Below are 56,731 nucleotides of genomic sequence, written 5' to 3' on the forward strand. Positions count from 1 at the left end.
TCTTTGGATCTTTGACGGGCAACGCTTCGCGGTCGGTGGGAACGAAGATGGCGGTGGTCTCACCTGCGCGCAGGCCAACAGGGGAATTGCCTTGAGCAATATCGATAACGCGGGCTACATCGTGGGCGGAAAGCTCAATGATGACCAGTGCCTCTGCCGTTGATACCGCAAGGTGCTCCACCATGTGGATTGGGATTTCACCAGTGGCGTGGGTGAGCTTCGGGCCCTTTTGGCTGGTGATTTTGTCCCATAGATCTTTAAATCCCATGTCTGCTAGCGTAGTCGAGAAAATCGAGCGCTAGCAGGCATGGGATTTAGCTACATGGAGCGTTATGGACGCTATGAAAAGTTTTACTCCTCAGCGAAGTTATGGCGAATAGTGGTGGTGGAATTATTGGTGGCATTGAAATAAGCCGGATAGCCGATGGAGAAGGTTGCCTCGATGGCTTCTTCGCGGCGGTTGGTGAGCTCGACGCTGACGAAATCAAAGGAATTATCAAAACGTGGGCATACGGCCATGAACGTGGCGCCCTCGCGCCGGGCGAGGCCGACGGCGATTGTAATTTCATGCTCGGTGGCTACGCGGGCCTTGTAGACCGGGTCTGCCTCTAGTGCGAATGCATATCCAGACCGGATACGCTTGCCGGTTTCGATGTTGAAGATGGTGAAATTGTCTGTAGAAAGATTGGCGGCGATGCGTGGGGCAAGTTCAATTGGTGCCGGAGCAACAATTGAAGAGGTGTGATGTGCCATACATTTATATGTAACACAGTTCACAATCTATGGCTAGGTGGGCTGAACATCTTCACAACGAAAGCATTCCTGCGTCAACTTCACTTCTTGTCTTTGTTGTCGGCTTTCACGTTAAGTACGCGCCTTACTTGCTTATTGCAGTTGGGAGCAGAGCGGCAGCTGCCCACACGGGCAACGGCGGCGTTAATAACTAGTATGGGGCGCTATGACCACTTCGTCTCAGCCTTCAAAGAATCTGCCCACCGACACCGGAATTGATGCCCATGACACCGCCGTAATTTTTGAAGGCGGCGGCATGCGCAATTCCTATACTGCGGCGTGCGTGAAGGAGCTGATTGACAATAACGTGGAATTCGGCTGGGTCGGGGGAGTATCAGCCGGGGCCTCGCACACGGTGAATTTCTTATCTTCGGATGCATTTCGTTCGGTGGAAAGCTTCGTGGATTTTGCCAAGAATCCCAGCTTCGGCGGTTTAAGCTCCATGCTGCGCGGTACCGGATATTTCAACGCGGAGTTCATTTATGAAAAATCCGCCGACCAGGACCTGCCTTTTGATTATGAGACGTTCGCGCACAATCCCGCGCAGATGAACCTCTCAGCGGTCAATGCCTTGACGGGGGAGACCGTGGTGTGGACGCGCGATGATATTAAGCAGGTGGAAGAACTGCTGGTGCGCGTGCGTGCCTCGTCTACCTTGCCGCTGATTATGCCTATGCGGCACATTGATGGCATTCCGTACGTTGACGGCGCCATGGGTGAATCCGGTGGGATCGTCATCGAGGAAGCGGAGAAAGCTGGGTTCAAGAAATTCCTCTTCGTGGGCACTAAACCCCGCGGCTTCGTGCGGCCAGAGGTTAAGCGCAAGGCGGGCCTGCGGGGCTTCTTTCGGAAGTACCCCGCGATTGCGGAAGCAATGATTGTCCGCCCGGCCCGCTATAACGCCTCGAAGCAGCGCCTGCTGGAATTGGAAAAACAAGGCAAGGCCCAACTGTTTTTCCCGGAGAATATGCAGGTCACTTCGACTGAAAGAAACGTGGCCAAGCTGCGCGCTAATTACCAGGCAGGCAAGGCGCAGATGTATACCGAGTGGCCCCAGTGGAAAGAGTTTCTTGCCCAGAGTTAGCCGCTGGCAAAAACTACAAAGCTAGGCGCATGAAGACGGCATCCTCTGCCGGATTATTGTTATAGCGCTCAATGTATTCAAAGCCCATGCGCTCATACATAGCGATGGCCGTGGCGAACTCCGGATCAGAATCCAAGTACATGTACTGATAGCCAGCGTCGCGGGCGGCATCGATCGTGGTTTCCACTAGGCGGCGCCCAAATCCGTGCCCGCGCCCGGATGGACGCACATAAACGCGCTTCATCTCCGCAGTGGTCTCATTTAACCGCTTGAACATTGAGCAGCCAACAGCCTTGCCATCAATAGTGGCCAGCCATAGGCGCTCATAATAGCCCGCCAGGTCAGTCAGTTCTGTGGTCACTCCTTGTGACTCGACTACTTTCTGCACCTTCTCTAAGTGTGGGTGCTCGGTGACCATCCACTCCAGGTACTCCTGGATGAGCTCTAGCACCTCGTCGGTGCGTCCGGCGTCGACTGCATCAATGATTACGGATGTTTTCTCGGACTTTTCCATGCTGCGAGTCTAACCGCTCACATGCAAAATCTATGAGGTGTAGCTGTCCAAGGTATAAGAAAACCGCACCAGCTATTAAGCAGATGCGGTTCAATTAGCGCTGAAACAATTATGCGGGTGGGGCTGGGGGATTAGTCGTCCCAATCATCATCCCAGTCATCCCAATCATCATCGTCCCAATCGTCATCGTCGTCATCATCCCAACGGTCATCCCAGTCATCCCAGTCGGAGATGATAGGCAGGTTAGGGATGGAAGAGCCAGGTGCAACGCCGCCGGCGAAACCGGTGATCGTGGCGAGAATCGACGCGATAATTGCTTGGATGTTCATGGTGTACTCCAATCAAGTAAGTGGTGCGAGGGTGGATGAAAAACATCCTGGGCGGTGTAGCTGGTGGCCACCGTGGTGCTACAAAAAGAACTATATGGTTTCCTTTAAGAAATTGGCAGGGATAAAAGCACAGAAACCACTATTTGTGCAGGTAGATCCCGCATTAAAGTTCCTTAATCTTGACGTCTTCGTCCTCTTAGTGAAGGAAAAAATCAGGTACTGTCAAGGCAATACAACGACATTTCAAAGGCAGTGAATTCAGGAGAGCGATGAAGAAGTCTAAGAATATGCCAATCAATCGCCTGGTCATCATTGGGCTTTTTATCATCGCCGTGGGCTGTGTGGTGGGCATCCTCAACGGCATGTACAACATGGGTAATATGGCCAATGCTGGTGAACCTATTGGCGCGCAGGCGGTAGAGGCGATGTCCTCGCGCGCAACCACCTACGGGCTAATCACGTTCGGCTGCCTGGTTATTGCAGGCCTCATGATGATCGCAGAGTGGCGCACCGACAAAGCAGCTTAGAGCCGCTCGCCGATGCGCCCTTCCCTTAACACTCAGTGGGGGATGCGGATTGACGTCTGTGGCTAGCCAGTCACTAGTCCGCCACCAGTGTTTCGATGGTGAGCTCTGGGTGCTCCTTTTCCACGAAGGCAAGCTTCCACTTATCGCCAAAGAGCGCGATGAGTTCTCCATCGTCGCGGGTGAAGATTTCCACACCGCGCTGGCGGCCTAATTCCGGTGCAGATTCGGCATCGGTACGTCGTGCGACGGAGTAAGGAATAGGCTCGGTGACTGTTTCGACGTTGTATTCCAGCTCCATGCGCGCCTGCATGACCTCGAACTGCATGGGGCCAACAGCGGCCATGACCGGTGCGGCATCGCCACGCAAGTCGTTGCGAAGAATCTGCACAACGCCCTCGGCAGAGAGCTGCTCCAGCCCCTTGCGGAAAGCCTTGTACTTGCCCAAAGACTGCGCGCGCAGAATACGGAATGCTTCCGGCGCGAACTGCGGCATCGGTGGGAATTGCACTTTCTTGCCCGCATAAATCGTGTCACCAGGCGCTAGCGAACCCGCATTGACCAGACCAACGATGTCGCCGGGGTAGGCCACATCCACGGTGTCACGGGTACGGCCGAAGACGGTCAGCGCATACTTCGTAGAGAAGGTACGCCCAGACTGCGCGTGGTTGACCTGCATGCCGCGCTCAAACTGACCGGAGACCACGCGCATAAAGGCCAGGTTATCGCGGTGCTTGCGGTCCATACCCGCCTGGACTTTGAAGACCACGCCGGCGAAGTCATCGGTGACCTCGCGGGTCTCATCAATCGCGGTGGTGGAGGTCTCAATCGCCTTCGTATCCGAATCGCGTGGGCGTGGTGCCGGCGCAATCGCGCATAGCGTGTCCAAAATCTGGTGCACACCAAAGTTCAACATCGCCGAAGCAAAAATCAGTGGTGAGGTCACGCAGGACTCAAAGAGCTCCTGGTCATGCACGGCGCCATCGGCAGCCAATAGCTCAGCCTCTTCAACCGCGGTGTCCCATGCGTCCTCTTCTTTGGCGGCGGCATCGGCAGGCGAAAAATGCTCTTCCGGCGCGATGGTGGAGCCACCCGCGGTGCGGATGAAGTGGATGTAATTATCGGCCTCACCATCATCATTGATGTGCGCCAAACCGCGGAAGTCACCCGCCATACCTACTGGCCAATACAAAGGCGTGGGTTGCAGCTCAATCTCATTAACAATCTCATCAACCAGCTCGAGTGGCTCGCGGCCGACGCGGTCCCACTTGTTGATTACCGTGACAATCGGCAAACCGCGCGCCTTACACACGCGGAAGAGCTTGAGGGTCTGCGGCTCCAGCCCCTTGGCGGCGTCAATCAGCATAACGGCCGCATCCACGGCGGTGAGCACGCGGTAGGTATCTTCAGAGAAGTCCGCGTGACCTGGGGTATCCACCAGGTTGATCATATAAGGCTCGCCCTCATGACCTTCTGGGGCATACTCAAATTGCAGCGCCGAGGAAGCAACGGAAATACCGCGGTCTTTTTCCATCTCCATCCAGTCAGAGACCGTGGACTTACGGCCCGACTTGCCGTGGACCGCGCCGGCCTCATTAATAATGTGCGCATGCAACGCCAATGCCTCAGTCAACGTGGACTTACCAGCGTCCGGGTGGGCAATGACGGCAAACGTACGGCGGCGGCGCGCCTCGGCAGCGATACTCATGTCTGATTAGTCTAGTGATACATCTAGCTCTTGCCCTAACTGGTCAAATATGATGCGGGCAAGCTCACGATCTTTATCACGCTTGCCTCCGCGGGAGATCTGATAAGGCTTGAGGTAAAACTCGCCCGATTGGTAGTGCACGCCTTTGGTGCCAGTCAATAGTTGCACGAGGCGCTCACCGCCCTGCGTGGCCGTGCCCATGCGCGCGGCAATGGGCCCGAAGTTATAAATCGCACCCATGATTGATTTTGAGGTCTTAGAAAAGTTCGTGGATAGCACGCCCGGGTGAAAAGCTACCGAGGAAATCTGATGATCATGCAGGTAGCGGCTGAGCAAGACATCGCCGAGCTTCGCGTTGCCATAGGCACGCAGCGGGGAGAATTTCTCAAAAGTATTGGGGTCTTCAACGTCAAAGCGGGAGAAGAGATTCGCCGCAATCGAGGACGTATTGACCACCACTGAGCCCGGATCGCGCAGCTGATCCTTCAGCAGCGCCGTCAAAAGATAAGGCGCGATGACATTAACCTGCCACGTGCGTTCATAGCCATCAACGGTGCGCACAGCGGTGTCGAAGAGTCCGCCGGCGTTATTGGCCAGGCCGGTGATGGGGCCGAGCTCTTGGAGCTTTTCCGCCAGTGCCCGCACTTGGTCTAGCTCGCCGAAATCAGCGATATGAAATTCGGTGCCCAGCTCACGAGCAACCGCGCGGGTCTTCTCGGGGCTGCGGCCAACAATGACCAAGCGGTCTTCAGGGCGCGTTGCGTGCAAGATGCGTGCCGCAGCAGCACCAAGGCCATCCGAAGCGCCAGTTATGACATAAGTTTGAGACATAGCAACTACTGTAAAGAGTCCTGCAGGCTAGAAATTGAAAGCGGGCTTAGCCTTTGCTGTGAATCGTATTTTGCGCCTTTGACAAGCCATTGATCACAATTTCCTTCGCGGCCTTCGCGGCTAGCGCGATGGCATCATCAAAGCCGGCACCAGCATTAACTGGGCCCAGGACATAACCGGGAATCGAGGATCCCTTCGGTGGGCGCGCAATGCCGATGCGCACGCGGACATAATCACGGGTGCCTAACTTCTCCGTCAAAGACTTCAGACCGTTATGCCCATTTTCATTACCGCCCAGCTTCAAGCGGATCTTATTTTCCGGCAGGTCTAGCTCATCATGCAGCACAATAATGTTCTCCGGTGCAATGCCAAGCTGCTCCGCCACGGGCGCGACCCCTTCGCCAGAGAGGTTCATAAATGTTGTCGAACGCGCCACGACCACGCTGTGTCCGTCAATATCTAATACGGCTGCCTGCAGCTTTGCGCCCTTGACCGGCTGCAGCAGGTCACCAGATTCCGCGAGCAGGTCATCAACCGCCATGTAACCCACATTGTGGCGGGTGGCAGCGTACTTCGTGCCCGGATTGCCCAAGCCAACAATAAGCCACTCGGCGCTGTCAGGTAGGACAGCGTACTTCGCTGCTGCCTTCGGAGTCGCCTTTTGCGTTGGGGAGGATTGACGGAAGCGGTCCAGCAAGTTCTTGAATAAATTCACAGTCCTAGTCTGACATATTGCCCGCGGCAATTTGGCATAGTGGGCTGGTATGAGCAGTGTTCTGGAATCTTTGTCTATCCCTATTCTTCCGGCGCCCATGGCGGGTGGGCCCACCACGCCGCAGGTGGTCAATGCCGCAGCCACAGCTGGCAGCCTGGGAACCTTGGCATGGGGCACGCTTTCAGCCGACAAAGCTAAAGCAGAGCTTGCCGATGTCACCACCGACCTCTTCGGCATCAACCTATTTGCCAAACAGCCAGAATTGGCTCGTGAGGCGATGCATGCCGCAGAAGCCATTGCGGAAGCGGAGGGCGTAGCGTTAACTCCAGCGGATTTCAGTAATGGGTGGGATGAAAAATTAGACATCGCGCTCACTGCAAATCCGCGCCCGCAGATGGTGTGGTCCATGTTCGGTACTTTCACTCCTGACGAAGTCGCGCGCCTACACGTCGCGGGCATCGAGGCGTGGACCACCGTGACCAATGAGGAAGAAGCCCGCGCAGCCCATGTCGTCGGCGTGGATGCTCTCTGCGTCCAAGCGCCTAGTGCCGGCGGACACCGTGGCGTGTGGGATCCCACTGCAGAACCAGACCAGCGCTCATTAGCAGAGCTCGTCCGCGCCATCGCAGGTATCACCGACCTGCCTTTAATTGCCGCCGGCGGATTGCGGGATGCCCACGATGTTCACGAAGCATTGTCTTTATCAGGCATAAAAGCCGTATCGTGTGGCTCGGCATTTTTGCTTAGCGATGAAGCAGGCACCAGCCTGGTCAACCGCGCACGCTTAGAAAGCGTGAGGGTAAAGAACGAGAAAGCAGGGGAGGCATCGGTCAGCACCCGTGCTTTCTCCGGACGCTACGCCCGCGGCCTAGCCACGCCGTACACCCGAGAGCATCCAGACAGCCCGGCTATCTACCCATATTTGAACCAGATTTTTTCCGCGCGCCGAGCTGCCGGTGATGAAGATGTTGCCTATTGTTTGGTCGGAATTGAGGCGCACCGCATATTCGGGGGTAGTGTGACCAGCGTTTTGAATGGTCTGTGGGAAAAGCAAAAATAGTTGTTGTTAGTATTTGTGGTTGATACCCCCATGGACGTTTAGATGAACGCACACAAAAGTGCTCACAATGCGCAAAGGAATGATTTCGTGACTGAGTCCGCACCTGAATTTGAGAACTGGAACGAGCGCGTCAAGGCCGCTCAAGAGATGATTCCACTCATCTACCAGCTGCACCGCAACAATAATGTTGTGACCTCCATTTTTGGTCGCCTGCTCGTGGGCGTTACTGACATTGACATCATCAAGTCACACCGTTACGCCCGCCGTCTCATCAACCGCGACCTCGGCACCGCAGAAACCCTTCCTATCCTGCGCGAACTGGTGAACATGAACCTGGGCACTGCGTCCATCGATATGGGTCGTTTGGCCGAAGGTTTCCGCGAAGCACAGACCGATGACCTGCGCGCATACCTGGAAGAAGAGCTTAAAGAAGTCGTTGGTGCGGCTACTGAGAATGAATCCCGCGACGTTGTGCTCTACGGCTTTGGCCGCATCGGCCGCCTGCTTGCGCGCATCCTGATTTCCCGCGAGGCAGCCTACGGTGGTGTGCGTCTGCGTGCCATCGTCGTCCGCAAGAAGGGTGATGAGGATATCATCAAGCGTGCGTCCCTGCTGCGCCGTGACTCCGTGCACGGTGCATTCAACGGCACCATTGAGGTCGATGAAGAAAATGAGGTCATCTGGGCAAATGGCACCAAGATCCAGATGATATACGCCAATGACCCAGCCGACATTGACTACACCTCCTACGGCATTGATAATGCGGTCCTGGTCGACAACACCGGTGTATGGCGCGACCGTGAGGGCCTGAGCCAGCACCTGAAGTCCAAGGGCATCTCCAATGTTCTTCTGACTGCACCAGGTAAGGGTGATGTGAAGAACATTGTCTACGGCATCAACCACGCTGATATGTCTGCAGAAGACCAGATTCTGTCCGCGGCATCTTGTACCACCAACGGCATCACCCCTGTGCTGAAGGTCATCAATGACCGCTATGGCGTTGTGCACGGCCACGTGGAAACCGCGCACTCTTTCACCAATGACCAGAACCTGATTGATAACTACCACAAGGGTGACCGCCGCGGCCGCGCTGCTGGTCTGAACATGGTTCTGACCGAGACCGGTGCTGCGAAGGCCGTGTCCAAGGCACTGCCTGAGTTTGAGGGCAAGCTGACCGGCAACGCAATCCGCGTTCCTACCCCAGATGTGTCCATGGCGGTACTGAACTTGGAGCTGTCCAAGGAAGTTGATGTGGATGAAGTCAATAACTTCCTGCGTGATGTCTCCCTGCACTCCAACCTTCGTCAGCAGATTTCTTACATCGCATCCCCTGAGGTCGTGTCCACCGACTTTGTCGGCTCCACCCACGCCGGTGTTGTAGACGGCCTGGCTACTATCGCTTCCGGCAAGCACCTGGTGCTCTATGTCTGGTACGACAATGAATTTGGCTACTCCAACCAGGTCATCCGCATTGTTGAAGACATCGCCGGCGCGCGTCCAAACGTGCTCCCTGAGCGCTTGGATCCTTCTGCGCTCTAAGCTTTAGCTAGATTCAATCCTCCAGCCGCCTCACCGACGTCGAGTGCCGCTGGAGGATTTTTGTGCCCATTCCCACAAGGGGATATCTCGGTATTGGGAACCAGTGGCGGTAAGGTGTGCACCATGAGCGACACCCCTAAAGAAGACACAGCCACATCAGCTATCAGATACCTGCCTGTCATCATCTGCGTGCTGGGCATGCTGGTTGCGCCCTACGTAGTCGCCATCGCTGCACCGGCCGCTGCCGCGGGCTGGGTAGTAATTGGAGTCTTCGCCGCTCTGACTGTGGCATGTGGTTTGTGGTTCGGTGCTGTCACCAAACCTACTTGGTGGTTTCCCGTCCTTATCGGGTTTGCCTTCATGCTGGCCAAAGCGCTGTATTTTCAAGACAACGTGACACTTTATGCTTTTGCTTTCGCAATCCTGGCGGGGATTGGCACCCTTCTTACTGGCGCTAATAAGTTAGAAGATGACGAGGCCGCAGAAGAAGCAGAAGACAAAGCCCATGAATTAGGCGAGGAGGCTTCTCGTGGAAACCTGGACGCTTAATCACCCAACCCTGGGGCGTATTGAGCTTCAGCGTGGCTATGATGCCGAGTTTGCAGAGCTTGATGACACCTGGCCCGAAGAAGCCAAAGAATACACGGATGTTCCAGTAGATGCTGGGATAAAACAGCGCCTCGAGGCTTTAAGCTCGAATCCGCCGGTACGTGGCCGGATTCTGCTCAACGGCAAAGTCTTGCACCGCCTGAGCACCATGAATAAAGGACGCTATGCGCTGAAAGATTCCGTTGAAGAGGACAAACTCACCACGGAAAATATTGGGCTGGATCGCAGCAAACCTCACCTGAAACTCACGACCAACTTATTCAATGATGTTTTAGAGCTCGAATATCGCAAGGGTAGTGAGATTGTACTTTTTGAGCCACCCGAAGGTAGCCGTGGTGAGAAGCGGCGTGAGGCCATGGAATCCAGCACGCTCAAACGCGTCGGTTTTCCGATTCTCGCCGGTTTAGGCAAAGGCGGCTGGGCGATTGCCGTCATACTTTTATCCCCGCTCATCTCCCGCCTGGTGCAGTGGATAGCGTCCTTCCTTCCGGATATTAATATCAGCCTGCCGGAGATGCCGGAATTGCCCAGCATCGAGCTTCCGACGCCGACACTGCCGCAGATCCAGCTGCCGACGATGAGCTTCAATTTTGACATTGACTTACCTGAAGCACCCGGGTGGGTGCTCTTTATGGCGGAGTACAGCAAGATTTGGGTTCCAGTACTCATAGGTATCGTGATCGGCCTGTTGGCGCTGCGTAATCACAAGAAGTCTGAGGAAACCAAGCGTGCGTGGCAAGAAAAGCAGCGCGCTGGGAGCACCGCGGCGGTGCCGGCTGGAAGCACCGAGCAAGCCACCCATGGTGAGACCGATGGAGATGCCGAGGAGGCATCGGAAAGAAAAGGCTCAGGCCCTAAACCACAGCGTTAGTGCGGAAGCGAAGCAACGGCACTAGCGGTGGCATGTGCAGTTGGGGCCACAGCCGCTAGTAGGTTCGCCATAGCGCGTGGTGTTTTCGATGTGCCCGAGGCCGTCGATCTCAATGCGCACGGTTTGGCCGTCCTGAATGAACTCATCACTCGCGAAGCCCACGCCCTCAGGGGTGCCGGTGACAATGACATCGCCTGGGTTAAGCGGATAAAGCGATGAGCAGAACTCAATGAGACGCGCAACAGAGAAAATCAGGTCATCGGTGTCATCATCTTGCTTGACCACGCCGTCCAGGGTGGTGCGCACGCGGGCATGATTACCGGGCGACCATTCATCGGCGGTGGTCAACCACGGCCCGAAACCGGCGGTGCGGTAGAAAGACTTACCAGCATGGAATTGGCTGGTTTGGCGTTGAATATCGCGCAGCGTGTAATCATTCATGATGGCATAGCCCGCCACATGTTCCAGCGCGTCTTGCTGGCTGATGCGGTGCGCCCGCTTGCCGATGACCACCGCCAACTCACCTTCATAATCCAGCTTCTTGGTGCCGTACTCAGGGATGAATACGTCATCATAAGGGCCGGTGAGCGCGTCCGCGAATTTAATAAAGAGGGTAGGGTGCTTGGGGAATTCGCGGTTCATTTCGCGGATATGCTTAGCGTAGTTGAGCCCGACGCAGATGATTTTTTCTGGAGTAGGCACAACTGGCGCGAGGTCTTCGGAGGCAAAGACAATGGGTTCGCCGGAAAGCTCGGCGGCTTTCGCCCAGTCGCCGCTGCGCAGCAGGGCACCTACGTCGTCGAAGTCCAGCTCAACGCCGGTGAGCATCGAGGAGCTCGAAAGTGAGGTCGGTTCACCCTCAATGCGCACGGCGGTGGTTCCAAAAGCAGTCTTTACGGTAGCCAGTCTCATACCGAACCACTCTAGTTGTTCAGCCGCGGCATCCGCTTATATTTGCTCAATGAGATCTGCGGCATCCGCGCAGATAATCGGCAATTCTTCCAATTCTTTGCGAGCAAAAGGCTTGAGCACATACGCACGCGGTTCCATACGTCCCGGTGGCCTGCCGATACCACATGAAAGCCGGTAATAATCCTTCGTTCCCAGCGCCTTGGTGGTATCACGCAGACCATTGTGCCCGTGGTCCCCACCGCCGAGGCGCAAGCGGACTTCGCCAAAGTCCATGTCCAATTCATCGTGGATGACCACGATGTTTTTCGCAGCAAACTTGAAATAGTTGCTGAGCGCTTTGACCGCGCCGCCGGAGACATTCATGAAGGTACGCGGCTTGGCAACAATCACCTTGCGGCCCGCAATGTTGAGCTCAGCGATATCAGCATTGGTGCGCTTATGAGCGGAGAACCTGCCGCCGTGACGTTCTACCAACTCGGTAGCGGCTTCGAAACCAATATTGTGCCGGGTCTTGTCATATTTTGGACCAGGGTTTCCTAGGCCCACCACCAATAATGCATCAGTTGTCATGATGTCCCATTAAAGCACAGCACCCCGCTGCGGCAACCTGATGGTTGCTCACAACGGGGTGGGAAGTGTGCTGCACGGCGGCAGCAAGCTCGCGGGAGCTTTAGAAAGCCGAATTACTTGGACTCAGACTCTGCGTCCTCAGCGGACTCAGCGCCAGCGTCTGCGCCGCCCTCTTCAGCAGCCTCAGCAGCTGCCTCGATCTCTTCGTCAACCTGTGGCTCGGAGATGGAAACGATTGGGGTCTCTGGGTCAGCAACCAGGGTGGTGCCCTCTGGCAGGGTGACGTCAGCAGCGGTAACAACGGTGCCGTCTTCCAAGCCCTCGATGGAAACAACGAGCTCGTCTGGAATGTTCAGTACGTCAGCTTCAACCATCAGAACGTCTGCGTCAGCAATCGACATCATGCCTGGTGCTGGCTCACCGGTCAGGGTGACAGGAACCTCAACCTCAACCTTCTCGCCACGCTTAATGGAGAGCAGGTCTAGGTGGTCCATGTCCAGGGTCAGGACGTTCTGGAAGATGTCCTTCACCATGGTCAGGTGCTGCTCGCCGTCGATCTCCAGCTCCAGAACAGCATTTGCGCCGTGGTAGCGGATCAGGGTGTGCAGTTCCAGGATTGGTGCTGCGAAGTGGATTGGCTCGGTGTTGGAACCGTAGATAACACCTGGAACCAGGCCTGCGCGACGCAGACGACGTGCGGCACCCTTGCCGAATTCATTACGAGCTTGTGCCTTAATTACTGGACGCTGTGCCATAGTAATTCTCCTTGAGATAAAATTTAAAAGTACTTGTTCAAGTCAGATCTAAAGGCGAAAGGCAATCTTTGCGACATGCAAAAAGCCTGCCAATGAATCTCGTCTTGGTCGAGTCATCGCAGGCGTGTGCATACTCATCGCGTCGATAACGGCTGTAAGCAACCACACTGTGAAGCAGCGCGGGAGGTTTACAAGGCCCTCGCCGAGACGCCATTAAACCTACCAGCTGCCATATGTGCAGTACAAATCACCGCTGAGAGTGATTACTCAGGCTTATCTTTAGTTTTTCAGGCCGGGGCTGTGTGGACTGTTCCGTCAGCACGGATTTTGGAGCAGTGAAGTCATCCGCATCGAAGTCCGAGTCCGCATCTGAGGACAGCTCCTCGACTGCCTCAGAGATAGCAGTCTTCTCCAGGTGCTTAGCGGAGAGGTTGGAGCCCAGGATTTCCTGGGAGAGCTGGCGGCGGTGTTCCGTGTTGAACTTCTGCTTTGGGTCCACCATGCGCAGCGCCAGGTCACGGATCTTATCGCGGTGCTTCATTTCCGTGGTCATCTCGGAGCGGCCACGGGTTAACCAGGTCCAAATCAGTACGACAATCTGATCAGCGCCAGGTAGCCAGTAATTGGGAAGACGAAGCCGACCAAGGTTGCAAAGTCCAGGAAGGACAAGATGAAGCCGACGATAACCAAGATGATCAGGGCCATGTGGAAGCGCTCTGGCTTCTTGGCCATCACGCGACGGGGAAAGGGAGTAGAAATTGCCCAGTGCGGTGGAGAAAATCATCACGTAAATGATAATTGAGGCAAAGGTTCCCAATGGTTGGCTAATTGACGTAATCAGGCTGAGTGTTGGTAGCGCGTCCTCGAATACGGTTTCTGAATTGAAGAGCATGGCGATGACCATCATTACCAGCAGGACACCAAAGAGCAGGCCACCGATGACGCCGCCGCGACCAGCGGTCTTGAGATCCAGTATGTCGCCGCCCATGATGATGCCCATGGAAATGCCGCCCATCATGGCGATACCAACATAGTTAAAGGTTGATACCCACCAATTTGGCAAGGTGGTGGCAACATTGTCATTAGCGAATTGGAAGGCGGCACCGATGTCCGTTGGCGGGGTGAAATAGGAGTGCACGGCCACAATAACCAGCAGCGCCACGATGAATGGGGTAATTGAACCCAGAATATTGGTGATCTTTTCTACGTTGAAGAAGCCACAAATAATCACTGCAGCTGCCATCAGAGCAGAGCCGAACCACAGTGGTACGCCAAATTGCTGGTTTAAGTTCGCGCCCGCACCGGCGAGCATGACAAAAGAAATACAGAATTGGGTAAAGGTAATCGTGTAATCAATAAACCGCGCCATGATCTTGGACGTCACGGACGTAAACACGCGGTCGTGGGAGGTGGCTTGGAAGTAGCTACCGTATTGCATCCCAATCATTGCGACTAGCGGCATCAGAGCCATGGCGATAATTGCACCGATAATGCCCCAGCCACTGAATGCGGCATAGTACTGCAGCATTTCCTGGCCCGAGGCAAAGCCCGCGCCCACGGTACAGCTGAAATAGGCTATGCCGAGAATGATCGCTTTTTCATGTTTCATACTCCAATAGTGTTTTTAAAAATGTGAGAAACCTATTAAAGAACCATGCACACGTGCGCCGAGCTTCAAGCACCGATTGCCTCTTCCTGCAACCAGGAGTGGAACTCTTAAGGCCGTAACCTGCATGAATTCAACAGAGCAATTATATGTGAAAGATGTGATCTAAAATCGAATAGAAAATCCAATTAATTGGCAGAAAACGTCAAATAATCTTTATCTTAAGCGTGACACTTCGGTTTACCAGCGGAATCGAATGTAACCTTACATAACTATTACAAGTGCTTCAGCGCTTCGCGCACAGAGAGTTTGACCAGGCCATGGTCACTTCCGGCAGGGCGCTGCGCAATGAAGTCGTTCACCCATTTTGGGTTATGTCGAGCATAATCACGCAGTGCCCACCCGATGGCTTTATTGATGAAGAATTCATCGGAGAAATCCGCATCCGCCCCGATATTGGCGTCAATCACATCGGCTAGAAGCACGGGATCGGTTTTCTCACCAAGGCTGAGCTGGCACAAGATAGCGATGCGCCGAGTCCAGAAATTCTCATCCACTGACCATTCGAGCATGCGCTCGCGAGCGGCGGCGGCATCGGCAAGCGAAAGCGCTGCAGCATTCCTAGTGGCCTCGCGCGGCAGGAGAGTGGTCCCAGCACACTTAGCCAGGTGGTCGACTGTATCCCACCAGGACTTGGTCTTCACCAGTACTTTGAGCTGGTCTAGATCGTGCAGGCTCAGCTTCTGCCGGCGCAGATGGTCGACCGCAACGTATTGGCATTCGCGCGCGGGATGAGCCCATAGCACCTGGACGAAATCCCAGTCCAGCTTCTTGCCAGACAGGATCGGCGCGACTGCCTGCTTGCGCGGGGTAGACGCGATGCCGAAGAACTCAAATTTCCCGCGCATGTAGGAGGACATGCCTTCGGCACGAGGGGAATTGGCAAGCACGCTTAAGGCGTTGACTGCCTCGGTGGCAGTAGGCGAGAGTGCGAGATCAAAAAAGCTACTCGGTGACATGGAAGGCATGGTCACCAGAGTAGCTTTGGGGCGAGGAAAATCTTAAGCGGACTCGAACAACGTGGTTACGGAGCCGTTCTCGAAAATCTCGTGGATGGTGCGGGCCAACAGTGGCGCGATGGACAGCACGGTCAGGTTGGACCAGCCCTCAGTGGACTGCGGCAAAGTATCGGTGGTGATGACCTCTTCCGCGCCGCACTCAGACAGGCGCTCACGCGCAGGGTCAGAGAAGACACCGTGGGTGGTGGCAATAACAACAGAGCGTGCGCCAGCCTCACGCAGGACACGAACAGCGCCGGCAATGGTGCCACCGGTGTCAATCATGTCATCGAGCAAGATGCAGTCGCGCCCCTCAATGTCACCAACCACGCGGTTAGACACGGTCTTATTCGCTTCAGTGGTGGAGCGGGTCTTGTGTACGAAAGCCAGTGGGGCATCGCCCAACTCATGTGCCCACTTCTCAGCAACCTTGACGCGGCCTGCATCAGGGGAGACCACGACGATATTGTCGGTGGAGTACTTGGACTTGATGTAATCAGTCAAGATTGGCATCGCGTGCATGTGGTCGACTGGGCCATCGAAGAAGCCCTGAATCTGATCGGTGTGCAGATCCACAGACACAATGCGGTCAGCGCCCGCAGCAGCCAGCAGGTCAGCAACCAGGCGCGCAGAAATTGGCTCGCGGCCCAGATGCTTCTTGTCTTGGCGGGCATAAGGGTAGAACGGCAGGATAGCCGTGATGCGCTTTGCGGAACCGCGCTTCAGCGCGTCAATCATGATGAGCTGTTCCATCAGCCACTTATTCAGCGGCTGGGTGTGGGACTGCAGCACGAAGCAGTCTGCGCCACGCACGGATTCATCGAAACGGATGAAGATTTCCCCGTTAGCAAAGTCGCGTGCAGTGGTAGGCACCAAATCGGTGCCCAGTTCCTTAGCCACAGCCTCACCCAGTTCTGGGTGGGCGCGGCCGGAGAACAGCATCATATTCTTGTGGCTATCAGAAATCTTGCCGGTCATAGCGGTCATTGACCTTTCATTGAGTGTGGAATGCTTGACGCTTCTAATTCAAGGAATGTAATCAAGAAAGAAAATCACCTTCAGAAATAATCTAGGTGATGACTCCTTAGAATTTAGACTAATTTTCTGGATTTACAGAATCATCAGCCGTTGAAGCCGTGCTTTCGCCTGCTGCAGCCTCTGCCGCATCAGCAGCTGGAGTACCCGGACGCTTCTTGGTGACCCAGCCTTCAATGTTGCGCTGCTTGCCGCCAGAAACAGCCAGTGCTCCTGGTGGAACGTCATCCTTGATGACGGTACCGGCACCGGAATATGCGCCATCGCCCACGTTCACCGGAGCGATGAACATGGTGTCAGAACCAGTGCGCACATGGCTGCCGATGGTCGTGTGGTGCTTATTCACACCGTCGTAGTTCACAAAGACCGAAGACGCACCGATGTTGGAGTGCTCACCCACGGTGGCATCGCCAATGTAGGTCAGGTGTGGCACCTTGGAGCCGCGGCCAATCTTGGCATTCTTCGCTTCCACGAAGCCGCCGAGCTTGCCGTCTTCGCCCACTTCGGTGTTCGGACGGATGAAGGTAAATGGGCCGACATTAGCGTTGGCGCCGATGACGGAGCTTTCGCCCTGGGTGCGAATAACCTTGGCGCCGCGGCCGACCTGCATGTTGGTCAAGGTGGTATCAGGACCGATGATAGCGTCATCTTCAATGGAGGTAGTACCCCAGAGCTGGGTGCCTGGGTGGATGGTGACATCGCGGCCGATGGTCACATCAACACCAATCCAGGTGGTCTGTGGGTCAATGACGTGCGCACCGCCGCGCATGGCATCTTCCACGATGCGGCGGTTAAGCTCACGACCTGCGGCAGCCAGCTGCACGCGGTCATTGACGCCTTCGAGCTCGCCGGCATCAGCAGCCACAAAAGCACCTACGCGGTGGCCGGCTTGGCGTGCGATTTCCAGCACGTCAGTGATGTAGAGCTCGCCCTGGGAATTATTAGAATCCAGCTTGCCCAGTGCATCACGCAGCACCTTGCCATCAAAGGCAAAAACGCCGGAGTTCACTTCATCAATAGCGTGTTGCTCCGCAGTGGCATCTTTGTGCTCCACAATCGCGGTGACCTCGCCGGATTCATTGCGCACAATGCGGCCGTAACCAGTGGGGTCATCCAGCTGGATGCTCAGCACGGTCACGGCGTTGCCTTCTGCCAGGTGAGTATCGCGCAGCTTGCCGATGGTTTCCGAGCGCAGCAGCGGCACATCACCATTGGTCACAATCACGGTGCCATCAAACTCCGGAATTGGCGCGAGGCCGCAGCCCACGGCATGGCCGGTGCCATTTTGCTCTTCCTGCACGGCCTGCAAAATGTCGCGGCCGAGCTCGCTGGCAACAGCGTCCACGGCAGGGGAGACCTGGTCGCGCTGGTGGCCGACCACGGCAACAATATGCTCAGGTTCGAGACCCGCAGCCGCATGCAGCGCATGGCTGAGCAGGGACCTACCTCCGATTTCATGCAGGGTCTTCTGCTTGGCGGACTTCATACGCGTACCGGCACCGGCTGCTAAAACAACAACGGCGCTTGGGGTGTGTGCTACCACGAGGTTAATACTCCTGACGTCAGGCTTTACTTATATCCGTTGCCAATCATAACGCCGCGGGCGCCAGGTCGCGCCAGAAACTCCTATTTAGATACCTCTTCTAGCCGCCCGGCGCGCCACACGCCGAGGAATCCGACGCCGGCAAGGAAGATGAGGGCCCAGGCATTGCCTGCTGATGCAATGATCGTTGATATCCCGCCCACCAGCAGCAATATGATCCCCATCAGGGTATTGCCGGCAGCGACATAGTGGGTGCGCTTGTCGCCTTCGGCCATGTCTGCGACATAAGTTTTGCGGGCTACCCGAATTCCGGTGTGCACGAGCTGGACGGCGAAAAATCCGAGCGGCAGAAGGTAGAAGTTGATTGCTGCGGGCAGAGTGGCCGCGGCCAGCACGATGAGAATGAGCAGCGTGGAAGCGAGTCCTGCGCTATAGGTCATGACTTTGCAGGAAGAGATATCAGACAGCTTGCCGGAGACGGTTCCACCGCACAGGGAGGCCAGTCCGGAGGCGAGCATGAATCCGGCCAGGCTGCCTAGGGAATCATTGCCCACAGTGTGTGCCAGCGTGACGATGAATGCTGTGGATAGTGCGGTAACCAGCATGAGCGCGCGGACAATCACGAAGTCACGGAACTGTTTATCCTGGCGAAATAGCGTCCAGGTATCCGTCCACCAGTGATTGGCCTCGCTCTGCTCGGGCTTTGCCGGAGCCTGCTGTCCAGCAGGCTCTGTAGGGGGTTCGGAGATGCCAGCAAAGACTAGAGCCGCCACCGCCCAGGCGACAGCGCCCACCAGCAGTAGGGCGATGATGCCTGTGCGGTCCAAGTCGCCCAGAAGCACAAGCAGACCGGCCACAATCAATGTGCTGATGCCGCCAACCGTGGTGGCGCGGCCGGTGACAGTGCCGCGCTTGCCCTTGGAAATAGTGCGGCCTTGCACGTCCTTGCCGGTGATGGAGCACAGTGCACGGCCGAGTGACAGTACGCCTAAGAGGACGAGGATGATGAGGCCGAGGAGGAGGCCATCGGCAAGCAATGCTGTGACCGCGATGGCCAATGCGGCCAAGGCTTGGATGCTGCTGCCGAGCATCCACAACCTTTTGCGCGAAGGGCTCTGAATAACCCACTGCGTCATGGCGGCCTGCGGGAGCATGGAGCCGGACTCGCGGATGGGCACGAGTAGGCCCGTTAAACCGGCGGGGACGCCTGCTGATTGAAAGAGCCAGGGCAGCACCGTCTTGGCGGCGACCAATTCATCGCCTAGGTTTTGCAATCCATTGGAGTAGACAAAACGGTGCGCATTGCGGGATTCAGCAGGCTTCATGAGCTTTAAGCTTAGACCCACCCCGGCAAATGGTTTAGCCGGCAATGCCGGTGATTTCATTGAGCTCGTAATCTAATTCCGCGGTCTGCTCGACCTCGCCGGTGGCGATGTCCACCACGTGCAGTCTCTGCGCGCCGGGCTCGGTGATATAAGCCTTGCCGTCCTGGGTGAAAATGGCCGGGCGTGGGTCCTGCCATTGCAAGGGCTCTTCCCATTCTTCGGTGACCGGCACGGTGCTGGTGATCTCACCGGTCTCGGGATCGATGATGCGCAGGTTGCCGTCGGTGCCCAATACGAGCGCTTCGCCTTCCGGGCCGCGAGCCAGAGAGCGGAAAGAATAGGACGCTTCGACATCGACGAGCTGAATATCCTCGGATTCAGTATTGATAAGCGCGATGCGCGTTGGGCGCTCGAGTTCAGCATCCTGGTCCACCTTATAATCGGCCAGCACCACCGGCGAGGCCTCAGAGCCGAATTGGTTTCCCATGCGGCCATAGTCATCTTCGGCATCAATCTTGGTGAAGTTGCCGTCCTTGAAGATGACGGTGCCGTCCTCGCAACCGAAGCTCAGGGCGCCATTATCGGCGGCAGCTTCGCCGTGCACGCCGGGGCACTCATCGATGCGCGCGGTCTCATTGCCTTCGGCGTCCACGGCAATAATCGATGAGCGCGCGTCTTCGGTGCCTTCGGTGTGCACCATGCCGCCATCGTCGAGTGCTACCGCAACACCGTGGTGCGGGGTGATTTCGGTGGTTGCTTCTACCTTGGCCACGCTCTCGTCCTCAGCGGCGTCCTTCAACGCCTCATTGTCGAGTTCCTGGATGCGGCCGTCGCCATCACTAAAGAGCAGGGTGCGCCCTGCGTGATTGACCACGTGGCCGGGCTTATCGCCCTCATAGGTGTGCTCGGTCAACAGTGGGGTGGTGGTGTACGAGTGCGAGTGGTCGCCGTGCGGCTCCGTCCACGCACCAGCATCCAGGACGCGGAAGCCGTCTGGCGTGCTCACGGCGACGGTGCGCCCATCGCCCAAGGGATTCAAGCGATTGAAACCTTCCAGCGGGATGTCCTCGATGACCTCCAAGGTCTCGGCGTTGAGCACCACGATGCCTCCGTCATAGGTGGCAACGAGGCGTGCCTCTGGGCTAGACACTTCGGCCGAAGTGCGGGCGCCAGCGGAATCTGATGATTGCGCCCTCGCATGGCTGCTTTCAGCAACTGGGGTGGCGGGTTGGGTCTCTTCAGCCTGTGAGCAGGCGGCAAGGGTGATGCCCGCGGTGATAGTAACGGCAGTGAGCAAGTATCTACGAGAAGTCACGTCGATGTGAACCTTTCCGAAAGGGGTAGTGGAAATTGTTGCCAATAAAAAGCTAGCCGGAAATCGCATTTAATGAAAAGGGTTTGCAATAAAACGTGATGTTTCTACCCCTATTTCGAATAAAACCCCACGGCGGTCGGGGGTGAGTATGGTTGCAGGATATGGAATCAGTGGACCCGACAATCGACATGCTCTATCGCAGTCTGGATCTCATCGGCGTGGTGCTTAATGGCATCATCGGTGGCACCATCGCCAGGCAGCGCCGCTTCGACATCATTGGTTTTATTTTCCTAGCGCTATTTTCCGCCACTGCTGGCGGCATGATTCGTGATATGCTCATTAGCGATGGCCCTGCCGCCGCCATCTCCGACCCGATGTATCTCATCCTCGCCTGCACCGGCGCGCTGGTGGCATTCCTGACGGACTTGAATGGCAAGGCCTGGGAAATCTTCCGGGTCCACGGCGATGCGATCATCCTCGGCGCCTGGTCGGTGACTGGCTGTGTGAAAGCGCTCGCGCATGACTTGCCGTGGATTGCATGTATCTTCATGGGCGTGCTGACCGCCGTGGGTGGCGGTATGGTCCGCGATGTTGCCTCCGGCCAAATACCCTCAGTCTTTGGAGGCAACCCGCTCTATGCCACCCCTGCGATTATTGCCTCCGGTGTCATGGTTATATTTCACGAGCTAGACCACGTGGCCTTGGGCATGCTGATTGCCCCCGGGATCGGAACCGGACTGGCAATTCTGGCGTACTGGTTCAAATGGGTCTTGCCGCGCGGCTTTGACAAGGCGCCGGTCAACTACACCGCCGCGCAGATGGCTGCTGCGGTCAAGAAAGCTGAGCGACGGGGCTTCAAACTTGGACGTGGCGGCAGCGGAACCAGTGGTGATGTTGAACAAGCCGAGGGCAAGAGCCTTAAAGATGGACGCGTGTGGCGTAGTTTGCGGCACCTGAAGCCCGGCACCAGCAAAGGTGGATCAGGAGGCGCATCGGGCGGCGCATCAGGTAAGGCCGCGCGGCGGTGGGCCAACCGAGAAGACGAATCCGGCCAAAAAGATTCCTAGGGTGCGAAGAAACCTCCCCGTGGACTGGTTAATGCCAGCTCACGGGGAGGTTATTTTTGCTTCCCCACCAGGACTCGAACCTAGAATGACGGTACCAAAAACCGTAGTGTTGCCGATTACACCATGGGGAATCATGGTGATGTGAAAAGCACATCGCTCATGTACGAAAAGTATCGTACCCGATTGCTCGCGGGGAGTTAAATCACCCTGGGTTAAGCCGCGGCGCGAGTAGTTAGGGGCGGGATTTGCCGCATGCACAAACCGGCTGAAAGCTCAGGTAGTTCAATAGTTGGCGGGGCATTCGATAAGCTGTAGCCATGGTGAGACAGAGGATGACTGGTAAACAGCGCCGTGAGCAGTTGATTTCTATCGGCCGCTCCGCGTTCGCGGAGCAAGGTTTTGATGGAACCAGCGTGGAAGACATCGCCGCGCGCGCCAGTGTGTCCAAACCAGTGGTCTATGAGCACTTCGGCGGCAAAGAGGGCCTCTATGCGGTGGTCGTGGACCGTGAAATGCAGGACCTGGAGCGCCGCGTCACCGAATCGATAGCCACCGGCACCTGGCGCGAGCGCATTGAGCAGGTAGCTATGGCACTGCTGACATACGTGGAGGAAGAAACCGATGGTTTCATGATTCTGGTGCGCGACCCCAGCTCCAAGCAGGACCGGGCATTCTCCACGCTCTTGAATACTGCGGTCAGCCAGGTGAGCCACATCCTGGGCACGGCGTTTAAGCACCGCGGCTTTGATGAAGAACTCGCCGTGCTTTATGCTCAGGCGCTCGTTGGCATGGTGTCCATGACCGCACAATGGTGGCTTGATGAGCGGCAGCCGGCGAAAGAAGTCGTCGCAGCGCACGTGGTCAACTTGTGTTGGAATGGCCTGTCTGATTTGGAGACCAGCCCGAAGCTCGGCTCCAAGAAACTGGTGTTTCCCGCAGAGACTGCTGGAAACACGGAACCCCCTGAGACGAACAAGCTAGAAGATACAGACGAGTAGAAGAGTAGAAGAAAGATACATGTCGCACACCCCGCCAATGCTCGCCGGGCTGCTTAAAGTAGCCGCATCTGATCCAAAGCTTAAAGGTCTGGTCAACAACGTTGGCCAGCAGAATCTGCACATCACGGGTATCGACCAGGCACGCCCGTGGGCGATTGGCGCACTCGCACACCATGCACCGGTCCTCGTGGTGACCGCCACTGGACGCGAAGCCGAAGACCTGACGGCGGAGCTGACCGCGATGCTGGGGGACAAGGTCGGTTTGTTCCCCGCGTGGGAGACGCTGCCGCATGAAAGGTTGAGTCCGGGTGCGGATATCATCGGCAAGCGTGCGCAGGTTTTGCACCAGCTGAATGAGGGGCGCTTGCAGGTCGTGGTCACCGCCGCGCGCGGCTATTCGCAGCCGATTTTGGAAAACGTGGTGGGCCGCGAGCCGGTCGTGCTGCGCGAAGAGGGCGAATATGACCTTGAGGAGGTCATTCGTGAGCTCGAATTCCGCGCTTATACGCGCGTGGACATGGTGGCTAAGCGCGGTGAGTTCGCCGTGCGAGGCGGCATCATTGACGTCTATCCCACCACCGTGGATTATCCGGTCCGCGTGGAATTTTGGGGCGATGAGGTCACCGATATCCGCAAGTTCTCCATCGCTGACCAGCGCACCATCCCCGAGATTGAAGTCGGCGTGGTGGAGATTTTCCCTGCGCGTGAGCTGCCGATCACGGACGCCATTGCGCAGCGCGCCGATACGCTCGCGGTAGAGCACCCGGGCAACCCGGCGCTGGTAGAGCTATTATCCAAGGTTGGCCAGCGCATGCCGGCAGAAGGCATGGAGGCGCTGTTGCCAGTGCTTTCCGATGCCAAGATGGTCCCCCTGGCCTCTTTCATGGCCGAGGAAACACACGTGCTTTTGGTGGCGCCGGAGAAAATCCGCACGCGTATTGCGGATTTGGAATCCACCGATAATGAGTTCATGGCCGCTGGCTGGGAAGCCGCAGCCATGGGCACGGATGGACCGATTGCGACGAAGGGACTAGACACCGAGGCCGCGAGCTACCGTTCCTATGAGTCCTTGGAAGTCACGTGTGAGAAACTCGGGCTGCCGCAGTGGACCTTTGCACCGACGGGCATGTTCATGGCCGATGAGGGCGAGACGCTGCCGCTGGATTTTGAGCCGGGGCCTGCGCCGCGCGGTGACATCAAAGAGATTGACGCAATGATGGCGCAGCTGCTCGCGCACACTCAAGCTGGTGGCCGCGCAGCCTTCATCGCGCCAGCCCACGGCGCTATCAAGCGCATGGTGGACCGCTTTGCCGAGAATGGCATCCCAGCGAAAGTCGCAACACCAGGCTGGCAGCCATCACCGGGTGAAATTACTCTCTACCAGGCGCTCAGTCATGCGGGCCTAGTTTTCCCAAAGGTGCGCAAGCACACCGATGCCGCGGCGCTGCCGCTAGTGGTTGTCACCGAAACTGACCTGACTGGTAACCGCGTGGGCGATATCGCGGGCGCGAAACGCCGCCCCGCTAAGCGACGCAACCGCGTGGATCCCCTGGCGCTGAAGCAGGGCGATTTTGTGGTGCATGAAACGCACGGCATCGGCAAGTTTTTGAAGATGGCCGAACGCACCATCCAGTCCGGTGATGAATCTTCCCGCCGCGAATACATCGTGCTCGAATACGCGCCATCCAAGCGCGGCCAACCCGCGGACCAGCTGTGGGTGCCCATGGATTCCTTGGACATGCTGTCCAAATACACCGGCGGCGAATCCCCACACCTGTCCAAGATGGGCGGCAGCGACTGGAAGAATACCAAAAAGAAGGCGCGCGCTGCCGTCCGCGAAATTGCGGGTGAGCTGGTAGAACTTTATGCCAAGCGCCAAGCCTCGCCAGGGCACCGCTTCCCGCCGGATACGCCATGGCAGATGGAGATGGAAGACGCGTTCCCGTATGTGGAAACCGAAGACCAGATGATGGCCATCGACGCGGTGAAAAATGACATGGAATCTGAGGTTCCCATGGATCGCGTCATCGTTGGCGATGTGGGCTATGGCAAAACCGAAGTGGCCGTGCGCGCGGCGTTTAAGGCCGTCCAAGACGGTAAGCAGGTTGCCGTGCTGGTTCCAACGACCCTGCTGGCGCAGCAGCACTATGACACATTCATCGAGCGCATGAGTGGTTTCCCCGTGGATATTCGCGTGCTCTCACGCTTTTCATCCACGAAAGAGTCTAAGGAGATCATCAAGGAGCTGGCTACGGGCAGCGTCGATATTGTCATCGGTACGCATCGGCTTTTGCAGACTGGTGTGCACTGGAAATCGCTCGGTCTGATCATCGTCGATGAGGAGCAGCGATTTGGCGTTGAACACAAGGAGCACATCAAGGCGCTCAAGGCTTCGGTGGACGTGCTGACCATGTCGGCGACACCGATTCCGCGCACCCTGGAGATGTCCATGGCGGGCATTCGCGAGATGTCCACCATTTTGACCCCGCCCGAGGACCGCCATCCGGTGCTAACCTACGTCGGCGCTTATGAAGATAAGCAGGTTGCAGCCGCGATCCGCCGTGAGCTGCTGCGCGATGGCCAGACTTTCTTCATTCACAACAAGGTTGCGGACATTGAAAAGAAGGCGCGTGAGCTGCGCGACCTTGTGCCTGAAGCTCGCGTGGTGGTTGCGCATGGTCAGATGAATGAGGAATTACTGGAAAAGACCGTTCAGGGTTTCTGGGACCGCGAATATGACGTGTTGGTGTGTACCACCATCGTGGAAACCGGCCTGGATATCGCCAATGCGAATACCTTGATTGTGGAAAATGCGCACCACATGGGCCTGAGTCAGCTGCACCAGCTGCGCGGGCGCGTGGGCCGTTCGCGCGAGCGCGGCTACGCCTACTTCCTGTACCCAAAGGGCGCGACGCTAACGGAAACCAGCTATGACCGCTTGGCCACCATCGCGCAAAATAATGACTTGGGCGCGGGCATGGCCGTGGCGATGAAGGACTTGGAAATGCGCGGTGCCGGCAATGTACTGGGCGCGCAGCAATCCGGCCACATCGCCGGCGTGGGCTTTGACCTCTATGTTCGCCTGGTGTCTGAGGCTGTCGATGCCTTCAAGGCGCTTGCGCGCGGAGAAATGCCCAAGGCGACCGACAATGGTCCGAAAGAAATCCGCATTGATCTGCCGGTGGATGCGCACATTCCGGAGACCTACATTAACTCCGAGCGCCTGCGTCTGGAGGTCTACCGCAAGCTGGCGGCCAGCCAGGACAACAAGGACCTGCGCCTGGCAGTGGAGGAGATGGAGGACCGCTACGGCCCGCTGCCGGAAGAAGTACACCGCCTGCTCGCCGTGGCGCGCCTGCGCCACCAAGCCCGCGCGGCCGGGGTCACCGATATCACCGTCCAGGGCACGCGCATCAAAGTGCACCCGGTGGACCTGCCGGATTCCAAGCAGGTGCGCCTCAAGCGCCTGTACCCGGGATCCAATTATCGTGCGGCGGCAAAGGCCATCCAGCTGTCCTTCCCGAAGGCCGGGCGCAATGTCACGTCGCCGAAGCTGCGTGACGTTGAGCTGCTGCAGTGGATGGCAGACTTCCTAGCGAAAATGTTTGACCTGGATAAGGTGGAGGTTACGGGTGAAAAGCCGCCGAAGAAGGCTAAGGGGAAGAACATTATTTCAGTGAGCACCTAGGTGGTTCGTTGAAAGAACTAACTGTGCCGGGGTATAGAATGCCACACCATGACTGTGCTATTGCTCGATGTTCGCTGGCCCACCATGATTCCTATGGAATGGGTGCATTCTTTGCAGGGGCCGGTGGCATTTAGCCCGGAAATCCCAGTCAAGGCACGGTGGAATATTAATTCGCTGCTGTCAGAATCTGGGACACCGGGCGAGGTCTATGTCGCCTTCGATGAGGACGCGCCAGAGGTCACCGCGCGCATTGCGGCGGGCGAGAAAGTCCTGGAGGTGCCTTCGCGTACCGATGCCGTCTTCAAAGCCCAGCAGGTCATGGAGCGCGCGGTGGCACTCGGGGAGTGGGAACGCAGCCACAATCACCAAACGCTTTTGCCTTATCTACGTGAGGAAGCAGAAGAATTCGCCGAGGCAGTCACCACCGGGGCGGGGGATGAGAGCATCAAGAAAGAGCTTGCCGATGTTTTCCTGCAAGTCTTATTCCACGCCGAAATAGCCTCCCGACGCGGTGCATTTTCGATGGATGATGTGGCGCAGGCGTTCATCGATAAGCTACGCTCCCGCGCGCCTTATCTCTTTGACGGGACCACTTTTGTGGTGGATATGGAAACCCAAGACCGCCTGTGGAAAGAGGGCAAGCGCGCGGAGCTGGATAACTAGTTTTCTAGTTTTCGCCTGCGACAGCCTGGCTGGACATTTCAAAGATCTGCGGGCCAAAGTCATTAAGCAAGGTGTTGAGCTGGCTGGAGCCGAATGGAGTTTCTGGATCTGCCTTCACGATTCCGCACTCCAGCGCACGGTCCGCGAATTGGCCGGTGTAGCGAGTGACTGCCAGGTTGGTCAAGTCAGTCGGGTTGCCGGTGGTGCCGTTGAGCTGACGCAGGTTCTGAACCAGCTGATTGCGGGTGGTTTCCTTGTTGTAGACACGGCCATTATTGGTGGCGTTCAAACCATCGAGAGCACCGCGTACCTGGGAGCAGGAAGCATTGGAGATGACCCCGGTGGCGATCTTGTCAATGTCGGAGAAATTTTGCGCCGAAGCACCAGTCATGGCGCCGACGCCGATGAGGCCAGCGAGTGCAGTAGAAGCAAGAATGCGTGAAATTTTCATAGTCGAACCTCTTAAATGAGTTTTGGGAGCAAACTAGAGCCAAAGAACGTTAGTGAGCATATCCCAGGCTGTGACGCCTGTCTATTAAAGTAATGAAATTGTCATAATCTTGCGGTGTGAGAGGACGGGGCGCTGTGGCTTTCTTGGATCACAGGGTGGCTCTGTACAATGCGCGGGGTGGATAACTCGACTCGACGAAAAGCATTAGGCGGCTGCGGATGCGCAACTGTCCTTATTGTCATACTCGTCGGGTCCTTCCTTTTATGGGCCGTGTCCTCCTACTTTTCTAATTTTGGCCATGACTCTGCTTCGCCCCGGCGCACCCTGCAACCGGTGCCGGAAGATGTGCCGCCCACGGCGCCGGCAGAGGTTGCTGAGATCGACGTCAACGCCGCCGGACGTACCGCCGACCGGCTGACCTATTGGGCAGAAGACTTGGCGGCCCAAACCGAGATCGATCCACAAGCGCTGCGCGCCTATGGCAACGCCGAGCTAATCGCTCGGCAAGCCTGGCCAGCCTGCAACCTGCGCTGGAATACCTTGGCCGGTATCGGATGGGTTGAAACCCGGCACGGCACCTATAACGGCAACTTCTTCCGTCCCTCCCACCTGGATGAAAATGGCTACGCCACCCCAGCGATCATCGGCATTCCGCTCAACGGCTCTAACAACACCGCCGAAATCCGCGATACCGACGACGGCGAATTCGACAATGACACCGAGTTCGACCGCGCAGTTGGACCCATGCAATTCATTCCTGAGTCCTGGCAGCGCTATGGCCTTGATGCCAACGGTGACGACTACGCCGACCCGCAACAAATCGACGATGCCGCCCTCGGCGCCGCCAAGCTGCTCTGCTCGAGCGACCGCGACCTAAACACCGAGCAAGGCTGGCTCGATGCCATCTATTCCTATAATTATTCGCAGGACTATGTCTCCCGCGTTGCTAATGCCGCGAACTCCTATGCGATCGGCCAACCCGCAACCTCATAAGTGATTTTTGCGTGTGAAATAAACCTCAACTTCTCCCTTCGGCGCACGCCTTGGCAGGGGTCTGGAAGAATGGCGCTGAGGTCTGCACGACAAACGCGGTAGGCTATAGCCTGCGTGACGTTGAGCATGATCAGCGCAGCATATTAAAAGCTAGTGAAACTAGGAGTGAAATCGGATATGGCCGACATTTTGCACGTATTTGCCCGTGAGATCATGGACTCTCGTGGCAACCCAACTGTCGAAGCAGAAGTATTCTTGGATGACGGCGCCAACGGCACCGCAGGCGTTCCTTCCGGTGCATCCACCGGTGTGCACGAGGCCCACGAGCTGCGCGACGGCGGCGACCGCTACAAGGGCAAGGGCGTGCGCAAGGCAGTAGAGAATGTCAACGAGGAAATCGCTGATGAACTCGTCGGCTTCGAGGCTGATGACCAGCGCCTCATCGACCAGGCCATGATCGCTCTGGACGGAACCGAAAACAAGTCCCGCTTGGGTGCAAACGCCATTCTGGGCGTATCCATCGCAGTAGCTAAGGCAGCCGCGCAGTCCGCTGGCCTGCCTTTGTACCGCTACATCGGCGGCCCAAACGCTCACGTCCTGCCAGTGCCAATGATGAACATCCTCAACGGTGGCGCACACGCGGACTCCGGCGTTGACGTGCAGGAATTCATGATCGCCCCAATCGGCGCAGAGACCTTCTCCGAGGCCCTGCAGATGGGCGCTGAGGTCTACCACACCCTCAAGTCCGTCATCAAGGAAAAGGGCCTGTCCACCGGCCTGGGCGATGAGGGCGGCTTCGCTCCATCCGTCGACTCCACCAAGGCAGCGCTCGATCTGATCGTTGAAGCGGTTGAGAAGTCCGGCTACAAGCTCGGCGACGACGTCGCTTTGGCCCTCGACGTTGCTTCCTCCGAGTTCTACAAGGACGGCAAGTACCACTTCGAAGGCGGCGAGCACACCGCGGAAGAGATGTCCAAGGTCTACTCCGAGCTAATCAACCAGTACCCAATCGTCTCCATCGAGGATCCACTGGATGAGGATGACTGGGAAGGCTACACCGCACTGATGGCCGAGGTCGGTGACAAGGTTCAGATCGTCGGCGATGACCTCTTTGCTACCAACCCAGCGCGCCTGCAGCAGGGTATTGATGCGAAGGCAGCTAACGCGCTGCTGGTCAAGGTCAATCAGATCGGCACCCTGTCCGAAACCTTCGACGCTGTTGACCTTGCTCACCGCAATGGTTTCCGCACCATGATGTCCCACCGCTCCGGCGAGACCGAGGACACCACCATCGCGGACCTGGCAGTAGCCCTGGGCTGTGGTCAGATCAAGACTGGTGCACCAGCTCGCTCCGAGCGCGTTGCAAAGTACAACCAGCTCATCCGCATTGAGCAAGAGCTTGACGATGCCGCCGTTTACGCCGGCCGCGCAGCGTTCCCACGCTTCAAGAAGTAATACTTTGGCCCATGGCGGCAATAGCCTAAAGGTTGTCGCCGCAATGGGTTGTAGTATCCGGCTCCGCAGCTTCAAGTCAGCCCGACTTGGGGTAGCGGGGCCGGCGTCGTTTTCCTCAGCACCTGGCAATTTAATGAGGATTTCCCTTATGTCACGCGTGCCACACGAGTTCGCCCGCGTACCGCGCTAGGATGAGAAACCTATGGCTAGCAAGAAACAGCAAAATCCTAAGAAGTCCCGGACCACCGTTCCAGTGGCTTCTCGTGCTGCCGACCGCAAAGCCGCAACCACACCGAAGCCCGCTCTAGCTGGTAGCGGAGCCGGCCGCGACCGACTCGATATGGTCGGCTTCGGCGTGCTCGTCCTTGTCTCTCTGCTGATTCTTGCCGTTATTGCCGTCCCGCTGCGAAACTATTACCAAGGCCGCACCGAGATAGCGCGCCTCAATGAATCCATCATCGCCAAGCAGGATGAAAAAGAATATCTCCTCTCTGAAATCGAAAAGTACGAGAGCGATGCCTACATCGAGCAAGAAGCCCGCCGCCGTCTTGGCGTTATTGATGAGGGAGAGGTTGCCTTCCGCATCCTCGATCCGGACATCACTTCCGGCGACACCATGACCACCGATGAGCAAGAAATTGAAGAAAGCCGCGATTGGTATCAGGTCCTCTGGGATTCGGTGGCTGAAGAACCAGATGCTGATGATTCACTCCTCGGCGAAGACCCCGCCGGAGACCCAGCCGCTGAAGATGGCTCAGCTGATGGTGCAGGCGAAGGCTCAGGTGACGCCCCTGCAGTAGAAGCCCCCGAGGGCCAGCAGCCTGCTGATGGCACCGGTGAAGGCGAGAACCCAGAAGATCCCGATGCTCCAGTTGGCAATGTGGTGGAAGAAGACCAAGACGCCGAGTCCCCAATGGGTGAAATGCCTCCGGGCGAAGTCCCATCCGGCTAGTAGCAGCTGATCTGTGAACCACGGGCCATGTGTCCAAGCGCAGTGCCGTTGCCGCTATTGGCCCGCAAAACCTAGGAAACACCCGTAGGCAGGCGAAACAACGCCTGCCTCGAGGTACTGGTTTGTAGGTTAGGAAGCCTTGCGGCTATCTCTCATTTCGGCACCGATATCGAATAGTGCCCCTGAATCGTGGACATTGTCAGGCGGCCCCGCCATGTTTCTGGGCGGCGGACCTGCATCATCATCGGGCCCTCGAGCAGATTTCTCCTGCGCCCGTCTCCTATAGTGGGCTGCCGCGGATTCTTCAGCCGTCGTGGATTCATTGAAAATTAGTCCGTCTTCACCGGGCATGCGTTTACCGACTCTGCCAGACTCTGGGTCTCGCTCAGAGTGCCCCATTCCATTGTGGAAGTCATGGTTGTCGTTGTTATCCATGTGGTGTCTTCTACACAGTAGGGTGAGATTCGCGATATCGGTCGCACCACCATGTTGCCAGGCCACTAGATGGTGAACATCTGTTTCTGACATCGGGGTGTTGCATCCCGGTCCCGTGCAGCAGAGTTCTGCGGCAAAGAGTGCCAGCTTTTGTGCGAAAGACGCTGTTCTCTTTGATCTTCCCAGCGCTAGTGGTTGGAAACTCTCGGGGTCGAGGATTGCCAGATAGTCGCTGGCTCCTTCTCCCAGCCTCACTAGGTCCATCAAGTTGAGAGTGTGCCCGGTATCGGTCTTGAACTCAGCGTCGGGGGTGAGGTTCTCGAGCTCATCCAGCGCTGCTGAGAGCACGATGGAGCCAAGTCCTGACTTGGGGTCCTTGCCTTCAATGTACTGCGAGCACACTTCCATCAGCTGGTCGTGGCGACGCTGCGGGAATGAGCGGTTATCTTCCTCTGGTGGCAAGTTAGGGCCACCAGGGCGCTGCGCGGGTGCCAATACCTTGGACAGTAGAGCTGCGCCCACTGCGTCGGTGCTCATCTTGATGTGCACGGTGCCGTCAGCATCAGGCTCGCTCATCCAGAAGTAGCGCTTGCGGGTTGCTGCGAAGGGGTCCTTGCTGCCATTAGGCATAGTTCCCTTAATGTTGGCGTTCTTGACTTGCTTTCGCAGCCACTTGCGCAAGTCCTCAGGGGAGCGGTTCTTGGATTCCGCCATCGCCATGGTGCGAAGCTCCTGCGGGCCAGGCTGCGCATACTTGTTGAGGTTTCGAAGTTCCTGTTCAATAATCTTGGCAATCTCAGCGGACGCTGCTTCCTCAGCCATCTGACGTCGGCGTTCTTCTTGCGCCTTGCGCTCGCGCTCGGCTCGTCGTTCAGCTTCTTCCTGCGCTGCTTGCTGCTTGCGGCGCGCCTCGGCTTCTGCCTCTTCTTTCTTTCGACGTGCTTCTTCTTCAGCCTCGCGGCGTTGACGCTCCTGCTCTTCCTCGCTCAAAGTTGGGTCGGGTTCGGGGATGTCTTCGGGCTCGATTGGCTCGGTGGGTTCGTCCTGGGGCTGTGGCTCAGCATTGAGTTGCTCGTACAAGCTTTGGCCGATTGCCAAGCGCTGAGCAGCCTCCGCCCGAGTTAACCCGAGGGTCTTCGTCAGATAATCGCTAGAACGGGCAGAACCCACGAGCCGTCCGGCGTGGTCTCGTTCTGCGATGAACGCAAATGCGGCATCGATGAGCGTCTTGCGCTTCAGTATTTCTTCCAGCTTTTCGAAGTGCGTGTGAACTTGGTGAAAATCAAGCTGCTCGACGTCAATGACTTCGGCGCAGATGCTTTCGAAAGAGAAGATAAGCGAGTCAATTGCTTCTTTGATGATGTCTATTTTCGAACAATTGCTGCTGACGCTCATGGTCTACCCTCCCTCCGATTTCCTAGTGTTCTAACTTCACTGCCCTCAACTATAGCCCAGAAACCCGCCCCCGCGAGGCTCGTTATCGAACTGTTATTCGAGTCTTAAAAGGTCTAAACCACAGGCAGAACCCTTTTTCTATGTAGATAAATGTTCGAATATTTTACTCAAGGGCTAGAACTTTCCCATCCCATGCGAGTGCATAGTTAGTCCGACTTCCTGCCTCATGGAATAATGGCGGCATGACCGTATCTGACGCAGATCTCGCAATTGTTTCCGAGCAGCTTGGCCGCACCCCGCGCGGGGTTGTCGCTATCGCATACCGCACCCCAGATGAGCAGCCGGCCGTTATTAAGACTGCTCCTAAGCTGCCGGACGGCACTCCATTTCCAACGTTGTACTACCTCACGGACCCTCGGCTGACCGCTGAGGCATCCCGCCTCGAGGTAGCGCACGTCATGAAATGGATGGAATCTCGTCTGGCTGAAAGTGAAGAGTTGCAGGCGGATTACCAGAAGGCTCATGAGCACTTCCTGAAGGAACGTAATGCCATGGAAGATCTGGGTACAGAGTTTTCCGGTGGCGGCATGCCGGACCGTGTGAAGTGCCTGCATGTGCTCATTGCGTACGCGCTGGCAGAAGGCCCAGACCACTTCCGTTTCGGTACTGAAGCCGTCGCTTTGGCTGCGGACCATGGTAAGCTGCGCGGGTCAGCCCTCCCGCAGGATTGGCCAACGATCGAAGAGCTAGGAATTAGCCTGGACCAGTTTGATTTTTCTAATGCCTAAAGTGGGGGAGTATTAAGCATGACCCGTGTAGCAGCCGTGGATTGCGGCACCAACTCTATTCGGCTTCTCATCTCTGATGTTCGCCCAGGCGGCGAGGTGCGCGACGTGCACCGCTCAATGGAGATTGTGCGCCTTGGCCAAGGCGTTGATGCGCATGGTGAGTTTCACCCAGATGCCATCGAGCGCACCCGCGTTGCGCTAACCAAGTACGTCCAGCAGATGAAGTTTGAAGGCGTCACGCGCGTGCGCATGGTCGCGACATCCGCAACTCGCGATGTGAGCAATGCCGATGACTTCTTCGAAATGACTGCCGAGCTGCTGGGCGAGATTCAGCAGGGTGCTCGCGCAGAAGTTATTTCTGGGGAAGAGGAAGCACTGCTGTCCTTCCAAGGTGCCGTGGGTGATCTCTCCAAAGACCGCAGTCCATACTGCGTCATTGACTTGGGTGGCGGCTCCACTGAGTTCATTGTCGGAGACTCCGAAGGTGAGATTCGGGGCGCGCATTCAGCGCGTATGGGGTGTGTGCGTCTTACTGAACGCATGATGCCTTCCGATCCACCAAGTGAAACTGAGATTGAAATCGCACAGGATTACGTCTCGGAGCGTATGGAAGAAGTAGAGAAGATCGTTCCGATCGGTGACGTAAAGACGTTCGTCGGCTGCGCTGGCACTTTCACTACTTTGTCTGCGTTGGCCCAGGGTCTGGAGCGCTATGACGCCGAGTTGATTCACGGCTCTGTCCTGCGCTTTGATGCCCTGCGCGTGCTCACTAAACAGCTGATCGCAGAGTCCGCCGAGGCACGTGCCTTAAACCCGGTCATTCATCCAGGCCGCGCCGATGTCATCGGTGGCGGGAGCGTCGCCGTAGAAGGCATCATGAAAATGATCGAGCGCAACAATGACGCGAATTCTTTCTACATCAGCGAGAAAGACATCCTGGACGGTATTATCGCTGGCATCGTCGCAGACATGTACGCCTAAACCACCCCAATTACCGCTTTCGCTTTATCGTTTTATAAACTGTGTCAGTGCTTCAAGGTAACTTTTAGCACTGTGCACCGCTCGCCCCCATAGCCCAATGGCAGAGGCAGTTGACTTAAAATCAATTCAGTGTCGGTTCGAGTCCGACTGGGGGCACAAAAGGCCAGGTCAGGAATTCTCTGACCTGGTCAATTTGCTTGAAGCCAGGTTGCGGTAAAGCGCATTGAGCATTGCTTGCCGATGCCCTACCTGCCCCTCACAGCATTCATTCAGAATTTCCTTGCTCTAGTTCAATGATTTTTCCGGTGAACTACTGGAATTCTCGGGGCGGCTTTAAAGAAATTTCTGAGTATCTATCGGGGTAAGCGCCTTATAGTCATTTGCATGAGTTCAGAACAACAGACCTTTGAAGGTCGTAAACTAGACCGTCCGCATGAAGATATTGAGGACCAAGGACTAGCCTTTGACATCCGAACGCTGCTATCGCGCAGAAAGATGCTCGCGGGTCTAGGCATCGGTGTCGGCAGCGCCGCGTTGGTGGCGTGTGGTGTGAAGGGTGAGGGGGCATCGGCAAGCGCTACGAGCACATCGGCAAGTGCTACCAGCACGACCACCGCGGCAAATGACCTTTCCGGCCAAACCTTGGAAGAAATGGCGGGGGAGACTGCCGGACCATACCCGGGCGACGGCTCCAATGGGCCGGACGTCTTGGAAGAGGCCGGAATCGAACGACGCGACCTGACATCCAGCATCGACGGCGGGGAAACCGTCACGGGCACGGCAATGTCCATCACCTTGAGCTTGGTTGATATCACTAATGACAACCAGCCTATGACCAATGCCGCCGTGTATTTGTGGCATTGTGACGCGCAAGGCCGCTACTCCATGTACTCCGATGGTGTAACTGATCAAACCTGGCTGCGCGGCGTACAGGTCTCTGACTCCAATGGACAGGTCACCTTCGACTCCATCGTTCCGGGCTGCTATACCGGCCGCTACCCGCACCTGCACTTCGAAGTGTTTACAAGCATTGATGACATTACGGATGCCACCAATGCGGTGCTGACTTCACAGATTGTCGTACCCGAATCCGTGACCGCCGAGCCCTATAAATTGGCCGAATATGACGGCTCTTCGGCAAACCTTGCGCAAGTGACGCTGGAATCTGACAACATTTTCTCTGACAGCGCAGAGGAACAAACCCCGGATGTCGTGGGCAATGCGACCGAGGGCTTCTCGTTGGCTATTCTCGTGCCCGTTGACCCGACAACCAAGAGTGAATCGGGCAGCATGTCCGGCGGTGGAGCACCTGGCGGGATGCCTGGCGGGACACCTGGTGGAGAGCCTCCAGCAGGTCCAGGTGGGGGAATGGCGCCACCGTCCAACTAATACTCAATAGCGACGAGAAATATTGGTGACATGGGAACTTCTCTGGGAGCTTGGGCGTTGATCCAAATGTAGAAGAAAGACAAAAGTATTGAGAAAGGATCGGGGATTTCCTTGCGCTCCAGCAACCCGGTAATGAATTCGCTGTCTAATAGCAGCTCGCCCTACCAATCTGACTACGGTTACTCCCAGACCAGCACCGCCGACTACTCCGGTGAGCAGGTAAAGGCAGCTCGCCCAATGACAGTTGATGATGTGGTTACTAAGACCGGCATCACCTTGGCTGTCATCGTGGCTTTCGCCGTTGTTAATTTCGGTATCGGTGCCTTCGTTGACCAGGGCTTGGCCATGATTCTCACCCTCGTTGGCGGTATCGCTGGCTTCATCACCGTGCTGGTGGCGTCCTTCGGTAAGAAATGGGGCTCCGCGCCAGTTACCTTGATTTACGCGGCGTTCGAAGGCCTCTTCGTTGGTGGTTTCTCCATGTTGCTCTCCGGCTTCGTCGTGGGCAACGCCAACGCGGGTGCACTGATTAGCCAGGCAATCTTGGGCACCATCGGTGTGTTCATGGGCATGCTTTTCGTCTACAAGACCGGTGCTGTCAAGGTCACCCCGAAGTTCAATAAGATTGTCACCGCAGCCATCTTCGGCGTCGCTATTCTGGCACTGGGTAATTTCCTGCTGGCCATCTTCACCGGCAATAACCCGCTGCGTGATGGCGGAATGCTGGCGATTGTATTCTCCATCGTCTGCATTGTCCTTGCCGCATTGTCCTTCATGACTGACTTTGACGCAGCTGACAATATGATCCGTCGCGGCGTTCCTTCCAACTACGCCTGGGGCGTTGCTCTTGGCTTGGCTGTTACCTTGGTCTGGCTCTACACCGAAATCCTTCGCCTGCTGAGCTACTTCCAGCAGCGTTAATTTACAGACTTGCCGCGGTTTCCGCGGTAGCAAACCCGCCCGCAGGACTTGCTTCAAGCGTCTTGCGGGCGATGTGCGTTTTATGGGGGCAGTGTTGGAAGCATTTGCTTGCCGATGCCTCCCTCATCCGCCCAAAACCTGTCCCAGTTGGGAGTCAGCGATACTACCTTCGAACTTCCCAGCCCATTCACTTTTGTTGCAAAAGTATAGTCCTTATGCAGCAAGTGTGGAGACTTATGTGTTGGGTGCAACGTTTTTCACCCTTGGTTGCGTTGAAGCATTGCCCCCATGGGGGTGATCGGGGGTATTATTAGTACTTCGGTGTTGAAAATATTCGATTGATAAACCGTGGTTTTGGCAGGGTAAAGGCGCTTCTACCTGCTGTTATGTCCAGCCATTCTCGGGGTAGGTTAAATTTGGTCAAGCCTTAAAGGGGCAGATTAAGAAATATTGATACATAACAGGACAAATCGAGACTTTTAGGGCATTATCTTTAATGGGACGTTGATGCAGGCGCTAGATAAGTGAAGACGGCAGCTCACAATTCTGGTGCTAAAGAGTTTTACTCCGGGGGGATGCGAACTCTAGGTATTAATTGTCCTAGTACAAGTTAATACGGTCAGGTAAGTGACAGTTCTGGCACTGCGTGACGCACGGGCATCGGCAGTGCCTATCGCGTCGGTGAATACGCAGTCTTTCGGGGACATATTGGCCACCGGATACTTTCACCGCTCAAATGTGGTGATTCAGGGGGATCCGGCTCTGCAATGTGTCGTTGAAATCTCGCAATTCGGGGGATTGCGTGTGAACATAGTTGGCCGCCCTTCGGAAGGCAGACCGAAGGGATAGGGGTTTAAATCCCGGAGCCGCTTTCTTTCTTGACCGTGTTAACGTACTAATTTCCTACACTCACAAATCCCTATATTCGCGCAGCCCTTGCTATGTGTTATATCTAGCTTTTTGGCAGACTGCGGACCAGGAAAGCCTCTCACGCACTATCCTTTCATCGCGCTCGATAAACGCGGCGGAGGTAGTAGGTGAGAGGCTTATTGTGACGCCAGTCTAGGCGCTATGGGGTTACTAGTTCGCCGTCAACCTCGATTTGCGTAAATGCCAAGCCATTGCCGGTCTCAGCAGGCTGGGACAGGGTAATGCTTACCTCTTCGCCTTCGGTGGCTTCAGTGCCGTCGGTGACGCGGGTGCCGGTGCCCTCAGCGCCTTCAGCGTCCCAAGACTCCCAAGTGATTTCAGAAACCAGGTCGGTGTTGGCTGCGCAGTCCAAGCTGACCTCTACTGGCTCGGTGACAGGGGTTGCGACACAGTCAATGAATTGAACCTCTTCGCCTGCAGCGGCATCGACCGCAGCAGAAGGCTCAGCGGATGCGTCCGCAGATGGTTCTTCGGACTCGGACGCTGCAGAGGTCTCTGGAGTATTCTGGTTCTCGAAGGTGGAAGCGTTGTCGATCTTGATGTCGGAATCAACTTCACCAGGAGGGGAGCATGCAGCGATAGCCAGCGCAGCAACAGCGGTCATGCCAAGTGTGGAGATACGGGAAATCTTCATCATGGGAATCTTTCTACAAGTCAAGGATGAAACTTTAAAGAACGAACTAGGACTGGCGTGGGGTAGCAGCCTTCGCGGAATCATAAGGATCCGCAGAAATGATGGTGACAGTCAAGAGCTTGCCATTAGGCGCGGTGTACTCGCGGGTTTCGCCCTCGTGCGCGCCCAGGATGGCTGCGCCCAGAGGGGACTGCTCGGAGTAAGTCTCCAGGTCCTTGTTGTCAGAAGCAGCAGCACGAGTACCGATCAGGAAGGTTTCCTTGTCGTCCTCATTACCGTTGTAGTACACGTGGACTACTGAACCAATGGCAGCGACACCTTCCTGGATGCCCTCGCGCTCAGTGGTGGCGTTCGCTAGAACCTCAGAAATCTGCTTGATGCGGGCCTCTTCTTGGTCCTGCATCTCACGCGCGGCATCGTAGCCTGCGTTCTCTTTAAGGTCGCCTTCCTCACGGCGCTCGTTGATTTCCGCTGCCACCTCTGGGCGACGGTCAATGAGCATCTGCAGCTCAGCCTCAAGCTTCGCCTTGGTCTCTGGAGTGATGTATTGCTTCTGATCTGCCATACTTTCGACCTTCCTTTTATATCCTCGTTGTATACCTTGGAACTTGAAATACCTGGGAAATTGCGTGCTGCATTGCCGAGGCATAGAAATAGCCGACCCCTCAATGAAGATGAGGAAGTCGAGCCGCCAACTCAAGGTTATTACTGGGCACAAATACTAGCACAATCAGCACCCAACAGTCCCCTTTGCCAGCCCAAATGGGCAGGACTATTCGTAGATGGTGTGCTCAGGATCCAAATATGGCGGCATGCTGCTGGAGCAGCCATAGGCTTCACCCGCGACAGCAGGAGCGGAAGTAGGAATCTCGACAAAAGCACGTACCGTCTCACGGCCATCGGCAGCCAGCGCGAATTCACGACGGCCCACCTCGGCCTTGGCGTAGTCATATGCCTGAACAATGCAGTAGGCGGTTTCTTCGGGGCGGTTACGGGTGACATCTACCCATACGCCCAAAGTTCCCTCATCAATTTGTTCATGAGAGATGTAATTGATTTGAGCGTTGATGTTTTCCTGGCTCTTAAAATATTGGAAGCCGAAGTAGATGCCCACGATAATGACCGCAACAAAAATGGCTGCGATTGCTTTACCAGTGAGATCACCGCCGCGCGTTCGACCGTGATCGATACGTTCGGAATATTTTGCACCCCGCGGCTGTTGTGCGCCTTGGGTATTTTGATTGGGCTGAGATCCACCAGTGCTCATAATGAGCTAGTTTACCGTGCTTTAAGGAAATGCCGAATCATGCCCTAAGATAGTTGTTTAGTAAAAGCCGCACTTATTTGAGGGATTGATGAACGCTTTGAGTACCGGGCGCATTTTGGCCATTCACGCGCACCCAGATGATGAATCATCAAAGGGGGCGGCAACCACTGCGAAATATGCCGCAGCGGGTCATGAAGTTTTGGTCTTGACGTGTACCGGCGGTGAACGCGGAGACATTATTAACCCTGCAATGGATAAGCCGGGCGTGAAAGAAAACATGACCGACATTCGCCACGAAGAAATGGCGGTCGCAGCGCGCGCTTTAGGCGTGCAGCACAAGTGGTTGGGCTACATGGATTCTGGCTTGCCCAATGAATTGAACGACCGGGAGGATAAGAAAGATCCGGATGTTGTCCGTTCATTCGTTCCCGAGGATTGTTTTGCGCAGGCCCCCGATGAAGAGATTGGCGATGAGATCATCCGCGTGGTGAGGGAGTTTAAACCACACGTCATCATCACTTATGACGAGAACGGTGGATACCCGCACCCGGATCACTTGATGGTGCATCGCGCAAGCATGATCGCGTGGGAAAAAGCAGGGGATGCCTCCTATAAGCCAGAACTTGGTGATGCCTGGGAGACGCAGAAGCAGTATTACTCTCATGGTTTTGTATTCCAGCGCATGAAGCTATTCCACGATGAGCTCATCAAAGATGGCAAGACCAGCCCTTATGCGCCGATGTTGGCGCGTTGGGATGCGTCCCGCGGTGACATCATGTCGCGCGTGACCACTCAGATTGAGTGTGCAGATTTCTTCCAAAACCGTGAAGATGCCCTGCGTGCGCATGCGACGCAGATTGACCCGGCCGGCGCTTTCTTGGCTACATCCGTAGCAACCCAAGCACGTTTGTGGCCGACAGAAGAATTCGAATTGGCTCAGACTCGCGTATCCACGTCTTTGCCTGAAACTGATATGTTTGCAGGTATTACCGGCCTGGATTCATCCCTTGGAGAGGCGGAATAATCCATGAGTATTTTAAGCCCTGAAGCGACCGTAGCGCTTCATAATTTCACCACTGATGTCATGTTTGTGGCACAAGCCAGTCAGGATGGCCCCGTCGGGCCAGAGTTTGGCAAGTCTTCGCCAATTGGCATGCTTATTCTCGTTATCCTCGCGGTCCTCGTCATCGGTGCGGGTTGGATGTTCCACCGCCGTTATTCACGTTTCCGCCGCCGCACCATGTTTGCAGAGCAGCATGGCATTGATCCTTTTGACCAGGAGACATTGGATGCGGCGATGAAAGAAGCGGGCCTCTACGATTACCGCAAGAAGTCGAAGTTTTAATCTAATTCGCATCTAATTCGCGCACATCATTTCAGACTGTGTTATGGTGTAGCTCATGTTCGTTAATCGATTTTATTATGGCAAGGCTCCGGTGGTACCCGGCGTCTTGTTTGCGCATCTCTAAAAGCGCATCGCAACGAACGCCACGCACGATATCCCCCGGAGCCAAGCAGCACCTCAAATAAGAGGAGCTGCTTTTTTGTTTGCCTGGGTGGGCCGCGTTTGAGGAAACATCCAGGTTGAACCTCTACTCATTACCAACATGAAGGAAGACCTAAAAAGATGTCTCGCCCAGTTTCTCTCAACTCCCCAGCCTCCACCTCCAACCGCCGCGTCAAGGCATTCCACCAGCTGCCATCTCCCGCTGAATTACAAGCGGAGTCGCCGCTGAGTGAGAAACAGGCAGCCAAGGTTGAGCAGGACCGCCAGGAAATTGCTGATATTTTCGCCGCCGAGGATGACCGCCTCGTTGTTGTTGTGGGCCCTTGCTCCATCCATGATCCGGTCGCGGCAATGGAATACGCGAATCGTTTATCGCCGCTGGCACGCTCTTTCGCCGATGACCTGAAGGTTGTTATGCGGGTCTACTTTGAAAAGCCACGCACCACCGTCGGCTGGAAGGGACTCATCAATGACCCTCACCTGGACCAGTCCTTTGACGTGCCTTTCGGTCTGCGCACCGCGCGCAAGGTGCTGACGGATATCGTGAACCTCGATTTGCCGGCCGCATGTGAGTTCCTTGAGCCAAATAGCCCGCAGTACTACGCCGATGCCGTCGCGTGGGGCGCGATTGGTGCTCGTACCACTGAATCCCAGGTCCACCGCCAGCTGGCGTCAGGTATGTCCATGCCGATTGGCTTCAAAAATGGCACCGATGGCAACGTCGATGTGGCAATTCACGCGGCATCGGCAGCAGCCTCCCCGCACTTCTTCTTTGGCACCTCTGACGATGGTCAGCCTTCCGTGGTAGAAACCGCTGGCAACCAGCACTGCCACGTTATCCTGCGTGGTGGCTCCGGCGGCCCGAACTGGGATGCAGAATCCGTCGCGGGAGTCACGGCAAAGCTCGGTGAAGATTCCCGCATCATGATTGATGCTTCACACGCGAACTCCGGCAAAGACCATGTGCGTCAGGTGGAGGTGACACGAGGCATCGGCAAGCAAATTGCGGACGGTAATGAAAATATTGCCGGCATCATGATGGAATCTTTCCTCGTGGGCGGCGCACAATCGCTTGATGAGCGTGGTGTAGAGGGCTTGACCTACGGCCAATCCATCACTGATGCCTGCATGGATATTGATGACACAGTCGATTTATTGGGTGAGTTAGCAGCTGCCGTTCGCGCTCGCCGCGATGCACGCTAGACTACAAAGTGTGAATTTTCTCCCTGCACTGCTGTACCCAGCCTATGAAGCCCGCCTCAAATCCGAGCTCAAAGGTAAGCCGCAGCCAAAGCATATCGCGATTATGGCTGACGGCAATCGCCGTTGGGCACGTGAGGCGGGGTTTGAGGACATTAGCCACGGCCATCGTCAGGGCGCTAAGAAGATCAGTGAAATGATTTCTTGGTGCGCCGACACTGAGGTTGAGGTTGTCACCATCTACTTGCTGTCGACGGAAAACCTCAAGCGTTCTGAAAATGAAGTCAGTCTGCTTTTTGACATCATCACGGAAGTCGTTGACCACCTCAGCCACGGTGATTTGAATTGCCAGGTCCGTCTAGTCGGCCACCTGAATCTTTTGCCTGATGATGTGAGCAGCAAGATGTGTGAGGCCGCCGCGGACACCAGCGACAATGATGGCGTGATTGTCAACATTGCCGTTGGATATGGCGGACGTCAGGAAATCGTTGATGCTGTGCAAGCGTTGCTGAAGCAGGAATCTGCGCAGGGCACAACGATGGAAGAAGTAGCCGAACGTATCACCGTGGATAATATTTCCAAGCACCTGTATACCAAGGGCCTTCCAGACCCAGATTTGGTGATTCGTACCTCTGGTGAACAGCGCCTTTCGGGCTTTTTGCTGTGGCAGGCGGCCTATTCGGAAATCTGGTTTACTGATACTTATTGGCCAGCGTTCCGCAAGATTGATTTCCTGCGCGCGCTGCGTGATTACTCCAACCGTTCGCGCCGTTTCGGCAAATAACCTTCTTCGGGAGCGCATCTAATGGTTCTGGTCCTGTACAAATCCGATTATGGTTCCAGCAAGGAATATGCTGATGCGTTTGCCGCGCGGTGTGAAACAACCGCCGCAACGTGGACGGATTCAGGCTCAGTTCGCGCATTGCTTGCCGATGCCTCCGGTGCCGACAGCCTTAGTCCGGTCGTTGTCTTTTCCTATATCCACGGCCCGAAGGTGCCGGGCGTGGACGCCGCGATTGCCGCGTGGAAACAAGGACGTCCCACGGCTTTGTGCATTGTGGGTATGACCTTGCTAGATAAGGCGCGCAGCGATGATGCTTTAGCTAATCAAACTGGCGAGGACATCACGCGCTTTTATTTGCCGGGACGCATGAATTACTCGGAGCTGTCCACGGCGCACACCGCGGTTATGAGCGGGATTGTCAATGCTATACGCATGAAACCAAAATCTTTGCGCAGCGCTAATGACCAGTCGATGATTGACATGTTTAAAAAGGACCTCGACCGCGTTGACTTGAGCGAGCTTGATCCGGTTTATGCCTGGGCGGAAAGCAAAGAATCTTCACGAGGACTCTAAGCGAATAATTTGGGTATCCCGAGTTTTCGCTTAGAGTTTGCGCATCCGGACCTTTTCCACCGTGTGGTCTTCACCTTTACGTAAGACCAAGGAAGCGCGGACGCGGGTGGGCAGGATGTTTTCCACGAGGTTGGGCAGGTTGATGGACTGCCAAATCTCACGTGCCTGGTTATAGGCCTGTTCATCATTCATGTCTGCGTAGGCAGCAAAGTGAGCGCCTGGCTCACGGAATGCTGTGTGCCGCAGATTGAGGAAGCGGTTGATGTACCAATTCTCAATGGTTTCCATGCGCGCGTCCACGTAGACGGAGAAATCAAAGAGGTCTGAAATCATCAGCGTGGGACCGGTTTGCAAGACATTCAGGCCCTCCAGAATCAGAATGTCGGGCTGGTGCACGGTCTGGAATTCATTAGGAACGATGTCATAGGAGACGTGCGAATACATCGGGGCGCGCACTACTTCCTTGCCGGATTTCACGTCTGTGACAAAGCGCATTAGCGCACGGCGGTCATAGGATTCGGGGAAGCCTTTGCGCGACATCAGGCCGCGTTCTTGCAGAATACGCGTGGGGTAGAGGAACCCATCAGTAGTCACCAGATCTACTTTGGGGTGGGTATCCCAGCGCTGCAGCAAGACCTGGAGCAAACGCGCGGTGGTGGATTTGCCGACCGCAACCGAACCTGCAACACCAATGACGAAAGGCACATGGCTGGGTGGGTTGCCCAAGAACTCTTCGGTGACTTCCGTCAACGCCTGACGCGCGGCCACCTGGAGGTGGATGAGACGCGAAAGTGGCAGGTACACATCAGCGACCTCTTCGAGGTTGATGTTTTCTCCAAGGCCTGCGAGTTTCTTAACTTCTTCCTCTGTCAACACCTGCGGCATGGATTTACGCAGTCCACGCCAGGTATCGCGGTCGAAGTCAAGGTAGGGGCTTAAGTCGGGGTTCCGCGCCATGGACTCTATTGTGTCACTAGCCATAGGTGTGCAGGAAATTGACCGGACGCATATTGTGCGGTGTATTACACCCTGGGTGTATTTTAAGGGGCAAAAACACCCAGGGTGGGAGCGACCTTAGCTATCATGTGTGTGTATTGCTTCATCCCACTCCGACGAAGGGAATATACCGTCACATGACTAACCAGAATTCTTCCGATGCGCGCTACCAGGAATTGCGTGAACTAGACCCTGATGTTTTCGCGGCGATTGGTGGCGAAATCGCCCGCCAGCGCGACACCCTGGAAATGATTGCTTCGGAAAACTTCGTTCCGCGTGCAGTTCTGCAGGCTCAAGGCTCCGTATTGACCAACAAGTACGCCGAGGGCTACCCAGGTCGCCGCTACTACGGTGGCTGTGAGCACGTGGACGTTATTGAAGATTTGGCACGTGACCGTGCGAAGGAGCTCTTCGGCGCAGAATTCGCCAACGTTCAACCGCACTCCGGTGCTCAGGCCAACGCAGCTGTCCTGCAGTCGCTTATTAATCCAGGCGATAAGATTTTGGGCCTGTCTCTGGCTCACGGCGGTCACCTGACCCACGGCATGAAGCTGAACTTCTCCGGCAAGCTCTATGAAGTAGCTGCCTACGAAGTTGATGAAGCAACCAACCGTATCGACATGGATCGTCTGCGCGAGCAGGCAATTGCTGAAAAGCCACAGGTCATCATCGCTGGCTGGTCCGCATACCCACGCACCTTGGACTTTGAGGCTTACCGCTCCATCGCTGATGAGGTAGGCGCATACCTGTGGACTGATATGGCTCACTTCGCTGGTCTGGTTGCAGCTGATCTGTACCCAACCCCGGTTCCACACTCTGATGTCGTGTCCACCACCGTGCACAAGACCCTGGGCGGCCCACGCTCCGGCATGATCTTGGCTAAGCAGGACTACGCTAAGAAGCTGAACTCTGCGGTCTTCCCAGGCCAGCAGGGCGGTCCATTGATGCACGTTGTTGCAGCGAAGGCTATCTCCATGAAGATTGCCGCATCAGCTGAGTTCCGTGACCGTCAGGAGCGCACCCTGGAAGGTGCAAAGATTCTGGCTGAGCGCCTGATGACCCCTGAGGCAAAGGCAGCGGGCGTTGACGTTCTCACCGGCGGCACCGACGTACACCTGGTTCTGGTGGATCTGCGTAACTCTGAGATGGATGGCCAGCAGGCAGAAGACCTGCTGCACGAGGTCGGCATTACCGTTAACCGCAACGCTGTTCCTAATGACCCACGTCCACCAATGGTCACCTCCGGCCTGCGCATCGGTACCGCAGCCCTGGCTACCCGCGGCCTGGATGCAGCAGCGTTTACTGAGGTTGCTGACATCATCGCTACCGCACTGGTCGAGGGCAAGAACGCTGATGCTGAGGCACTGCGTGCACGTGTCGACAAGATTGCTGAGCAGTACCCACTCTACGAAGGTCTCGAAGACTGGAAGCTCGTCTAACTGGAAGCTTCGCTTAGCGAATCTTCCAGTTAAGTTAAAGACTTCAGGGAGATAAACCCTCCAAGTACATAAAGAATGCAGGTCCCGGGAAACCACAGGGCCTGCATTCTTTATGCTTGCTGCGAGCTACTCAGGCTTAGCCTCATCTTCGGCATCAGTCGTAGCTTCAGACTCCGCAACGGCTGCTTCGCCCTTGGCAAGGGACTCCTCGATGGCGTCGACAAAGTCGGCATCGGCAGGCGAATCTGCTTCTTGCTTGTCTGAGCCTTCCTCACGGGCCTTGGCATGCGCAGTCCGCGCAGCGCTGAGCCACTCCGGCTGATTTTCCAGCAGCTCCTTTATCTCAGCTGCCGTCAGCGGCTTGTCCATGTCATTTTTCTTCAAAGCGGTCACAGAAATGCCCAACTTCTGCGCCACCACTGGACGCGGGTAAGGGCCAGTGCGGCGTAGCTCATTGAGCCACTCCGGCGGGTTATTGTGCATATCGCGCAGCTCCGCGTGCGTAATCGCCCCGTCTTGGAACTCCTTGGGCGCTGCTGGCAGGTAGATGCCTAGCTTCTTCGCCGCGGTCTGCGGGCGCATAGCGGTACCAGATGGTTGCAAATTATTGTCAGTCACACCGCCTACGGTAGCACCAAGTACAACCAGTTGACACATGCTTGATTAAGCTGGCAGCCATGTTGCGATTGACTTTTAGCACCGGCACCGAACCTGGAAAGTGGTTCGAGCGTTTCCGGCGCGCCACCAACCACGGTGGGTTAGAAACGATTGATGCCGATGACGCAATCGCCGTGCTGCTTGCCGGCGACGCGGATGTTGCACTCGCGCGCCTGCCTCACGGTGGCCGCGATGCGCGTCTGAATGAGGCAGAAACGCATATCGTGCGCCTTTATACCGAAGCCCGCGGGGTGGCTGTACCCAAGGATTCAATTTGGGCAGAGATGGCAGAGACCGTCGATCCGGCAGATATCGCCGATGAGCACATTAACTATCGAATCGGCGATGATGGCTCCCTAGACATTGACGCCATTCGTGCCGGACTGCAGGTCGTGGCAGCAAATGTCGGCATTGTCATCGCGCCGCGCCCGTTGCTGAAAGTACTATCCAAGAAGCAAGTGGTGCCGCTAGAGCTTGCCGATGCCACCGTGCCCCAAACCGAAATCGCCCTCGTCTGGTTGAAGGAAAATGACTCCGAAGCCATTCAGGACTTCGTGGGAATCACCAAAGGGCGCACCATGAATTCTTCCCGGCACGAGGTGCCAAAAATGTCCGCGCGGGAGAAAGCGAAAGCCAAACAAGCGCGCCGGGCAGCGAGTGGCACCGGGAAATCGGTGAAGAAGAACGTGAAGAAGGGCGGGCGCAAGAGTCCTGGGCAGGGCAGAGGGCGGCAGCGTTAAGCCGCCATCACGGGTTAACCGAGTGTTCATCTTCCACCCGTGTAATTTTAATCTCACTTGCTTATTGTGGGCTTTAGCCGGAGAAGCTCTCAGAACCTAATCTTGTAATAGTTAGTGAGAAGAAGCGGGTCTGCGAGCGGAGGTTGCTAAAAGAATTAGCTTAGACCGCCGAAAACGCCAAGCGACAAGGGAGAACCCTGCAGGCATGTTTGATTCAAACGTCACAACCTGTCCAACGCACAGCCCGAAGAACCCAGGGCACACCAACACTGATTTGACCACTGATTCCTATGACGCAGTCGCGCACCTGGATGAAGCAAAGAAGACCAAAACTTATGTTCTTGATACCTCGGTTTTGCTTTCAGACCCATGGGCGCTGAAGAAATTCGCAGAACATGATGTGGTCTTGCCAGTGGTTGTTATCTCAGAGTTGGAAGGAAAACGTCATCACCCGGAGCTTGGTTGGTTCGCCCGCCAAGCTCTTCGTCATTTAGAAGGCCTGCGCTCCAAGCACGGTCATCTAGACCAGCCGGTTCCAGCGAATACGGACGGTGGCACGCTGCACGTTGAGCTCAACCATCAAGACCAGTTCTTGTTGCCGCTGGCATTTCGGGGTTCTGAAGGGGACCACCGCATCCTAGCGTGCGCGCTGAATCTGGCGCATGAGGGCCATGACACGGTCCTGGTGACCAAGGATGTCCCATTACGCGTCAAGGCCGGTGCCGTCGGCTTGGAAGCTGAAGAATACCGCGCACAGGACGTTGTCCTTTCCGGATACACCGGCATGGCGAACGTGCACGTCACCGCAGAAGTAATCAATGACCTCTTTAGCGATGGGGAAGTCGTTATTGATGAACTATTCACCGATGAAGGAACCTCCGTCGCTGACCTGCCCGTGCACTGTGGTGTGACAATGCAGGCGAATCAGCAATCTGCGCTGGGGCGCGTGCAGCCCGATGGCTCCGTCAAACTGGTTCGTGGTGACGTCAACGCCTTCGGGCTGCAAGGCCATTCCGCTGAGCAGCGCATCGCGCTGGATGTACTCGCCGATCCTTCCGTTGGCATCGTGTCCATCGGCGGCCGCGCCGGCACCGGTAAATCCGCCCTGGCGCTCTGCGCGGGCCTCGAAGCCGTCTTGGAGCGCCAAGAACACCGCAAGATTGTGGTCTTCCGCCCGATGTACGCCGTGGGCGGCCAGTCCCTCGGCTACTTGCCGGGGTCAGAGTCCGAAAAGATGAACCCATGGGCGCAGGCAGTCTATGACACTTTAGAAGGTCTGGTCTCAGACAACGTCATCGATGAAATCCACGACCGCGGACTACTTGAGGTCCTGCCATTGACCCATATCCGTGGCCGCTCCCTGCATGACACATTCGTCATCGTGGATGAGGCGCAGTCCCTGGAACGCAACGTGTTGCTGACCGTCTTATCCCGCTTGGGCCGCGGTTCCCGCGTGGTGCTCACGCATGACGTTGCCCAGCGCGACAACCTGCGCGTGGGTAGGCACGACGGGGTACAGGCGGTCATCGAGAAGCTGAAAGGCCATAGCCTCTTCTCCCACACCACCCTGCAACGCTCCGAACGTTCCCAAATTGCCGAATTGGTCACTAACTTACTGGAAAGTGACAACTAGCGTGGGTGCGTGACCTGTGAGTTTTGTCGAATCGGGTATCCACATCTGGCATTCGCCAGATTTCGTGCGGATAATGGCACTATGACGAAGCCAAGCTTTGCTATCCGCCCATTTCGCGCGGAAGATTACCCGCAAGTAAAAGACATTTATGAGCAGGGGCTCAGAACCGGAAATGCGACCTATGAAAGCCGCGCATTAACCCTCGAAGAATTCACTGATGGCAAGAACATGGACACCGTCTATGTAGCGGTGGAGGAATACGATGACACCAACGTCATCGGTTGGATTTCTGGGGCACCAATTTCTCAACGTGCAGTTCTCGCGGGCGTAGTGGAAGATTCGATTTATATCGCTCCCACTGCTCAGGGGCGCGGCGTTGCTGGTAGCCTGTTGGATAAGTTCATTGAGGTCTGCCAAGAGCTCGGCATGTGGTCTATCCACTCCTGGATTTTCCCGGAGAATGAAGGCTCTGCCAAGCTTCATACTTCCCGTGGATTTGAGAAGGTGGGCACCTACACTCACCTCGCGAAGATGACCTATGGTGAGCATGCTGGCCAGTGGCGCGATACCGATGTGTATCAAAAGCTTCTTCCAAAACCGGAGAAAGTCCAGCATGAAGAAGAATTCGAAGAAACTGCATCCGAGGCAGTTAAAGGGGCTCTGGCCTAAATCCGATACCTACTAAACTACGAATAATGCCCTGCCTCCCAGGAAAATCCAAAGTGATTCCCGGGAAGCAGGGCACTTTAACGTTTAAAGCTGCAAACGATGCTTTAAGCGCTAGTCGATGGTCTCCTTCAGGCGCTCCTCACGCAGTGGAATGAGCAAGAGCATCGCGATGATAGCCAGCGGTACCATCATGCCGATAACCGGCGTCAGACCGTCATTATAGGAGGTCAAGATGGCATCACGGACGGCATCGGGAAGCTGTGCAACCAACTGCGGTGTCAAGGAATTTGCGGCATCTGCGCCAGCAAACTGCTCGGCCACGACTGCGCCTTCTTGCCCCATGGAAGCAATTGCCTCAGGCAAACGGGTGGACATTTCATTCTGCATATTGTGAATGAACATCGAACCCACCACGGAAGCGCCAAGCGCGGAACCAATCTGGCGGAAGAAGTTATTCGCCGCTGTTGCGGTACCAACCTGGGCAATAGGGAAGGAGTTCTGAACAATCAGAACCAGAACCTGCATGACAAAGCCCAAGCCAACGCCGAAGAGGAAGAACAATGCTCCGACAATCGTCAGCGTGGTGTCCTTGGTCATCTGGGACATCAACCACAGAGCAACGGCCGTGATAGCCAAACCAATGATCGGGTACATCTTGTAATTACCGGTCTTGGAGATGATGAAGCCGATACCGGTGGAAACACCAATCATGCCGATCATCATTGGAATCATCATCAAACCTGCCTCAGTTGGGGACAGGGTGTGCACCATCTGCAGATAGGTTGGCATGTAGCCCAGAACGCCCATCATGGCCAAGCCCAGTACGGTGCCTGCCAAGGTGGTCAGAACCATGTTGCGGTTCTTAAAGAGGTGAACAGGAATCAGCGGCTGGGATGCGCGTGTTTCTACGAAGATAGTAAACGCAGCGCCCAAGATGACGATTGCGCCCATGGACAAGATCGTTGGAGAAGTCCACTCATACTCGCTGCCACCCCAAGTGGTCATCAGAATCAGCGAGCTGGTGGTAATAGCAATACCTGCGAAACCGAGCCAGTCAAAGCCCTTGAAACCGGCATCACCCACGCGCAATTTGAGCACGAAGATACACACGATGATGGCGAGCAGACCCAGTGGAATGTTGATCCACAGACCCCAGCGCCACCCCGGGCCATCCGTGAACCAACCGCCCAGGACTGGACCAAGTACTGAGGACACGCCGAAGACGCCGCCCATGATACCCATGAACTTACCGCGCTCACGTGCGGAAACAACCTCGGCCACAATCGCTTGGGAAGAAATCATCATGATGCCCGCGCCGAAGCCCTGGATGGCTCGACCGGCAATCAGCACGCCCATACCGCTGGCGAAACCGCCAATAGTAGAGCCGATAACGAAGATGGCGATACCGCCGATGTAAACCCACTTGCGGCCAATGCGGTCACCCAGCTGACCAGCCAACGGCATAGCGATGGTCATGGTCACCATGAATGCCGAGATAACCCAGCTCATCTGGTCCACGCCGCCCAGCTCACCGACGATGGTCGGCAGTGCTGAACCAAAGATCATCTGACCCAAGGAGCTCATCAGCATGGTCAGCATCAGAGCTGAGAAAATAATGCCGACATTATCGGCGGTCTTCTTGCCACGATTTGGATCGGTTGCTGATGGGGTCGCCATTTCAGCATTAACCACGGGGAGTTCTTCGCCTGTGGTAGCACTGGCCTGGTTGCCAGTATTTGGGGTGGTGTTATTCGCTACCATTCCAGTCCTTTCGTATATTCCTTAATCAATTTCATGGATTGATAAATGCGCTCTTTCATCGGGGCATCGCAGTCCCTTCCGGGATGCGCCATTGCCATCCACACAGCTTCTCGAATGAAGGCGCTTAACAACATCGCCTCAGTGCCTGGGTCCACCTCTGGGTGGCGCTGTTCCTCGGGGCGCAGAGTGAGGCGCTCCGTGAGAAGCACCATCATTTCTTTTGAACGTTCCTTACGAAACGCCATGGCCCTTACCGCAACGTCTGGGTGCGAAAAGATTCGCTGCCGACGCTCATGGATAACTCCATCACTGTCTGATGACGTCAGGTGCCGCTCCATGACCTCCACCAAGAGGTGGAGAATATTGCTGGACTCAGCGTTGAGGAAAGCCTCACGCTGTTCAGCATTGAGCTTTTCTGAGGTCATTCCTATAACAGCGCCTTCCTTGGCGCTGAAATAGTTGAAAAAGGTCCGCCGGGAAATCCCTGCGGCCTCACAAATTTGTTCAATAGTTACTTCATCAAAGCTCGACTCATCAACCAAGCGGGTTGCCGCATCTTCGATGCGCCGCTTGGTTGCCAATCGCTTTTGCTCCCTTAACCCAATGTCATTATCGGATGAGGGGCATGCTTCAATATCGTTATCTTCTTGCACACCATGCAATCTTACACACGGTGCAAGTTTGCACCAAGTGCAAAGTGTGTGATTCTATATTCCGCCGAAATGCTTTATTGTTTAAGTCACTCTGCCGGTGCTCCGGCCAGGGCATCAATGTTTCTTGTCAGCTGCGCCGCCGCCTTTAGCTCCTGCTCGCCATCTTCATCTGCCTCAAAATAGCGTGCTGAAATCTGACCGGACTCTTCCTCGAATTCCCAGAACCCCTCGGTCACACACTTCCGATTCAATGCTTGCGTGTCATACGCAACCACGTCACTGCCAGCAACCGGCTCCATCAGGGTTAACAACGCCTGGCAACCAGTCGTCGGATACACCAGAACCGCAGTTTCACCCGCGAATGAAATAACGCCATTCCATGCATTCTCTGGCCCCGCGTTGAACTCGCCCCCGAAAGTCCCTACGAAACCACCGTTGAGCATCTCCACCGGTGCCGATTCATCCACGTCCACCAGCTCTCGGTCAATAATTGGCTCAGGATCGGGTTCCGAAGCTGAGCGATACCATGCAAGCAACGACGCGAGCACAGCGAGCACCACGACGATGATGCCCACTATCCACATCCACCGGTCTGTTGTCTTGGAACCCTTGTATTGCTCAAAAGAATTCTGCGTACTTTGTTCCGCTTGTTCCACCCGTTCCTGGTTGGACAGAACAGACTTCTTTGACTCCGGCGTGTTTTCGACCATGGGTGTCATCTTATCCATCTCCGAACCCAAATCCTCATCCTGCATTTGATTCGCGTGCGCCCTTCGCGCTCACGTTCTTCCGACTCCTCCAGACTTCCTTCTTTCCGGTGACCGTGAAGGGCGCACCCTAGACATTTCGTGCGGGCCAAACCGTGGATGTACCCTTCGCGCTCACGTAGAGCAGGCATCTGGGCAGGAGAGTGTTTGTTGTGGCCGCGAAGGGCGCACCCCAGACATTTCGTGCGGGCCAAACCACGGATGTACCCTTCGCGCTCACACCGAGCAGACGCCTGGGGAGGAAAGGGATTGTTGTGAGTGCGAAGGGTGCGCTTGAAAAACTGCCGCGCAAGGGCGTGCGAGAGATCGAAAAAGGAGCACCGCCCGAAAGTGGGGCGGTGCTCCTGAGACTCTAAGCGAGGAAGTGAAGCTTAGAAGTTGTCGCGGTCGGTGTTGGCCATAGCCAAAACATCGAGGCGCTTGTCCAGCTCTTCTTCGGTGAGCTTGTCACCGTCGACGAAGCCGAGGTCAATCACGGCCTCGCGGATGGTGATGCTCTCAGCCAGCGCGTGCTTCGCTACCTTGGCTGCATTCTCGTAGCCGATTGCAGAGTTCAGTGGGGTCACGATGGATGGGGAAGACTCAGCGAAGGTCTTCATGCGTTCAGCGTTTGGCTCGATGCCGTCAACTAGGCGCTCAGCAAAGACGCGAGCGGTGTTAGCCAGCAGACGGGAAGACTCGAGAACGTTGCGCGCCATCATTGGGATGAACACGTTGAGCTCGAACTGACCCTGGGTACCGCCGAAAGCAATAGCGGCGTCGTTGCCGATAACCTGTGCAGAAACCTGGGTTGCGGTCTCACACAGAACTGGGTTGACCTTGCCAGGCATGATGGAAGAACCTGGCTGCAGGTCAGGCAGGTGAATCTCAGCGAAACCGGTCAGTGGGCCAGAGCCCATGAGGCGGATGTCGTTAGCCATCTTGTAGAAGGAAACAGCGACAACGCGCATTGCGCCGGAGAACTCAACCAGTGCGTCGCGGTTTGCCTGAGCCTCAAAGTGGTTCTTAGCCTCAGAAAGCTCATTGATGCCGGTGAGCTTCTTGAGCTCCTCGGTGACCTTCGCGCCGAAATCAGCGGAGGTGTTCAGGCCGGTACCAGCAGCGGTGCCGCCGATAGCCAGTTCGCCGAGGCGAGGCAAGGTTGCCTCGATGCGCTCAATGCCGAGCTCGAACTGGCGAGCATAGCCGGAGAACTCCTGGCCCAGGGTTACTGGAACAGCGTCCATCAAGTGGGTGCGGCCGGACTTAACAACGTCCTTCCACTCCTGTGCCTTCTTGAGCAGGGAAGCGTGCAGAACCTTCAGACCTGGGATGAGGTCATTGACAGCAGCCTCGGTTGCAGCCACGTGGGTTGCAGTTGGGAAAGTGTCATTGGAGGACTGGCCCATGTTGACGTGGTCATTAGGGTGAATCTCAACGCCGTTCTGGCCGGCGAGGGAAGCGATGACCTCGTTGGTATTCATGTTGGAAGAAGTGCCGGAACCGGTCTGGAAGACGTCGATTGGGAACTCAGCGTCGTACTTGCCGGAAGCAATTTCTTTACCAGCTGCGATGATGGCATCCGCGATTTCGGCATCCAGAGCGCCGGAATCCTTGTTGACCTGCGCACATGCAGCCTTTAGGAGGCCCATTGCGCGGATCTGAGCAGACTCCAGGCCACGGCCGGAGATAGGGAAGTTCTCAACTGCACGCTGGGTTTGTGCGCGCCAGAGTGCGTCCTTAGGAACCTTTACTTCGCCCATCGTGTCATGCTCAATGCGGTATTCAGTCATGAAATCCACCTTCTTTGTAGAGAGTAATTCTGATCTAATTGAGATTGAATTGTGCAAGGCTCATCATACCTTGCGCCGGAAGGGCTTAAGCCTTAGCCAGCACGAGGCTTGGCCATCCGGGACCTACGCCTCTGCATATGTGGTTAATCCTAGCTAAGGACTATTCTGCTGGGTCCGAGTAGTCGATGACGGAGTACTCCTGCAGCTTGGACAGCTGGTGGATGGAGTCGATGTAGCGGACGGTGCCGGACTTGGAGCGCATCACCATAGAGCGGGTGGTAGCGGAGTTCGCACGGTAGGAAACGCCGCGCAGCATGTCACCGTTGGTGACGCCGGTCGCCGCGAAGTAGCAGTTCTCGGAAGTAACCAGGTCATTGGTGTAAAGAACACGGTCGAGGTCGTGACCGGCAGCGCGAGCGCGTTCAGCTTCTTCCTCGTCCTTTGGCCAGAGCATGCCCTGGATTTCGCCGCCCATGCACTTCATTGCGCATGCGGTAACGATGCCCTCTGGGGTGCCGCCAATGCCCATGAGCAGGTCGATGGAGTTCGAATCTTGTGCGGTCGAGATAGCGCCAGCAACGTCGCCGTCCATGATGAGACGAATCTTTGCGCCAGCTTCACGGATTTCTTGAATCAGTTTTTCGTGGCGTGGGCGGTCAAGAACAACAACGGTAACTTCTTCAGGGCGAATTCCCTTGGCCTTGGCCACAGCATTGATGTTGTAGGCGACAGGCTTGGTGATATCCACCTTGCCAGCAGCTTCTGGGCCCACAACCAGCTTATTCATGTAGAACACTGCGGATGGGTCGTACATGGTGCCGCGCTCAGCAGCTGCGATGACAGAGATGGCGTTAGGGCGGCCTTCAGCCATCAGGCGGGTGCCATCGACTGGGTCAACAGCAATATCCATCGCAGCACCAGTGCCGGTACCGACGTTTTCGCCATTGTAGAGCATTGGGGCTTCGTCTTTTTCGCCTTCGCCGATAACAACAACGCCGTCCATGGAGACAGAGTTAATGAGCTGGCGCATTGCATCAACTGCCGCGCCGTCGCCTTCATTCTTCTTGCCACGGCCTACCCAGCGTCCGGAAGCCAAAGCTGCGGCTTCGGTTACGCGCACCAGTTCCATGGCGAGGTTGCGGTCCGGAACTTCTTTGTGTCCAGCATTATTTGTCATCGGTTAGAAGGCCTTCCTCATTGTTTTATAGATTGGCATTATCCAGTATGCCCACTTAGGCTCCCATTATTCCATGCTTTGGGTAGTGAACATTCCCGAATAGTCCCCCGAAAGAGGGAAGTGTTGGCCACAGTGGGATATTTGTCATGTAAATGGGCTGGGGGTGGGTTATCCAAATTGTGGTGTGCGTGGAATACTGAAGCGCATGGCTGGTGAAGAAAAACCACGGATTTTTCAGGGCGGCAAGGACATGATGTTGTCCTTGGGCGTCATTGTTGTTGGCATGTTTGCGGTTGTGGGTGGTACTGGTTTGTGCACCATTAACCCGGAGACCTCGGATCTTTCCGCAGTCCGTGAGGTCGATGGAGAAGCCTTCTTGGAGCTTGAGGCCCGCGCCGCACAGGGATCAGCCATCCGCATCCCGGACGTGCCGGAAGACTGGAAGGCTAATTCCGCTCGTCGTGCATCGGTTGCGAATCAGCCTTCATCGGTGGTTGGTTGGGTAACGCCGCAAGAGGGTTACTTGGCATCGTGGCAGACGCAAGCATCGCTTGACGATGCCGTCGAGGGTTTCGATGAACACTTCCGCGAAGAGTCTGAAACCATCGATATTGATGGCCAGACCGTTGAGGTTTATTCCACAGCCGAGCGCAACGTGCGTGATGTGTGGGCCATGGACCTAGAAGACCAGCGTGTGCTGC

General features: G+C 56.0%; 54 protein-coding genes, 1 tRNA gene and 1 pseudogene (2 of these 56 running past the window's edge). 28 read left to right on the forward strand and 28 right to left on the reverse strand.

What is annotated here, in order from left to right; genetic code table 11:
- Nucleotides 1–268, reverse strand: partial view of a hypothetical protein gene (locus tag ACG98I_RS09860; protein WP_394720429.1) — the 5' portion only. It extends 101 nt beyond the left edge of the window; 268 of the gene's 369 nt are visible here — the first part of the coding sequence; the start codon lies at nt 266–268; its stop codon lies off the left edge, out of view.
- A gap of 83 nt (nt 269–351) precedes the next feature.
- Entirely contained in the window at nt 352–753 is a 402-nt protein-coding gene (locus tag ACG98I_RS09865; RefSeq protein WP_394720431.1) for a hypothetical protein, read from the reverse strand.
- 205 nt (nt 754–958) lie between these two features.
- On the opposite strand from ACG98I_RS09865, the gene ACG98I_RS09870 reads away from it, so the two are divergent.
- Nucleotides 959–1,876 carry a patatin family protein gene (locus ACG98I_RS09870; RefSeq protein WP_394720432.1) on the forward strand — a complete coding sequence of 306 codons (918 nt, stop codon included), beginning with the start codon at nt 959–961 and terminating at the stop codon, nt 1,874–1,876.
- 13 nt (nt 1,877–1,889) lie between these two features.
- On the opposite strand, the gene ACG98I_RS09875 is transcribed toward ACG98I_RS09870, so the two are convergent.
- Entirely contained in the window at nt 1,890–2,390 is a 501-nt protein-coding gene (locus tag ACG98I_RS09875) for a GNAT family N-acetyltransferase (protein WP_394720434.1), read from the reverse strand.
- 131 nt (nt 2,391–2,521) lie between these two features.
- Complete coding sequence (locus tag ACG98I_RS09880; RefSeq protein ID WP_394720436.1) at nt 2,522–2,719, reverse strand: hypothetical protein; 198 nt, start codon at nt 2,717–2,719, stop codon at nt 2,522–2,524.
- A 269-nt stretch (nt 2,720–2,988) separates the two neighbouring features.
- On the opposite strand from ACG98I_RS09880, the gene ACG98I_RS09885 reads away from it, so the two are divergent.
- A complete protein-coding gene (locus tag ACG98I_RS09885; protein ID WP_394720437.1) occupies nt 2,989–3,246 on the forward strand; it encodes a hypothetical protein in 258 nt (85 codons plus the stop codon).
- 73 nt (nt 3,247–3,319) lie between these two features.
- On the opposite strand, the gene ACG98I_RS09890 is transcribed toward ACG98I_RS09885, so the two are convergent.
- Genes ACG98I_RS09890 through pth (ACG98I_RS09900) form a run of 3 tightly spaced genes read right to left on the reverse strand, consistent with a single transcriptional unit; the run spans nt 3,320 to nt 6,497 of the window.
- Nucleotides 3,320–4,951 carry a peptide chain release factor 3 gene (locus ACG98I_RS09890; RefSeq protein ID WP_394720439.1) on the reverse strand — a complete coding sequence of 544 codons (1,632 nt, stop codon included), beginning with the start codon at nt 4,949–4,951 and terminating at the stop codon, nt 3,320–3,322.
- 6 nt (nt 4,952–4,957) lie between these two features.
- On the reverse strand, nt 4,958–5,782 hold the full coding sequence (locus ACG98I_RS09895; RefSeq protein ID WP_394720441.1) for an SDR family NAD(P)-dependent oxidoreductase: 825 nt from the start codon (nt 5,780–5,782) through the stop codon (nt 4,958–4,960).
- Nucleotides 5,783–5,828: 46 nt separating this feature from the next.
- Nucleotides 5,829–6,497, reverse strand: a complete 669-nt coding sequence (gene pth / locus ACG98I_RS09900) for an aminoacyl-tRNA hydrolase (RefSeq protein ID WP_394720443.1) — start codon at nt 6,495–6,497, stop codon at nt 5,829–5,831.
- 49 nt (nt 6,498–6,546) lie between these two features.
- Here pth (ACG98I_RS09900) and ACG98I_RS09905 point away from each other — a divergent pair, with 49 nt between their 5' ends.
- From ACG98I_RS09905 to ACG98I_RS09920, 4 genes are all read left to right on the forward strand, one after another.
- A complete protein-coding gene (locus ACG98I_RS09905) occupies nt 6,547–7,557 on the forward strand; it encodes a nitronate monooxygenase (protein ID WP_394720445.1) in 1,011 nt (336 codons plus the stop codon).
- Nucleotides 7,558–7,644: 87 nt separating this feature from the next.
- Nucleotides 7,645–9,096: a glyceraldehyde-3-phosphate dehydrogenase gene (locus tag ACG98I_RS09910; protein ID WP_394720446.1), complete on the forward strand. Its 1,452-nt coding sequence runs from the start codon at nt 7,645–7,647 to the stop codon at nt 9,094–9,096.
- A 123-nt stretch (nt 9,097–9,219) separates the two neighbouring features.
- Nucleotides 9,220–9,645, forward strand: a complete 426-nt coding sequence (locus ACG98I_RS09915) for a hypothetical protein (protein ID WP_394720447.1) — start codon at nt 9,220–9,222, stop codon at nt 9,643–9,645.
- Complete coding sequence (locus tag ACG98I_RS09920) at nt 9,626–10,576, forward strand: hypothetical protein (RefSeq protein ID WP_394720448.1); 951 nt, start codon at nt 9,626–9,628, stop codon at nt 10,574–10,576. The genes ACG98I_RS09915 and ACG98I_RS09920 overlap by 20 nt, the downstream gene beginning before the upstream one ends.
- Nucleotides 10,577–10,597: 21 nt before the next feature.
- Here ACG98I_RS09920 and ACG98I_RS09925 read toward each other — a convergent pair whose 3' ends face one another.
- The 9 genes from ACG98I_RS09925 to aztD all read right to left on the reverse strand — a co-directional run bounded on the left by ACG98I_RS09925 (nt 10,598) and on the right by aztD (nt 20,695).
- Nucleotides 10,598–11,488: a fumarylacetoacetate hydrolase family protein gene (locus tag ACG98I_RS09925; RefSeq protein WP_394720450.1), complete on the reverse strand. Its 891-nt coding sequence runs from the start codon at nt 11,486–11,488 to the stop codon at nt 10,598–10,600.
- A gap of 36 nt (nt 11,489–11,524) precedes the next feature.
- Nucleotides 11,525–12,058: an aminoacyl-tRNA hydrolase gene (pth, locus tag ACG98I_RS09930; RefSeq protein ID WP_394720451.1), complete on the reverse strand. Its 534-nt coding sequence runs from the start codon at nt 12,056–12,058 to the stop codon at nt 11,525–11,527.
- 113 nt (nt 12,059–12,171) lie between these two features.
- A complete protein-coding gene (locus tag ACG98I_RS09935; protein WP_394720452.1) occupies nt 12,172–12,813 on the reverse strand; it encodes a 50S ribosomal protein L25/general stress protein Ctc in 642 nt (213 codons plus the stop codon).
- Nucleotides 12,814–13,060: 247 nt separating this feature from the next.
- On the reverse strand, nt 13,061–14,422 hold the full coding sequence (locus tag ACG98I_RS09940) for a hypothetical protein (RefSeq protein ID WP_394720454.1): 1,362 nt from the start codon (nt 14,420–14,422) through the stop codon (nt 13,061–13,063).
- A gap of 272 nt (nt 14,423–14,694) precedes the next feature.
- Nucleotides 14,695–15,438 (reverse strand): DNA alkylation repair protein, encoded by a 744-nt coding sequence (locus ACG98I_RS09945; protein ID WP_394720455.1) that lies wholly within the window; start codon nt 15,436–15,438, stop codon nt 14,695–14,697.
- 42 nt (nt 15,439–15,480) lie between these two features.
- Nucleotides 15,481–16,455, reverse strand: a complete 975-nt coding sequence (locus ACG98I_RS09950) for a ribose-phosphate diphosphokinase (RefSeq protein WP_394720526.1) — start codon at nt 16,453–16,455, stop codon at nt 15,481–15,483.
- Nucleotides 16,456–16,573: 118 nt separating this feature from the next.
- Nucleotides 16,574–18,055: a bifunctional UDP-N-acetylglucosamine diphosphorylase/glucosamine-1-phosphate N-acetyltransferase GlmU gene (gene glmU, locus ACG98I_RS09955; protein ID WP_394720457.1), complete on the reverse strand. Its 1,482-nt coding sequence runs from the start codon at nt 18,053–18,055 to the stop codon at nt 16,574–16,576.
- A gap of 83 nt (nt 18,056–18,138) precedes the next feature.
- On the reverse strand, nt 18,139–19,380 hold the full coding sequence (locus ACG98I_RS09960) for an MFS transporter (protein ID WP_394720459.1): 1,242 nt from the start codon (nt 19,378–19,380) through the stop codon (nt 18,139–18,141).
- Between the two features lie 34 nt (nt 19,381–19,414).
- Nucleotides 19,415–20,695 (reverse strand): zinc metallochaperone AztD, encoded by a 1,281-nt coding sequence (gene aztD, locus ACG98I_RS09965; protein WP_394720460.1) that lies wholly within the window; start codon nt 20,693–20,695, stop codon nt 19,415–19,417.
- Nucleotides 20,696–20,856: 161 nt separating this feature from the next.
- On the opposite strand from aztD, the gene ACG98I_RS09970 reads away from it, so the two are divergent.
- The 4 genes from ACG98I_RS09970 (at nt 20,857) to ACG98I_RS09985 (ending at nt 27,111) form a co-directional block, all read left to right on the forward strand.
- Nucleotides 20,857–21,762 carry a trimeric intracellular cation channel family protein gene (locus tag ACG98I_RS09970; protein WP_394720462.1) on the forward strand — a complete coding sequence of 302 codons (906 nt, stop codon included), beginning with the start codon at nt 20,857–20,859 and terminating at the stop codon, nt 21,760–21,762.
- A gap of 332 nt (nt 21,763–22,094) precedes the next feature.
- Nucleotides 22,095–22,760, forward strand: a complete 666-nt coding sequence (locus ACG98I_RS09975) for a TetR family transcriptional regulator (RefSeq protein WP_394720463.1) — start codon at nt 22,095–22,097, stop codon at nt 22,758–22,760.
- A gap of 37 nt (nt 22,761–22,797) precedes the next feature.
- On the forward strand, nt 22,798–26,448 hold the full coding sequence (mfd, locus tag ACG98I_RS09980) for a transcription-repair coupling factor (protein ID WP_394720528.1): 3,651 nt from the start codon (nt 22,798–22,800) through the stop codon (nt 26,446–26,448).
- A 48-nt stretch (nt 26,449–26,496) separates the two neighbouring features.
- Nucleotides 26,497–27,111: a MazG nucleotide pyrophosphohydrolase domain-containing protein gene (locus ACG98I_RS09985; protein WP_394720465.1), complete on the forward strand. Its 615-nt coding sequence runs from the start codon at nt 26,497–26,499 to the stop codon at nt 27,109–27,111.
- Nucleotides 27,112–27,115: 4 nt separating this feature from the next.
- Here the strand turns inward: ACG98I_RS09985 and ACG98I_RS09990 are convergent, their stop codons facing one another.
- Nucleotides 27,116–27,562, reverse strand: coding sequence for a hypothetical protein (locus ACG98I_RS09990; RefSeq protein WP_394720467.1), 447 nt, complete (start codon nt 27,560–27,562; stop codon nt 27,116–27,118).
- A gap of 168 nt (nt 27,563–27,730) precedes the next feature.
- Between ACG98I_RS09990 and ACG98I_RS09995 the strand changes: the two genes are divergently transcribed.
- The 3 genes from ACG98I_RS09995 to ACG98I_RS10005 all read left to right on the forward strand — a co-directional run bounded on the left by ACG98I_RS09995 (nt 27,731) and on the right by ACG98I_RS10005 (nt 30,962).
- A complete protein-coding gene (locus ACG98I_RS09995) occupies nt 27,731–28,555 on the forward strand; it encodes a lytic transglycosylase domain-containing protein (RefSeq protein ID WP_394720469.1) in 825 nt (274 codons plus the stop codon).
- 177 nt (nt 28,556–28,732) lie between these two features.
- Nucleotides 28,733–30,010, forward strand: coding sequence for a phosphopyruvate hydratase (gene eno, locus ACG98I_RS10000; protein ID WP_394720471.1), 1,278 nt, complete (start codon nt 28,733–28,735; stop codon nt 30,008–30,010).
- A gap of 202 nt (nt 30,011–30,212) precedes the next feature.
- A complete protein-coding gene (locus tag ACG98I_RS10005; protein ID WP_394720472.1) occupies nt 30,213–30,962 on the forward strand; it encodes a septum formation initiator family protein in 750 nt (249 codons plus the stop codon).
- Nucleotides 30,963–31,091: 129 nt separating this feature from the next.
- Here ACG98I_RS10005 and ACG98I_RS10010 read toward each other — a convergent pair whose 3' ends face one another.
- The gene (locus ACG98I_RS10010; RefSeq protein WP_394720474.1) at nt 31,092–32,792 is read right to left on the reverse strand and encodes a DUF222 domain-containing protein; all 1,701 of its coding nucleotides are present in this window, start codon (nt 32,790–32,792) and stop codon (nt 31,092–31,094) included.
- A gap of 242 nt (nt 32,793–33,034) precedes the next feature.
- Between ACG98I_RS10010 and ACG98I_RS10015 the strand changes: the two genes are divergently transcribed.
- The 5 genes from ACG98I_RS10015 to ACG98I_RS10035 all read left to right on the forward strand — a co-directional run bounded on the left by ACG98I_RS10015 (nt 33,035) and on the right by ACG98I_RS10035 (nt 36,871).
- The gene (locus ACG98I_RS10015) at nt 33,035–33,580 is read left to right on the forward strand and encodes a DUF501 domain-containing protein (RefSeq protein ID WP_394720476.1); all 546 of its coding nucleotides are present in this window, start codon (nt 33,035–33,037) and stop codon (nt 33,578–33,580) included.
- Nucleotides 33,581–33,598: 18 nt separating this feature from the next.
- Entirely contained in the window at nt 33,599–34,561 is a 963-nt protein-coding gene (locus ACG98I_RS10020) for an exopolyphosphatase (protein ID WP_394720477.1), read from the forward strand.
- A gap of 83 nt (nt 34,562–34,644) precedes the next feature.
- Nucleotides 34,645–34,717 (forward strand) — tRNA-Leu (locus tag ACG98I_RS10025).
- Nucleotides 34,718–34,945: 228 nt separating this feature from the next.
- Nucleotides 34,946–35,950 carry a 3,4-dioxygenase subunit beta gene (locus ACG98I_RS10030; protein WP_394720479.1) on the forward strand — a complete coding sequence of 335 codons (1,005 nt, stop codon included), beginning with the start codon at nt 34,946–34,948 and terminating at the stop codon, nt 35,948–35,950.
- Nucleotides 35,951–36,061: 111 nt separating this feature from the next.
- Nucleotides 36,062–36,871, forward strand: coding sequence for a Bax inhibitor-1/YccA family protein (locus tag ACG98I_RS10035; protein WP_394720481.1), 810 nt, complete (start codon nt 36,062–36,064; stop codon nt 36,869–36,871).
- Between the two features lie 1,069 nt (nt 36,872–37,940).
- On the opposite strand, the gene ACG98I_RS10040 is transcribed toward ACG98I_RS10035, so the two are convergent.
- From ACG98I_RS10040 to ACG98I_RS10050, 3 genes are all read right to left on the reverse strand, one after another.
- Nucleotides 37,941–38,438: a hypothetical protein gene (locus tag ACG98I_RS10040; protein WP_394720483.1), complete on the reverse strand. Its 498-nt coding sequence runs from the start codon at nt 38,436–38,438 to the stop codon at nt 37,941–37,943.
- 43 nt (nt 38,439–38,481) lie between these two features.
- Nucleotides 38,482–39,000: a transcription elongation factor GreA gene (gene greA, locus ACG98I_RS10045; RefSeq protein WP_394720485.1), complete on the reverse strand. Its 519-nt coding sequence runs from the start codon at nt 38,998–39,000 to the stop codon at nt 38,482–38,484.
- 207 nt (nt 39,001–39,207) lie between these two features.
- The gene (locus ACG98I_RS10050; RefSeq protein ID WP_394720487.1) at nt 39,208–39,702 is read right to left on the reverse strand and encodes a DUF4307 domain-containing protein; all 495 of its coding nucleotides are present in this window, start codon (nt 39,700–39,702) and stop codon (nt 39,208–39,210) included.
- An 88-nt stretch (nt 39,703–39,790) separates the two neighbouring features.
- On the opposite strand from ACG98I_RS10050, the gene mca reads away from it, so the two are divergent.
- From mca to ACG98I_RS10075, 5 genes are all read left to right on the forward strand, one after another.
- Nucleotides 39,791–40,726, forward strand: a complete 936-nt coding sequence (gene mca, locus ACG98I_RS10055) for a mycothiol conjugate amidase Mca (protein WP_394720489.1) — start codon at nt 39,791–39,793, stop codon at nt 40,724–40,726.
- 3 nt (nt 40,727–40,729) lie between these two features.
- On the forward strand, nt 40,730–41,047 hold the full coding sequence (locus tag ACG98I_RS10060) for a hypothetical protein (RefSeq protein WP_394720491.1): 318 nt from the start codon (nt 40,730–40,732) through the stop codon (nt 41,045–41,047).
- Between the two features lie 282 nt (nt 41,048–41,329).
- Entirely contained in the window at nt 41,330–42,412 is a 1,083-nt protein-coding gene (locus ACG98I_RS10065; RefSeq protein ID WP_394720492.1) for a 3-deoxy-7-phosphoheptulonate synthase, read from the forward strand.
- A 10-nt stretch (nt 42,413–42,422) separates the two neighbouring features.
- Entirely contained in the window at nt 42,423–43,193 is a 771-nt protein-coding gene (locus tag ACG98I_RS10070; RefSeq protein ID WP_394720494.1) for an isoprenyl transferase, read from the forward strand.
- Between the two features lie 21 nt (nt 43,194–43,214).
- Entirely contained in the window at nt 43,215–43,766 is a 552-nt protein-coding gene (locus ACG98I_RS10075) for a flavodoxin domain-containing protein (RefSeq protein ID WP_394720495.1), read from the forward strand.
- Between the two features lie 30 nt (nt 43,767–43,796).
- Here the strand turns inward: ACG98I_RS10075 and coaA are convergent, their stop codons facing one another.
- Complete coding sequence (coaA, locus tag ACG98I_RS10080) at nt 43,797–44,723, reverse strand: type I pantothenate kinase (RefSeq protein ID WP_394720496.1); 927 nt, start codon at nt 44,721–44,723, stop codon at nt 43,797–43,799.
- A gap of 176 nt (nt 44,724–44,899) precedes the next feature.
- Here coaA and glyA point away from each other — a divergent pair, with 176 nt between their 5' ends.
- Nucleotides 44,900–46,201 carry a serine hydroxymethyltransferase gene (glyA, locus tag ACG98I_RS10085; protein WP_394720498.1) on the forward strand — a complete coding sequence of 434 codons (1,302 nt, stop codon included), beginning with the start codon at nt 44,900–44,902 and terminating at the stop codon, nt 46,199–46,201.
- A gap of 249 nt (nt 46,202–46,450) precedes the next feature.
- Here the strand turns inward: glyA and ACG98I_RS10090 are convergent.
- Nucleotides 46,451–46,858, reverse strand: a pseudogene (locus ACG98I_RS10090) (DUF5997 family protein); the annotation flags it as partial.
- 20 nt (nt 46,859–46,878) lie between these two features.
- Here ACG98I_RS10090 and ACG98I_RS10095 point away from each other — a divergent pair.
- The 3 genes from ACG98I_RS10095 (at nt 46,879) to ACG98I_RS10105 (ending at nt 49,900) form a co-directional block, all read left to right on the forward strand.
- On the forward strand, nt 46,879–47,598 hold the full coding sequence (locus ACG98I_RS10095; protein ID WP_394720500.1) for a LysR family transcriptional regulator substrate-binding protein: 720 nt from the start codon (nt 46,879–46,881) through the stop codon (nt 47,596–47,598).
- A 205-nt stretch (nt 47,599–47,803) separates the two neighbouring features.
- Nucleotides 47,804–49,231 (forward strand): PhoH family protein, encoded by a 1,428-nt coding sequence (locus ACG98I_RS10100; RefSeq protein WP_394720502.1) that lies wholly within the window; start codon nt 47,804–47,806, stop codon nt 49,229–49,231.
- An 81-nt stretch (nt 49,232–49,312) separates the two neighbouring features.
- Nucleotides 49,313–49,900: a GNAT family N-acetyltransferase gene (locus ACG98I_RS10105; protein WP_394720503.1), complete on the forward strand. Its 588-nt coding sequence runs from the start codon at nt 49,313–49,315 to the stop codon at nt 49,898–49,900.
- A gap of 111 nt (nt 49,901–50,011) precedes the next feature.
- Here the strand turns inward: ACG98I_RS10105 and ACG98I_RS10110 are convergent, their stop codons facing one another.
- From ACG98I_RS10110 to glpX, 5 genes are all read right to left on the reverse strand, one after another.
- A complete protein-coding gene (locus tag ACG98I_RS10110; RefSeq protein WP_394720530.1) occupies nt 50,012–51,577 on the reverse strand; it encodes an MDR family MFS transporter in 1,566 nt (521 codons plus the stop codon).
- 77 nt (nt 51,578–51,654) lie between these two features.
- Nucleotides 51,655–52,314, reverse strand: a complete 660-nt coding sequence (locus ACG98I_RS10115; protein WP_394720504.1) for a TetR/AcrR family transcriptional regulator — start codon at nt 52,312–52,314, stop codon at nt 51,655–51,657.
- Between the two features lie 86 nt (nt 52,315–52,400).
- The gene (locus ACG98I_RS10120) at nt 52,401–53,042 is read right to left on the reverse strand and encodes a lipase (protein WP_394720506.1); all 642 of its coding nucleotides are present in this window, start codon (nt 53,040–53,042) and stop codon (nt 52,401–52,403) included.
- Between the two features lie 410 nt (nt 53,043–53,452).
- Nucleotides 53,453–54,853, reverse strand: coding sequence for a class II fumarate hydratase (locus ACG98I_RS10125; protein WP_394720508.1), 1,401 nt, complete (start codon nt 54,851–54,853; stop codon nt 53,453–53,455).
- Between the two features lie 160 nt (nt 54,854–55,013).
- A complete protein-coding gene (gene glpX / locus ACG98I_RS10130) occupies nt 55,014–56,030 on the reverse strand; it encodes a class II fructose-bisphosphatase (protein WP_394720509.1) in 1,017 nt (338 codons plus the stop codon).
- Between the two features lie 205 nt (nt 56,031–56,235).
- Here glpX and ACG98I_RS10135 point away from each other — a divergent pair, with 205 nt between their 5' ends.
- Nucleotides 56,236–56,731: the 5' portion of a DUF4245 domain-containing protein gene (locus ACG98I_RS10135; protein WP_394720511.1), read on the forward strand. The gene runs 95 nt beyond the window's last position; only the first 496 of its 591 coding nucleotides appear in the window; the start codon lies at nt 56,236–56,238; its stop codon lies off the right edge, out of view.

This window comes from Corynebacterium sp. L4757, from assembly GCF_043673995.1.
GTDB lineage: Bacteria > Actinomycetota > Actinomycetes > Mycobacteriales > Mycobacteriaceae > Corynebacterium.

Coding starts and splice junctions, on each gene's coding strand:
- ACG98I_RS09880 (WP_394720436.1), bottom strand. CDS start 2,719: ATGAACATCCAAGCAATTATCGCGTCGATTCTCGCCACGATCACCGGT.
- ACG98I_RS09915 (WP_394720447.1), top strand. CDS start 9,220: ATGAGCGACACCCCTAAAGAAGACACAGCCACATCAGCTATCAGATAC.
- ACG98I_RS09945 (WP_394720455.1), bottom strand. CDS start 15,438: ATGTCACCGAGTAGCTTTTTTGATCTCGCACTCTCGCCTACTGCCACC.
- ACG98I_RS10125 (WP_394720508.1), bottom strand. CDS start 54,853: ATGACTGAATACCGCATTGAGCATGACACGATGGGCGAAGTAAAGGTT.
- ACG98I_RS10095 (WP_394720500.1), top strand. CDS start 46,879: ATGTTGCGATTGACTTTTAGCACCGGCACCGAACCTGGAAAGTGGTTC.
- ACG98I_RS09970 (WP_394720462.1), top strand. CDS start 20,857: ATGGAATCAGTGGACCCGACAATCGACATGCTCTATCGCAGTCTGGAT.
- ACG98I_RS09870 (WP_394720432.1), top strand. CDS start 959: ATGACCACTTCGTCTCAGCCTTCAAAGAATCTGCCCACCGACACCGGA.
- mca (WP_394720489.1), top strand. CDS start 39,791: ATGAACGCTTTGAGTACCGGGCGCATTTTGGCCATTCACGCGCACCCA.
- ACG98I_RS10100 (WP_394720502.1), top strand. CDS start 47,804: ATGTTTGATTCAAACGTCACAACCTGTCCAACGCACAGCCCGAAGAAC.
- ACG98I_RS10040 (WP_394720483.1), bottom strand. CDS start 38,438: ATGATGAAGATTTCCCGTATCTCCACACTTGGCATGACCGCTGTTGCT.
- ACG98I_RS09925 (WP_394720450.1), bottom strand. CDS start 11,488: ATGAGACTGGCTACCGTAAAGACTGCTTTTGGAACCACCGCCGTGCGC.
- greA (WP_394720485.1), bottom strand. CDS start 39,000: ATGGCAGATCAGAAGCAATACATCACTCCAGAGACCAAGGCGAAGCTT.
- glpX (WP_394720509.1), bottom strand. CDS start 56,030: ATGACAAATAATGCTGGACACAAAGAAGTTCCGGACCGCAACCTCGCC.
- ACG98I_RS10020 (WP_394720477.1), top strand. CDS start 33,599: ATGACCCGTGTAGCAGCCGTGGATTGCGGCACCAACTCTATTCGGCTT.
- ACG98I_RS10005 (WP_394720472.1), top strand. CDS start 30,213: ATGGCTAGCAAGAAACAGCAAAATCCTAAGAAGTCCCGGACCACCGTT.
- eno (WP_394720471.1), top strand. CDS start 28,733: ATGGCCGACATTTTGCACGTATTTGCCCGTGAGATCATGGACTCTCGT.
- ACG98I_RS10065 (WP_394720492.1), top strand. CDS start 41,330: ATGTCTCGCCCAGTTTCTCTCAACTCCCCAGCCTCCACCTCCAACCGC.
- ACG98I_RS09890 (WP_394720439.1), bottom strand. CDS start 4,951: ATGAGTATCGCTGCCGAGGCGCGCCGCCGCCGTACGTTTGCCGTCATT.
- ACG98I_RS10030 (WP_394720479.1), top strand. CDS start 34,946: ATGAGTTCAGAACAACAGACCTTTGAAGGTCGTAAACTAGACCGTCCG.
- ACG98I_RS09950 (WP_394720526.1), bottom strand. CDS start 16,455: ATGACCGGCAAGATTTCTGATAGCCACAAGAATATGATGCTGTTCTCC.
- ACG98I_RS09990 (WP_394720467.1), bottom strand. CDS start 27,562: ATGAAAATTTCACGCATTCTTGCTTCTACTGCACTCGCTGGCCTCATC.
- ACG98I_RS10015 (WP_394720476.1), top strand. CDS start 33,035: ATGACCGTATCTGACGCAGATCTCGCAATTGTTTCCGAGCAGCTTGGC.
- ACG98I_RS09985 (WP_394720465.1), top strand. CDS start 26,497: ATGACTGTGCTATTGCTCGATGTTCGCTGGCCCACCATGATTCCTATG.
- ACG98I_RS09935 (WP_394720452.1), bottom strand. CDS start 12,813: ATGGCACAGCGTCCAGTAATTAAGGCACAAGCTCGTAATGAATTCGGC.
- ACG98I_RS09995 (WP_394720469.1), top strand. CDS start 27,731: ATGCGCGGGGTGGATAACTCGACTCGACGAAAAGCATTAGGCGGCTGC.
- ACG98I_RS09960 (WP_394720459.1), bottom strand. CDS start 19,380: ATGAAGCCTGCTGAATCCCGCAATGCGCACCGTTTTGTCTACTCCAAT.
- ACG98I_RS10105 (WP_394720503.1), top strand. CDS start 49,313: ATGACGAAGCCAAGCTTTGCTATCCGCCCATTTCGCGCGGAAGATTAC.
- mfd (WP_394720528.1), top strand. CDS start 22,798: ATGCTCGCCGGGCTGCTTAAAGTAGCCGCATCTGATCCAAAGCTTAAA.
- ACG98I_RS09895 (WP_394720441.1), bottom strand. CDS start 5,782: ATGTCTCAAACTTATGTCATAACTGGCGCTTCGGATGGCCTTGGTGCT.
- coaA (WP_394720496.1), bottom strand. CDS start 44,723: ATGGCGCGGAACCCCGACTTAAGCCCCTACCTTGACTTCGACCGCGAT.
- ACG98I_RS09975 (WP_394720463.1), top strand. CDS start 22,095: ATGACTGGTAAACAGCGCCGTGAGCAGTTGATTTCTATCGGCCGCTCC.
- ACG98I_RS10010 (WP_394720474.1), bottom strand. CDS start 32,792: ATGAGCGTCAGCAGCAATTGTTCGAAAATAGACATCATCAAAGAAGCA.
- ACG98I_RS10075 (WP_394720495.1), top strand. CDS start 43,215: ATGGTTCTGGTCCTGTACAAATCCGATTATGGTTCCAGCAAGGAATAT.
- ACG98I_RS10060 (WP_394720491.1), top strand. CDS start 40,730: ATGAGTATTTTAAGCCCTGAAGCGACCGTAGCGCTTCATAATTTCACC.
- glyA (WP_394720498.1), top strand. CDS start 44,900: ATGACTAACCAGAATTCTTCCGATGCGCGCTACCAGGAATTGCGTGAA.
- ACG98I_RS09905 (WP_394720445.1), top strand. CDS start 6,547: ATGAGCAGTGTTCTGGAATCTTTGTCTATCCCTATTCTTCCGGCGCCC.
- ACG98I_RS10050 (WP_394720487.1), bottom strand. CDS start 39,702: ATGAGCACTGGTGGATCTCAGCCCAATCAAAATACCCAAGGCGCACAA.
- ACG98I_RS09865 (WP_394720431.1), bottom strand. CDS start 753: ATGGCACATCACACCTCTTCAATTGTTGCTCCGGCACCAATTGAACTT.
- ACG98I_RS09885 (WP_394720437.1), top strand. CDS start 2,989: ATGAAGAAGTCTAAGAATATGCCAATCAATCGCCTGGTCATCATTGGG.
- ACG98I_RS09940 (WP_394720454.1), bottom strand. CDS start 14,422: ATGAAACATGAAAAAGCGATCATTCTCGGCATAGCCTATTTCAGCTGT.
- pth (WP_394720451.1), bottom strand. CDS start 12,058: ATGACAACTGATGCATTATTGGTGGTGGGCCTAGGAAACCCTGGTCCA.
- ACG98I_RS10110 (WP_394720530.1), bottom strand. CDS start 51,577: ATGGCGACCCCATCAGCAACCGATCCAAATCGTGGCAAGAAGACCGCC.
- ACG98I_RS10120 (WP_394720506.1), bottom strand. CDS start 53,042: ATGGATAAGATGACACCCATGGTCGAAAACACGCCGGAGTCAAAGAAG.
- ACG98I_RS09875 (WP_394720434.1), bottom strand. CDS start 2,390: ATGGAAAAGTCCGAGAAAACATCCGTAATCATTGATGCAGTCGACGCC.